Origin of the sequence: Maribellus sp. CM-23 (assembly GCF_021354595.1) — a bacterium.
Taxonomy (GTDB): domain Bacteria; phylum Bacteroidota; class Bacteroidia; order Bacteroidales; family Prolixibacteraceae; genus Draconibacterium.
This window is the reverse complement of record NZ_JADWYJ010000002.1, coordinates 1-57671: the sequence shown is the minus strand read 5'-3', so window position 1 is coordinate 57671 and position 57671 is coordinate 1. Positions and strand designations below refer to the sequence as shown.

Annotated in this window: 48 protein-coding genes (1 of these 48 running past the window's edge); 17 read left to right on the top strand and 31 right to left on the bottom strand. The window is 45.3% G+C overall.

Annotated elements, in window-relative coordinates; translation table 11 throughout:
• Nucleotides 1-55, top strand: partial view of a glutamate racemase gene (gene murI, locus INQ51_RS07485; protein ID WP_233377319.1) — the end only. 776 nt of this gene lie to the left of the window's left edge; only the last 55 of its 831 coding nucleotides appear in the window; its start codon lies beyond the left edge, outside the window; the stop codon is at nt 53-55.
• Between the two features lie 38 nt (nt 56-93).
• On the opposite strand, the gene INQ51_RS07480 is transcribed toward murI, so the two are convergent.
• The 3 genes from INQ51_RS07480 to INQ51_RS07470 all read right to left on the bottom strand — a co-directional run bounded on the left by INQ51_RS07480 (nt 94) and on the right by INQ51_RS07470 (nt 2882).
• Nucleotides 94-1182: a phosphotransferase enzyme family protein gene (locus INQ51_RS07480; protein ID WP_233377318.1), complete on the bottom strand. Its 1089-nt coding sequence runs from the start codon at nt 1180-1182 to the stop codon at nt 94-96.
• Nucleotides 1183-1221: 39 nt separating this feature from the next.
• Nucleotides 1222-2121 (bottom strand): NDP-sugar synthase, encoded by a 900-nt coding sequence (locus INQ51_RS07475; protein ID WP_233377316.1) that lies wholly within the window; start codon nt 2119-2121, stop codon nt 1222-1224.
• A 245-nt stretch (nt 2122-2366) separates the two neighbouring features.
• Nucleotides 2367-2882: a gamma carbonic anhydrase family protein gene (locus INQ51_RS07470; protein WP_233377315.1), complete on the bottom strand. Its 516-nt coding sequence runs from the start codon at nt 2880-2882 to the stop codon at nt 2367-2369.
• A 432-nt stretch (nt 2883-3314) separates the two neighbouring features.
• Between INQ51_RS07470 and INQ51_RS07465 the strand changes: the two genes are divergently transcribed.
• On the top strand, nt 3315-5153 hold the full coding sequence (locus INQ51_RS07465) for a 2-oxoacid:acceptor oxidoreductase subunit alpha (RefSeq protein WP_233377313.1): 1839 nt from the start codon (nt 3315-3317) through the stop codon (nt 5151-5153).
• Between the two features lie 2 nt (nt 5154-5155).
• Nucleotides 5156-6208, top strand: a complete 1053-nt coding sequence (locus INQ51_RS07460; protein WP_233377312.1) for a 2-oxoacid:ferredoxin oxidoreductase subunit beta — start codon at nt 5156-5158, stop codon at nt 6206-6208.
• A 126-nt stretch (nt 6209-6334) separates the two neighbouring features.
• Here INQ51_RS07460 and rplI read toward each other — a convergent pair whose 3' ends face one another.
• From rplI to rpsF, 3 genes are read right to left on the bottom strand one after another with little or no spacing between them, the layout of a single operon-like run.
• Nucleotides 6335-6781: a 50S ribosomal protein L9 gene (rplI, locus tag INQ51_RS07455; protein WP_233377311.1), complete on the bottom strand. Its 447-nt coding sequence runs from the start codon at nt 6779-6781 to the stop codon at nt 6335-6337.
• A 16-nt stretch (nt 6782-6797) separates the two neighbouring features.
• Entirely contained in the window at nt 6798-7061 is a 264-nt protein-coding gene (gene rpsR, locus INQ51_RS07450) for a 30S ribosomal protein S18 (protein ID WP_119436245.1), read from the bottom strand.
• Between the two features lie 3 nt (nt 7062-7064).
• Nucleotides 7065-7421, bottom strand: a complete 357-nt coding sequence (rpsF, locus tag INQ51_RS07445) for a 30S ribosomal protein S6 (RefSeq protein WP_119436361.1) — start codon at nt 7419-7421, stop codon at nt 7065-7067.
• Between the two features lie 270 nt (nt 7422-7691).
• Between rpsF and INQ51_RS07440 the strand changes: the two genes are divergently transcribed.
• Nucleotides 7692-10166 carry an outer membrane beta-barrel family protein gene (locus INQ51_RS07440; RefSeq protein ID WP_233377309.1) on the top strand — a complete coding sequence of 825 codons (2475 nt, stop codon included), beginning with the start codon at nt 7692-7694 and terminating at the stop codon, nt 10164-10166.
• 134 nt (nt 10167-10300) lie between these two features.
• On the opposite strand, the gene creD is transcribed toward INQ51_RS07440, so the two are convergent.
• The 7 genes from creD to INQ51_RS07405 all read right to left on the bottom strand — a co-directional run bounded on the left by creD (nt 10301) and on the right by INQ51_RS07405 (nt 19487).
• Nucleotides 10301-11623, bottom strand: coding sequence for a cell envelope integrity protein CreD (gene creD / locus INQ51_RS07435; RefSeq protein WP_233377308.1), 1323 nt, complete (start codon nt 11621-11623; stop codon nt 10301-10303).
• Nucleotides 11624-11685: 62 nt separating this feature from the next.
• Nucleotides 11686-11982: a winged helix-turn-helix domain-containing protein gene (locus INQ51_RS07430; RefSeq protein ID WP_119436248.1), complete on the bottom strand. Its 297-nt coding sequence runs from the start codon at nt 11980-11982 to the stop codon at nt 11686-11688.
• 3 nt (nt 11983-11985) lie between these two features.
• Nucleotides 11986-12606, bottom strand: a complete 621-nt coding sequence (locus INQ51_RS07425; protein ID WP_233377307.1) for a hypothetical protein — start codon at nt 12604-12606, stop codon at nt 11986-11988.
• A 90-nt stretch (nt 12607-12696) separates the two neighbouring features.
• The gene (ilvA, locus tag INQ51_RS07420; RefSeq protein ID WP_233377305.1) at nt 12697-13956 is read right to left on the bottom strand and encodes a threonine ammonia-lyase; all 1260 of its coding nucleotides are present in this window, start codon (nt 13954-13956) and stop codon (nt 12697-12699) included.
• Between the two features lie 159 nt (nt 13957-14115).
• Nucleotides 14116-14754 (bottom strand): DUF998 domain-containing protein, encoded by a 639-nt coding sequence (locus tag INQ51_RS07415; protein ID WP_233377303.1) that lies wholly within the window; start codon nt 14752-14754, stop codon nt 14116-14118.
• A gap of 216 nt (nt 14755-14970) precedes the next feature.
• On the bottom strand, nt 14971-17211 hold the full coding sequence (locus INQ51_RS07410) for a GH92 family glycosyl hydrolase (RefSeq protein WP_233377302.1): 2241 nt from the start codon (nt 17209-17211) through the stop codon (nt 14971-14973).
• A 32-nt stretch (nt 17212-17243) separates the two neighbouring features.
• The gene (locus tag INQ51_RS07405) at nt 17244-19487 is read right to left on the bottom strand and encodes a GH92 family glycosyl hydrolase (protein WP_262909888.1); all 2244 of its coding nucleotides are present in this window, start codon (nt 19485-19487) and stop codon (nt 17244-17246) included.
• A gap of 94 nt (nt 19488-19581) precedes the next feature.
• Here INQ51_RS07405 and INQ51_RS07400 point away from each other — a divergent pair, with 94 nt between their 5' ends.
• From INQ51_RS07400 to INQ51_RS07385, 4 genes are all read left to right on the top strand, one after another.
• A complete protein-coding gene (locus INQ51_RS07400) occupies nt 19582-20778 on the top strand; it encodes a glycoside hydrolase family 18 protein (protein WP_233377299.1) in 1197 nt (398 codons plus the stop codon).
• A gap of 125 nt (nt 20779-20903) precedes the next feature.
• Nucleotides 20904-21476 (top strand): Crp/Fnr family transcriptional regulator, encoded by a 573-nt coding sequence (locus INQ51_RS07395; protein ID WP_233377298.1) that lies wholly within the window; start codon nt 20904-20906, stop codon nt 21474-21476.
• Between the two features lie 93 nt (nt 21477-21569).
• A complete protein-coding gene (locus INQ51_RS07390; RefSeq protein ID WP_233377296.1) occupies nt 21570-22187 on the top strand; it encodes a YceI family protein in 618 nt (205 codons plus the stop codon).
• 189 nt (nt 22188-22376) lie between these two features.
• Complete coding sequence (locus INQ51_RS07385) at nt 22377-23090, top strand: pirin family protein (RefSeq protein WP_233377295.1); 714 nt, start codon at nt 22377-22379, stop codon at nt 23088-23090.
• A 129-nt stretch (nt 23091-23219) separates the two neighbouring features.
• On the opposite strand, the gene INQ51_RS07380 is transcribed toward INQ51_RS07385, so the two are convergent.
• The 16 genes from INQ51_RS07380 to INQ51_RS07305 form a co-directional block, all read right to left on the bottom strand.
• On the bottom strand, nt 23220-24539 hold the full coding sequence (locus INQ51_RS07380) for a citrate (Si)-synthase (protein ID WP_233377293.1): 1320 nt from the start codon (nt 24537-24539) through the stop codon (nt 23220-23222).
• A 31-nt stretch (nt 24540-24570) separates the two neighbouring features.
• Entirely contained in the window at nt 24571-25836 is a 1266-nt protein-coding gene (icd, locus tag INQ51_RS07375) for an NADP-dependent isocitrate dehydrogenase (RefSeq protein ID WP_233377291.1), read from the bottom strand.
• Between the two features lie 13 nt (nt 25837-25849).
• On the bottom strand, nt 25850-27076 hold the full coding sequence (locus INQ51_RS07370) for an isocitrate dehydrogenase (NADP(+)) (RefSeq protein WP_233377289.1): 1227 nt from the start codon (nt 27074-27076) through the stop codon (nt 25850-25852).
• Nucleotides 27077-27264: 188 nt separating this feature from the next.
• Entirely contained in the window at nt 27265-29526 is a 2262-nt protein-coding gene (locus INQ51_RS07365) for an aconitate hydratase (protein ID WP_233377287.1), read from the bottom strand.
• A 430-nt stretch (nt 29527-29956) separates the two neighbouring features.
• Nucleotides 29957-30922, bottom strand: coding sequence for an ABC transporter permease (locus INQ51_RS07360; protein ID WP_233377285.1), 966 nt, complete (start codon nt 30920-30922; stop codon nt 29957-29959).
• Nucleotides 30912-31886: an ABC transporter ATP-binding protein gene (locus INQ51_RS07355; RefSeq protein WP_233377283.1), complete on the bottom strand. Its 975-nt coding sequence runs from the start codon at nt 31884-31886 to the stop codon at nt 30912-30914. The genes INQ51_RS07360 and INQ51_RS07355 overlap by 11 nt, the downstream gene beginning before the upstream one ends.
• 3 nt (nt 31887-31889) lie before the next feature.
• Nucleotides 31890-33035, bottom strand: a complete 1146-nt coding sequence (locus tag INQ51_RS07350) for an NEW3 domain-containing protein (protein WP_233377282.1) — start codon at nt 33033-33035, stop codon at nt 31890-31892.
• 147 nt (nt 33036-33182) lie between these two features.
• On the bottom strand, nt 33183-33503 hold the full coding sequence (locus INQ51_RS07345; RefSeq protein ID WP_119439307.1) for a hypothetical protein: 321 nt from the start codon (nt 33501-33503) through the stop codon (nt 33183-33185).
• Between the two features lie 190 nt (nt 33504-33693).
• Complete coding sequence (locus INQ51_RS07340) at nt 33694-34449, bottom strand: tetratricopeptide repeat protein (protein ID WP_233377281.1); 756 nt, start codon at nt 34447-34449, stop codon at nt 33694-33696.
• A gap of 28 nt (nt 34450-34477) precedes the next feature.
• On the bottom strand, nt 34478-36310 hold the full coding sequence (locus INQ51_RS07335; protein WP_233377279.1) for a BatD family protein: 1833 nt from the start codon (nt 36308-36310) through the stop codon (nt 34478-34480).
• Nucleotides 36311-36442: 132 nt separating this feature from the next.
• Nucleotides 36443-37243, bottom strand: coding sequence for a tetratricopeptide repeat protein (locus INQ51_RS07330; RefSeq protein ID WP_233377277.1), 801 nt, complete (start codon nt 37241-37243; stop codon nt 36443-36445).
• 36 nt (nt 37244-37279) lie between these two features.
• Complete coding sequence (locus tag INQ51_RS07325; protein WP_233377276.1) at nt 37280-38314, bottom strand: VWA domain-containing protein; 1035 nt, start codon at nt 38312-38314, stop codon at nt 37280-37282.
• A gap of 13 nt (nt 38315-38327) precedes the next feature.
• Nucleotides 38328-39335, bottom strand: a complete 1008-nt coding sequence (locus tag INQ51_RS07320; protein WP_119439310.1) for a vWA domain-containing protein — start codon at nt 39333-39335, stop codon at nt 38328-38330.
• A gap of 6 nt (nt 39336-39341) precedes the next feature.
• Complete coding sequence (locus INQ51_RS07315) at nt 39342-40430, bottom strand: hypothetical protein (protein WP_233377275.1); 1089 nt, start codon at nt 40428-40430, stop codon at nt 39342-39344.
• Nucleotides 40431-40435: 5 nt separating this feature from the next.
• Nucleotides 40436-41314: a DUF58 domain-containing protein gene (locus INQ51_RS07310; RefSeq protein ID WP_233377274.1), complete on the bottom strand. Its 879-nt coding sequence runs from the start codon at nt 41312-41314 to the stop codon at nt 40436-40438.
• A 106-nt stretch (nt 41315-41420) separates the two neighbouring features.
• Entirely contained in the window at nt 41421-42350 is a 930-nt protein-coding gene (locus tag INQ51_RS07305; protein ID WP_410796273.1) for an AAA family ATPase, read from the bottom strand.
• A gap of 1001 nt (nt 42351-43351) precedes the next feature.
• On the opposite strand from INQ51_RS07305, the gene INQ51_RS07300 reads away from it, so the two are divergent.
• The 5 genes from INQ51_RS07300 to INQ51_RS07280 all read left to right on the top strand — a co-directional run bounded on the left by INQ51_RS07300 (nt 43352) and on the right by INQ51_RS07280 (nt 47282).
• Entirely contained in the window at nt 43352-43768 is a 417-nt protein-coding gene (locus tag INQ51_RS07300; RefSeq protein ID WP_233377271.1) for a hypothetical protein, read from the top strand.
• An 894-nt stretch (nt 43769-44662) separates the two neighbouring features.
• Nucleotides 44663-45664 carry a type I restriction endonuclease gene (locus INQ51_RS07295; protein WP_233377269.1) on the top strand — a complete coding sequence of 334 codons (1002 nt, stop codon included), beginning with the start codon at nt 44663-44665 and terminating at the stop codon, nt 45662-45664.
• 55 nt (nt 45665-45719) lie between these two features.
• Nucleotides 45720-46016, top strand: a complete 297-nt coding sequence (locus INQ51_RS07290) for a hypothetical protein (protein ID WP_233377267.1) — start codon at nt 45720-45722, stop codon at nt 46014-46016.
• 5 nt (nt 46017-46021) lie between these two features.
• Nucleotides 46022-46267 (top strand): hypothetical protein, encoded by a 246-nt coding sequence (locus INQ51_RS07285; RefSeq protein ID WP_233377265.1) that lies wholly within the window; start codon nt 46022-46024, stop codon nt 46265-46267.
• 358 nt (nt 46268-46625) lie between these two features.
• Nucleotides 46626-47282 (top strand): hypothetical protein, encoded by a 657-nt coding sequence (locus tag INQ51_RS07280; protein ID WP_233377264.1) that lies wholly within the window; start codon nt 46626-46628, stop codon nt 47280-47282.
• An 840-nt stretch (nt 47283-48122) separates the two neighbouring features.
• Here the strand turns inward: INQ51_RS07280 and INQ51_RS07275 are convergent.
• Both INQ51_RS07275 and INQ51_RS07270 read right to left on the bottom strand, forming a co-directional pair.
• A complete protein-coding gene (locus INQ51_RS07275; protein WP_233377262.1) occupies nt 48123-48506 on the bottom strand; it encodes a VOC family protein in 384 nt (127 codons plus the stop codon).
• A gap of 63 nt (nt 48507-48569) precedes the next feature.
• Nucleotides 48570-51821, bottom strand: a complete 3252-nt coding sequence (locus INQ51_RS07270; protein WP_233377260.1) for a S41 family peptidase — start codon at nt 51819-51821, stop codon at nt 48570-48572.
• A 287-nt stretch (nt 51822-52108) separates the two neighbouring features.
• Between INQ51_RS07270 and INQ51_RS07265 the strand changes: the two genes are divergently transcribed.
• The 4 genes from INQ51_RS07265 (at nt 52109) to INQ51_RS07250 (ending at nt 57271) form a co-directional block, all read left to right on the top strand.
• Nucleotides 52109-54529, top strand: a complete 2421-nt coding sequence (locus INQ51_RS07265) for an FtsX-like permease family protein (RefSeq protein WP_233377259.1) — start codon at nt 52109-52111, stop codon at nt 54527-54529.
• Between the two features lie 208 nt (nt 54530-54737).
• Complete coding sequence (locus tag INQ51_RS07260; protein ID WP_233377258.1) at nt 54738-55019, top strand: GNAT family N-acetyltransferase; 282 nt, start codon at nt 54738-54740, stop codon at nt 55017-55019.
• A 12-nt stretch (nt 55020-55031) separates the two neighbouring features.
• Nucleotides 55032-55259, top strand: a complete 228-nt coding sequence (locus tag INQ51_RS07255) for a (4Fe-4S)-binding protein (protein WP_233377257.1) — start codon at nt 55032-55034, stop codon at nt 55257-55259.
• Between the two features lie 320 nt (nt 55260-55579).
• Entirely contained in the window at nt 55580-57271 is a 1692-nt protein-coding gene (locus tag INQ51_RS07250) for a Na/Pi cotransporter family protein (protein ID WP_233377256.1), read from the top strand.
• Nucleotides 57272-57671: the final 400 nt, after the last annotated feature.

Here is a 57671-nt window from a genome sequence, read left to right as displayed (position 1 = left end):
AGCCTCCCTTTTTATGGGACAGGATGTAAAAGCTTCCACCATCGTTTTGCCCTAAGAAAAAAGCCATCCGAAAATCGAATGGCTTTGTATCTTTTAAACCGCAAATTCTGTAATTGCCTGTTGCATTTGCCCGTACTGTTCTTCCATGCTTTGCAGAAGTTTGTACTGGGCGCGTGTCCGGATCAGGTTATGCTCGGGCGATTTGGTTTTGTAGTAGTTGTCGCCGTCAATATAATCCATCAGGAAACGAAGCACCTGTTCGTACGTGATATACTTGGCCGAAAAAGCCAGGTATTCCAGTTCTTTTTCAGTTAAGAAAGAGCCGGCTTCTTCGAGGTAGCCTTTGGCAAAAGCCTTGTAGATTTCAAGGTCCATCGAAACATTGTCGAGGTTCTCGTCATCTTCCAAACCTGTGTTGGTGTAGAAACGCATGGCATCGCCAAAATCATTCAAAACGGTACTGCTCAGAACGGTGTCGAGGTCGATCACACAAAGAACATCTCCGTTTTTATCAAAAAGAATGTTGTTGATTTTGGTGTCGTTGTGGCTGATACGAGTCGGAATGGTTCCTTCTTCCACCATCTTCCAGAAATTCAGCATTTCTTCTTTCCGATCCTCAATCCACGCAATTTCTTCCGCAACCTGTGCTTTTCTTCCCACCGGATCTTTGCTCAACACCGCATCCCACTGTTTAAAGCGGTAACGAATGTCGTGAAACCCTGGCAGTATGTTTACCAAAGGTTCATTCAGGTCGGCAACCAGCGACTGGAATTTACCAATTCCTTTTCCACCGGCGTAAGCCAGTTCCGGAGTTTCGGCAGCATCGTAAGCAATTGTATCATTAATAAACAAGCAAACCGCCCAGTATTCATCTTCTTCGTCCAGGAAATAAAGCTTCCCGTCGGTGGCAGGAATGATGGTCATAGCTTCCCGTAAGGGATCTCCGCCAGCCTGCTCCACTTTTTTCTTGATGTGTAAACAAACTTTTTGGATATTATCCATCATCGCCGGAATAGGCGAGAAGATGTTTTTATTCTTCCGTTGAAGAATGTAATTGGGTGAATCGCCAACGGTTTTGATTATGAAAGTATCGTTGATAAAGCCTTCGCCAAGTGGCTTCACTTCTTCAACCTGTCCTTCCAGTTTGAAATTCCGTGCGATTGCGGTTAATTCAATACTCATTAATGATTTCTTTTATTGATTTGTACTATAGTCAGTCAATTACCAGAGCTTTTCAGGATATTCTCCGGCATCGATCAGGTTTCTTATTTTGTTAACAACCAATGGCTTGTCTTCCTTGTAAGTAACGCCAAACCAGGGCGAATCAGCTTCCAGTACTTTTATGCTGGCTTCACCATCGCTAATCAGGTCGAACACCACCGAAGGGATAAACATTTCCGACTTTGGTTTTGAAATTTCTGTTTTGAGGAAATCCACAAACCGTTTTTCGAGTGTTTCGAAAACAGTGGGTTTGAAGCCCCATATATTCATCGAGGCACTTTCGTTGCCAGTGAGTGGTTTTTCCGAACCATCTTCTTCTACCGAGTAGGCTGCATCTTCTTTTTTGAAGATTTTAGTGGTTTCTACAATTTTAACGAGGTTGCTATTTTTATCTACTTCACATAGACCACGCGAAACCGACCCGTGGTCAGAAAGGGTGTTTCTAAGCTGGTAACCAACCATTGAATATTCCGAATCTTCAGTTGAAGAAGTCAGGAAATCAGCCATTACTTTGTAGGCATTCTTTCCATAGAAGTCATCAGCATTCAGAGCGCAAAAAGGTTCCTTAACAGCGTCTTTTGCTACGAGGATAGCATGGGCAGTTCCCCAGGGTTTTTCGCGGCCTTCGGGCAATGTATAGCCTTCCGGAAGCATGTCTAACTCTTGGTACACATAGTCAACCTCGATTTTGCCTTCCAGTTTTTTATCAAATTTTTCTTTGAATGCCTCGGCAAAGCTTTCCCTGATAATAAAAACGACTTTGCCAAAACCGGCGCGAATAGCATCGTAAATAGTATAATCAATAATAGCCTCGCCGTTTGGTCCAACTGGCTCAACTTGTTTAAGACCTCCGAAACGGCTGCCCATTCCGGCAGCAAGAATTAATAATGTTGGTTTCATTTTAGTTTGTTATAAGTGATTCATAATCGTAATCCTCATTGGGTGTCAACTTCTTTTCAAAGTTTAACACGAAAGGGATGCATCGGATAAGAATAACACAACTACGAAAGAATAAAAAGTTATCGAAAGTAAAAAATATTTTCGGTAGAGATTTTAAAAATATTAAAAAGATTTATTCTCGTTGTGTTATTATTTTTAAATGTAGGTGTATTTAAATGTACTTTCACCTATTAAATTAGGTACAGTTATTCTTTGTACCAACTGGCATACATACTGTAGGCATTGGCAATTCTGTTTACTTCTCCGTGTAATAGCTCGGGGCTGATGTCTTTTACCTTTTTTGCAGGAATTCCGGCATAAACAGTGCCCGATTCAACAATCGTTCCCTTGGTTACAACCGAACCGGCAGCAACAATCGAGTTGCTTTCAATTACGGCATTGTCAAGAATGACGGCATTCATTCCGATCATTACATTATCATGCAATGTACATCCGTGTATTATTGCTCCGTGCGCAATGGTCACATTGTTGCCAATATTGGTGGGTGACTTCTGGTAAGTGGCATGGATGGTTGCATTATCCTGAATATTGGTGTTGTTGCCAATTTTTATATAATGAACATCTCCGCGCAAAACGGCATTGTACCAAATACTGCAATTGTCACCTATTTCAACATCGCCAATTATGGCCGCTGTTTCTGCTAAAAAACAGTCTTTGCCAAATTTGGGATTCTTTCCTTTTAGTTCTTTAATAAAAGCCATTATCTGTATTGAATTTAAATAGAATACAAAAATACGAAAACCCTAAAACTATCGCATATGTCATCATTCACTTGTTAAATAATGATTACATTTGTTTGTCATTTGATTGATCAACCATCAGCAAAATCGGTTCTGAAATTATGATTTATTAGTTTTAGAGTCGTTTTTTTTATGGAATAAACGAAAGATGGTTTTTTTAGTGTGTGATTGAAATAATCCTTTTTTCTGATGTGTCATTTTAAAAGTAATGTTTGATAAAAGGAGTTTGAAAACAAATACAAGAAGTAATTTTAATCATATGACAAATTGGTAAATCGAACTGGATAAAGAACAAAAATTAATGAAATATGTATTGGCTGGCTAAAATACCTGGTATTTTTGTAAAGTCGGACAACATTCCTACACCTTTAATCAAAAGCAATTTTATTAACAATGAAAGAGACCAAAGTAATTGAGCTGGAAGAAGTTGCGATACGGTTTTCTGGAGATTCCGGAGACGGAATGCAGCTTACCGGAACCTTGTTTTCAGATGCTACAGCGCTTCTTGGAAATGATATTTCAACATTCCCCGACTATCCGTCGGAAATTCGTGCACCCCAAGGTACTGTAGGTGGTGTTTCCGGATTCCAGGTACAGTTTGGGCACAAACAGATAAATACTCCGGGAGATTATGCGCATGTGCTGGTTGCCATGAACCCGGCAGCTGTAAAGGCAAATGCCCGTTTTATGATGCGGGGAGGAACTATTATTTATGACTCTGACGCCTTTAACGAGAAGAACTTGGCAAAGGCCAATTTCAAAACCGATGATCCTTTTGGGGAACTGGGACTGGAAGATTATCCCAAAATTGCGGTCCCAATTACTTCATTGACTCAGGAAGGGCTAAAGGAATTCGGCTTGGATAATAAGAGTATTCTTCGAAGTAAAAATATGTTTGCACTGGGCTTGGTTTGCTGGATGTTTAACCGCCCGCTGGAATTTGTGGATGAATTTATCCGCTCTAAATTCAAGAAAAAACCGGTGGTTGTAGAATCCAATATCAAGGTATTGCACGACGGTTACAACTACGGAATGAATATGCAGCATATGACACCTACTTATCTGGTGCATCCTGCAGAAATCGAAAACGGTACTTACCGTAACGTGAACGGAAACCAGGCAACTGCCTGGGGGCTTTTGGCTGCAGCCGAACGTGCGGGGCTGGAACTGTTTCTTGGTTCTTATCCTATTACACCGGCAACTGATATTCTTTCTGCTTTGTCGGAAAGAAAAGATTTAGGCGTTAAAACCTTTCAGGCAGAAGACGAAATTGCAGGAATTGCTTCGGCAATTGGCGCTGCATTTGCCGGCGATTTGGCCGTTACAACCACATCTGGGCCAGGTTTGGCTTTGAAATCGGAAGCGATTGGCCTGGCTGTTATGGCAGAACTTCCGCTGGTGATTGTAAATGTTCAGCGCGGTGGCCCGTCAACCGGACTTCCGACAAAAACGGAACAGTCGGATCTTTTGCAGGCGCTTTACGGACGTAATGGCGAAAGCCCCGTTGTAGTATTGGCTGCAAGTACGCCTTCCGATTGTTTTTATTATGCCTACATGGCCTCTAAAATAGCTTTGGAACGTATGGTTCCGGTCATCCTTCTCACCGACGGATTTTTAGGGAACGGAAGCGAACCCTGGAAAATTCCGAGTGTAGCTGAATTGCCATCCATCACACCTCGTTTGGCTAAAGATGCAGAAGTATTTCAGCCATACAAAAGAGACGAAAAGACACTGGCGCGCGAGTGGGCTTTCCCGGGTATGAAAGGATTTGAACATCGCATTGGCGGATTGGAAAAGAACGTTACAGGTACGGTTAGTCATGATCCTGAAAACCACCAGGTGAACACCGAGATCCGCGAAGAAAAAGTTCAGCGCGTAGTTGAGCTGGTTCCTGATCTGGAAGTTTGTGGTGATGAAGAAGGCGAAGTATTGGTAGTGGGCTGGGGTGGTACCTATGGTCACCTGATCAGTACCGTTCGCCAGCTACGTCTGGAAGGAAAAGATGTAAGTATGGCGCATTTCAACTATATCAAACCACTGCCAAAGAATACAAAGGAAGTTTTCAGCCGTTTCAAAAAGATTATCGTTTGCGAGCTTAACATGGGACAGTTTGCCGGTTATTTGCGCGATAAAATGCCTGGTTTTAATTACTATCAGGCAAACAAGGTGAAGGGCTTGCCATTTACGGTAAGTGAACTGAAAGAAAGTGTCAACAAATTGCTGGAGGATTAATCATGACTGATCTGAAATACACGATAAAAGATTTTAAAAGCGAAAATGAAATCCGGTGGTGTGCCGGATGTGGTGACTTTGCCATTATAAATGCTGTACAACGCGCAATGGCCGGTTTAGGCATTCCGCGCGAAAAGTTTGCAGTTATTTCGGGTATCGGTTGTTCTTCCCGTTTTCCGTATTATATGAGTACCTATGGTTTTCATACAATTCATGGACGTGCAACAGCTGTTGCTTCGGGGGTAAAAGCTGCCAATCCCGAACTGAGTGTTTGGGTAATGACCGGCGACGGAGACTCGATGGCCATTGGTGGAAACCACTTTATTCACCTGATCCGTCGTAATTTCGATCTGAATGTGGTGGTTTTTAACAACCGCATTTATGGTTTAACAAAGGGGCAGTATTCGCCTACTTCGGAGCGTGGTTTTGTAAGTAAAACTTCGCCATTCGGAACAGTGGAAGACCCATTTGTTCCAGGACAGCTGGTGATCGGTGCGCGCGGAACATTCTTTGGCCGCTCTATCGACGGAAATCTGAAATTAAGCCAGTCGGTTTTAGAAGGAGCTGCTGCTCACAAAGGAACCTCGGTTGTGGAAGTACTGCAAAACTGTGTGATCTTTAATAACGGTATCCATGCAGCCATTACCGATCCGAATCACCGTGCCGACCGTCAGTTGATTCTGGAACATGGCAAGCCAATGCTTTTTGGTGAAGAAAACGACAAAGGGCTGATTTTTGACAAAGGCAAGTTGAAAGTGGTGAAGATTGGCGAAAATGGCGTGAAGGAATCGGATATCCTCGTTCACGACGCCTGTGAAGAAGATCCTACCTTGCATCTGGCATTGATCAACATGAAGTTACCCGATTTTCCGGTGGCTTTTGGTGTGATCAGAAGTGTTTCTGCGCCTGTTTACGATGTGGAGATGGAAGCTCAGATCGAGCAGGTTCAGCAAACCTGTAAAATCAAGAGCGTAGATCAATTGCTACGTTCAGGAAATACTTGGGAAGTAACCGGTAATGAAAACGGTAAAGGCTCAGGTCCCAAATGTCAGTAAGAAAGTTTTAAGATAATAATAGAAGGCTCTGTCGTTTGGCAGGGCCTTTTTTTCGGGGCATACACTCCAATACTAAAAAAGGGCTTACGTAAACGTAAACCCTTTTTCTATTCTGGTAATGTTTGCTTATTCAGCCACAACTTCAAATTCGATCTCAATTTTCACTTCTTTGTGCAATTTGATAACCGCTTTGTGGGTACCCACTTCTTTGATGCTGTCTTCAGGAATAGAGATCTGTTTGCGGTCGATCTCAAATCCTTTTTTGCTAAGCGCTTCCGCCAGCTGGATGGTGTTAACCGAACCAAAGATTTTTCCAGAGGTACTTGTTTTGGCACCGATGGTGATCTTTTTGGCAACAATCTGCTCAGCCAACTTGGTAGCTTCTTCTTTCAGTTTTGCTTCTTTGTGCGCACGTTGTCTGATGTTTTCAGCCAGAATTTTCTTTGCTGATTCAGTGGCAACAATTGCTTTTTTCTGAGGAATCAGAAAGTTACGACCGTAACCGTCTTTCACGCTTACAACGTCGTCTTTGCTTCCTAAACGTTCCACATCTTGTAACAAAATAATTTCCATTTCAAGTCCTCCTTTTTTATTTCAACATGTCGGTTACAAACGGCAGCAATGCAATCTGACGGGCACGTTTAACAGCCTGTCCAACTTTGCGCTGGTATTTCAATGAAGTTCCGGTGATACGACGTGGTAAAATTTTACCTTGTTCGTTCAGGAATTTTTTCAGGAATTCCGGGTCTTTGTAATCAACATATTTGATTCCGTTTTTCTTGAAACGGCAATATTTTTTCTTTTTGATTTCTACTGACGGGGGAGTCAGGTATCTGATTTCACTTTGTGCCATGGTTTAATCCTCCTTTTTTTCTGTTTTTTCTTTCTGAAGTTTTCTTCTCTTCTCGCTGTATGCTACTGCATATTTGTCGAGTCTAACGGTCATGAAACGAATAACGCGCTCATCACGACGGAAATCAGTTTCTAACTTCGTAATAAATACAGGATCGGCTTTAAACTCAAACATGTGATAAAAGCCAGTAGATTTCTTTTGGATTGGGTAAGCCAGTTTTTTCATTCCCCAATCTTCTTCGTGAAGCATCTCACCTCCGTGTTCAGTGATGATGTCCCTGAATTTTTTTACCGCTTCCTTTACCTGTGGCTCAGATAAAACGGGAGTACAAATGAAAACGGTTTCATACTGATTCAACATAATCATCTAATTTTTAAATGTTTAAAAATATTTATCCAATTTTTTGGACGTGCAAAAGTAGAAATAAATTGTTATTTATCAAACACTTTGAGGTTTTTTCGTCGGATAATTACAAACCAACCAACACGTTGCATTTCTCCCTGCCTTTTACCACACATTGTAATATTAAGAAAATGTACCTCTGAATTGACTGTGTGTCTCTGAACTTTTCAATTTAATGGCTGTTTGGTAGAGCGACAAACGTCAGCAAAATCAGAAATACATTGTGGAATGAGACAATTAAGAAAGACCCTTTTGAGTGGCTTCCTGGCTATAATTTCGTTCGTAACTTTTGCCCAAAACAGCAGTTTTGTAGGTGTGGTGAGCGACGAGACCAATAATCAACCACTTGAATATGCCAATGTGGTGGTATATTCTTCGGCCGATTCGTCCATGGTTTCGGGGGGCGTAACCAACAGCACCGGAAATTTCAACATCGGAAAACTAAAGCCGGGGCGCTATTTCCTGCGGGCCCAATTTCTGGGGTATGAAATGAAGGAAACCACGACTTTTGAGTTGAATGATCACCTAAAGATAAATGTGGGAACCATTGTTTTAAATCCAGCAGGTCGCCTGGTAGAAGAAGTGAATGTAACCGGTGCCCGCATCAATACCATCAGTAAAATAGACAAGCAAACATTTAGCGCCGAACAGTTTGAGTCGGCGCGAGGCGGAAATGCCGTGGACGTACTGAAAAATATGCCTTCGGTGGCAGTAAATGCCGGAGGTGACATTACCGTCAGAGGCTCGGGTGGTTTTTTGCTTTTGCTAAACGGAAAGCCCGTTTTAAGCGATGCCCAGTCGGTATTGAGCCAGATCCCAGCCAATGCGATCAAAAACATTGAGCTGATTACTTCTCCATCGGCCAAATACGACCCCGACGGGAAAGTCGGAATTATCAACATCAGTACAAAAAATGCCCGGAACAGCGGATCGGGTGTGATTGTGAACGCCAAATACGGTTTGCCGGGCACCACTGATTTTGGAAACCAGCGCGAAGCCAAACGTTTTGGGGGCGATATAACTTACAGCTATCAAAAAGGGAAGTGGGATATTACCCTGGGCGGAAACTACAACCGGAACGACCTCCAAGGCTACCGTGTTGGGGATATGTGGATTAAGAATCCTGAAAACAATACGATCAATTACATGCCGTCGGAAGGGGAGAGAAGTTTTAATCGTTACGATTATGCGGCCCGGGCATCCGTTCGGTTTCAATTGAATGAATCCAATGTTTTGTCGGCTGGCATTTACACCGGAAAACGTTACCAGGAGCGCGATGCCGATATTTTCTATTCAAACTCGCAATGGACACTGGATACCAACGAAAAGATCTACGATGCACCTTATTACAATGCCAATAAGCAGATCAAACAGGGAACATTTACCCTAGGGAACATTGATTTTACTCACACTTTTGAAGACGAATCGTCGGTAACAGCCTCGGTGCTTTATGAATACGACGACCTGTATGGAAATACACATAACCGCAACCTTACTGCGCCCGGAGGCACCATGCAGCAGTACGTGCAGAATCCGTATAAAAAGCCGATTGAAGGATACCGCCTGAAATTGGATTACGCCAGGAAGATAGGCGAAGGAAAACTGGAGGCTGGTTATCAGTTCCGAAACGATACTCAGGATGGCGTTTTTGATTACAGCATTACGCCGGATGATCCGACTGCTTCTGATGATATGTTTAGCGGAACTGCCTATTCTGAAAATACGATCAACTCGGTGTACAGCCAGTATTCGGCGGGCACTGAAAAGCTGGAGTACATTGTGGGCTTGCGTTACGAATATTCGCGGCGTTCGGTAAAACTATCGTTCGACAACGATCCGCATGTGCTGAAACTTTCCAATTTCTTTCCAACGCTAAATGTTTTGTACCATATTTCGCCCGACTTGAAACTGAAATCGGGAGTTAGCCGGAGAATTCAGCGTTCCACGAATAACCAGTTGAACCCGATTCCGGAGCGCGAACATTCTGAAACGCTCGAAATAGGTGATCCGGATTTAAAACCAGAATTTATAACCCTGGGCGAAGTGGGGCTGGTGAAATCATTTGAGGGCGGAAGTTCTGCTTTTATTACTGTCTACATTCAGTCGAGCAAAGACCCTGTACAGCGCGTAAACAGCGTTTTTAACGATTCAATTCTGAACCGGGTGTATACCAATGTGGAGCGGGGGAGAGCTTTTGGTTTTGAACTGGGGGCCGACCTGCATCCGACACAATGGTGGTCGCTGTTTGTTGGGGGAAACCTTTTCAAACAAACGTACAGAGGCGATCTGAAAATATTGGGAGAACCTGCGATCGACGTAAATAATTCGAAGTGGGTGTATTCGTTCAATGTGAACACAACGTTCGATCTTGGCACTAACACAAGTTTAAATGCCAACGTAAATTACCTCTCGAAACGGCCAACGCCGCAAGGAGAAGATTCGCGCTACCTGATTCCTAATTTATCGTTGAAAAGAACCTTTTTCGACAAACGGCTAACGGCTACGGTTCAGTGGCAAAACATCGATTTGGGAATGAATGAGTCGCACCGTCAGCGCATTTCAACCTGGGGCGAGAATTTCTATACCACCACCAACTATATTTACGAAACCGATTTTGTGGTGCTGAACCTGAGCTACAATCTCAACTGGAAAAACGGAAAGGCAAAACTTCCATCCAGCGAGTTTGGGGATAAGGAGTTTTAGGAGTTAGAAGATAGTAGTCTGAAGTTCGAAGAAATTAAAAGGATCCAATCTATTTAACAAGATTGGATCCTTTTTTTACAAAGTGCGAATTTCAACGAAAAATATCTTCAGACTTCAGACTTCCTGCTTTCAACTTACTCATTGTACCAGTTAATCTTCCGGGTGAAGAACATGGTGAGTGCCAGCACGACAAACAGACCGATGCTTCCGACCAAAAGCGCATAAGTTTCAAGCTGCATCAAAACAAAGATAAAACCGAACGAAAAAGTCAGGATCAGGGTTTGCACAATTGCATTGCCCCAGCTTTTCAGGAATGTGCGGGAGTAGAAAAGCACGAGGGTAATAACAGCAACCGCTGAAATAAGGTAAGCCAGGTTAAACCCGAGTTGTTCGGATATGGAAAGCAGCAGCAAGTAAAAAATCAGCACGGCAAATCCCACTAAAATGTATTGAAAAGGATGTACTTTTTGTTTGGTGATGATCTCGTTTAAAAAGAAGGACAGAAACACAAACAAAATGACCATGATGCCGTATTTGGCCGAGCGCGAACTTTTCTGGTAATGGTCGGCAACGGTAACCAGTTTTACCCCAAAATCAGCATCGGTAACCCGGTATTCGTCGTTTTTCCATAGTTGAGGGAAATTCCGGTTAAAGTTCAGGATTTTCCATTCAGCGGTAAAACCATCCTTGTTGATGTTGTGGTCGGCCGGCAAAAAACTGCCCGTAAATCCCGGATCGTTCCATTGCGATAGCATATTCACCTCGGTGGTCTCTCCCAGTGGCGCAAAATTCAGCGATTCTGAACCTTTTAAATGAAGGGTGAATTGAAAGTTGGCGGGGAAACTTTCTTCGGACAGGGAAGTGAGTGGGAGTGATATTCCGTTATTTCCAATCAGTCGGTTTTCCATCCCGGGAAGAAAGGAAAAAACAGAGTCGTTCCAGCTCAGCTCCACTTTGTCGTTTATTCCGCGCAGGTCGCTGATCGAAACTAGGATTTTAGCCTTCTCCCACAGTACATCGTTTAGCGGAATTTTAAGTGTATTGAAATCGGGTAGTTCAAAGTTACCTCCCACTTTAATGCCCGACTCGTAAACCACTGCTTCGTAAATACTTATTTTTCGTTTTTCAGGGGTGACCTCACTGCCAATTTTGAGCGTTTTGGGCAAAACGTAAGTCTGCCTGACTGTTTCACTGATCTCCTTTCCATCTACATCAAAACTGCGTTCGATGTAAGGAATCATCAAAACCGGTCCACGAACGGTTTGTGCCAGCGACCATTTTTGCATAACGTCCTGTTTGGTAATTTCTGCCGTACCTTGCCGCTCACCGATCAGTCCCAGGATCATAAATTTAGGAATGAGCAAGGCAATTGTGATGGCGCCGATAATAAACACTTTCAAAGTGATCTGCCAATTAACCGATTTTTGTTTTTCCTGTAAGAATTCTTTTGCTTCCATGTTGTTTGTATTTTATGAGTTATTCAAAGAACTTTGAAATTCAAAGTATATAGGTAAAAAAATTATAGTTGTTTCAATATTTCTTCCAATGCCTGCAAATGACTCTCAAATGCAGCTGCCCCCGAAGGAGTAATTTCATAATTGGTGTTGGGTTTTCGGTTTATAAAGCTTTTGTTTACGGCGATGTAGCCAGCACTTTCCAGCGCTTTCAGGTGGCTTGCCAGGTTGCCATCAGTCACTTCCAGTACCTCTTTTAGCTGGTTAAAAGAAGCCCGTGAATTGACCGACAGTACCGACATAATTCCCAGCCGGATCTTGTTGTCAAAAGCTTTGTTTAAATTTTGAAAACTGGTTTTCACGGCTTAGTTTTTTGATGGGTGTTCGTACCTGAAATACATCAGCGTTCCGTAAATTATGTGCATCAATCCAAATCCAAGTGCCCAGAAAAGCAAGCCCCAGGCGGGGACCAAAGCTGCCAGTATCCCGAGCGATACCTGGAAAATGCCAAGGTAAAAAATCTCCTGGCGGGTGAATTTGGCCGCATTTACAAGTGCCAGTCCGTAGAAAATCAAACAGCCGGGAGCAACAATTTCAGAAACGCCCTTGAATATGAATATCAGTATCAGCAAACCACCACTTACCAGCGGAATGGCGAGGTTGAGCAGCATTAACCGCGATCCCGGGTTCCATATTTTTTTACCTGTTTTACTGGCTCTTTTGTAGGTGAGTAATACAACGGTAATAAGTGAAACCACCAGCACCGTTACGGCAATAAAAAGCATTAACGAAATAATTTCTGTTGAACCGCTATATTCCATTGTTTGCGGAGTGGTTATTTTCAGGTAGAAAATGATGGCTCCCGCTAATGCATAAATTCCTATCAATATGCCGGATAAACCGCTGAGTGATAAAAAACGGCTCGAATCTTCCATCATTTTGCGGATTTCCTTAATCTCCGCAAGGTAATTTTCTGTGGTTTTCATATTCTTGAAAGTACTTTGAATTTCAAAGTAAGTGAATTGGAATCGAATTTCAAAGCAGATCAACGGAAATTTTCAATGAAATGGAAAAGCCTAGATCAAAAACTGAAACAAATCCGGGTTGTCATTCAGGTATTCGTATACAAAACCGTTTTCTTCCATGCGCTGGATAAGGCCGTTCAGGTCTTCTTTTTTCTGTAGTTCAATCCCGATCATGGCCGGGCCTTTTTCTCGGTTGGTTTTCTTCGAATATTCAAAATGGGTAATATCGTCGTTGGGGCCGAGCACCACGTCCACAAAGGTTTTTAAGGCTCCGGCACGTTGCGGGAAGCGTACGATAAAATAATGTTTCAGGCCTTCGTACAAGAGCGAGCGCTCCTTGATTTCCTCGGTGCGGGTGATGTCGTTGTTACTGCCGCTTACGATGCAAACCACGTTTTTGCCTTTTATCTCATCCCTGAAATAGTCGAGCGCAGCAATGGAAAGTGCACCGGCAGGCTCAATCACAATGGCATCGCGGTTGTACAGCTCCAGTATTTTGGTACAGATTTTCCCTTCAGGAACCGACTGAACTTTATCAAGCACTTCTTTGCAGATTTCAAATGTTAGGTTGCCCACACGCTGTACTGCCGCACCATCCACAAACTTGTCTATTTTTTCGAGTGTTACCACCTGTCCTGCATCGAGCGATTTTTGCATCGAAGGTGCCCCGGCAGGCTCCACTCCGATGATTTTCGTGTTCGGACTTATTTGTTTGAAATAAGCGCCAACACCGGCTGCCAGTCCGCCGCCACCAATGGGTATAAAAACAAAGTCGATGTCTTCTTTTGTATCCTGAAGAATCTCAAGCGCAACCGTACCCTGGCCTTCAATAATCTCGCGATCATCAAACGGGTGGATAAAAGCCATTCCTGTTTTCTGGCAGTCGGCCAGTGCGAGGTTGTGTGCGTCGTCGTAAGTGTCACCAATCAGGATCACTTCCACATTTTCTTTTCCAAACATTTGTACTTGTCGTACCTTTTGTTTGGGAGTAGTGGTTGGCATGTAAATTTTTCCTTTAATGCCCAATTTACTGCACGAATAGGCCACACCCTGCGCATGATTTCCTGCGCTCGCACATACCACGCCTTTCTTACGCTCATCAGCCGACAGCTTGGCAATTTTGTTGTAAGCACCCCTGATTTTGTAGGAACGCACCTGCTGCAAGTCTTCGCGTTTCAGGTAAATGGTTGCCTGAAACTCTTCCGAAAGATTTAAATTAAGCTGAAGAGGCGTTTGAAGGATGATATCGCTGATACGGCGTTTGGCGCGGGTTATACTTTGTATCTGCGGAAAATATTTATCGGATGCCATTTTATCTTTTTTGCAAAGATAACCATCAATTGTTAATGGTTGGTTCAACTGGCCCCGATGAATGATAATTTGATAAACTACGTTATGGGAGGCTATCAGTAATTTAACCGGATTCTTCGTGAATATTTAAGGAGGAGTTTTTTACGGGGTAATCGTATTCTATCTTCTAGCTTTTTCAAGTTGTTGCCGCCCCAAAACAGTCGTTACAGAAACAAAAATGATCCATACAGAAATACCGTCGATAAAAAAGATTTCGGCAATACCGTTTAACCCGTTGCTTAATAACAAATAAGCCATTATCAGAATTACCAGCCCCAGGATGCAAATACCTGTTATGCCGATAAGAGGCAATCTTTTTAAAATGGCTACCTGAAATGTCATTATCAGTGTTGGGACCGACAGAAAAACAACCACCGCGAGTACGTTGTGTAAAAACCGCTGTAACGAAGGGGCTAAATTATGCCAACTGTATGGTTGAATGTTATGTGGAACAAAGGCAAGAAGTGCGAGGGAAGCAAAAGTATAAGTAATGATGCGCATTAAGCGCGCGTGTTTGCCAAGGTTGTAATATTTTGTAAGTAGCCAGAAAAATGCATAAAGAAGGATTGCCATGGTAAAAAGCAACAGAGTGTACCCCCTTTCAAATTCTTTCCCGTATAAACTTTTGTTGCTTAAAAAACTGAGTGTTTGTTCGCTAATGTTGATGTCTACATGTTGTAACGATTTTTTTACCGCATCGGGCAAAAGACCAACGGTAATATAACCAATCAACAGTATTCCGAATTTTATCCAGTTCATGCTAAATCCGATTTTCCATCCAGTTTTATTCTAACAAATTAATTATTCCGAAATTCTTAAACTTTGTTATGACGTAAAACAACTCAAACAACCTGTAGTGCAACCATAAAATTATAAGTATTGATCAGACTTAAAAGAAAAATTCCGGGATTTTTTAGCCTCAGTACGATTTCTGTGGCCAAAAAGTCCCGGAATAATCTCTATTCTGGCTTATTGCTAATAAACAACCGATTCGGGGCGGTCTTCCGCTTTGCTGCCAAAATCTTTGTTCGGTGTATTACCCATGGTAAAAACCAGTTCGCCACCAGCTTGCAGTTGCTTGTGGGTAACGTATGTTTTTGTGTACGGCTCTCCGTTCAGGGTAACCGATTGAATGTACAGGTTTTCCTTGCTGTTGTTTTTGGTTGAAAGGGTGAAGGTTTTTCCTTCAGGGAAAGAAAGTTCCACGGTGTCGAACAGCGGACTGCCAAAAACATAAGCTCCGTTGGCCGGGTTAACCGGGTAGAAACCAATCGATGAAAGCACATACCAGGCCGACATCTGGCCACAGTCTTCGTTTCCGCACAAGCCGTCAGGTTGGTCGGTGTACATAGTGGTGCAGATTTCGCGTACTTTCTCGGCGGTTTTCCATTGTGCGCCGGCGTAAGTGTACAGGTAAGTGGTGTGGTGACTGGGTTCGTTGCCATGGGCATACTGGCCAATCAACCCCGAAATATCGTTGGAAGCACCTTCAACCTGTTCCGAAGAAATGCTGAATAAGCTATCGAGTTTGGCGAGAAAGGCTTCTTCACCACCTTGCAGTTGAATCAGTCCTTCCGGGTTTTGCGGCACCAACCAGGTATATTGCCAGCTGTTGCCTTCGCAGAAATCGTCGCTGCGGTGCTGCGAAGAAATAGGATCGAATGGTGTACGCCAGTTTCCGTCGGATAATTTTCCGCGCATAAATTTACTGGCCGGGTCGAAATAATTCCGGTAATATTCAGCACGTTTCGAGAACAGTTCGTAATCTTCTGTTTTGCCCATAGCTTTGGCCATGGCAGCAATGCACCAGTCGTCGATGGCGTATTCCAGTCCCATGGCAACCGATTCAACCATTTTATCAGCCGGAATATAACCCAGTTCTTTTACATAATCCAAACCGCGTTCATCCAGAAGCGCCGAAGTTTTCATGGCATGAAAAGCTTTTTCGGCATCAAATCCGCGGAATCCTTTCAGGTAAGCATCTGCAATCACCGGAACCGAATGGTAACCTACCATGGTGTTCGTTTCATTTCCCCACAGGTGCCACACCGGAAGCTTGCCTTGTTGCTCGAAAGCCGCAAGCAGCGAATTCACAAAGTCATCCACCCGTTCGGGTTGAAAAATAGTGAAAAGCGGGTGAGCCGCACGGTAGGTATCCCATAGCGAGAATATGGTATAGTTTTTAAATCCGGGGTTGGTATAAACTTCTTTGTCGGTGCCCCTGTAATCACCGTTCGTATCGTCGAAAAGAGAAGGGGCGATCATGGTGTGGTAAAGCGACGTGTAAAAAGTTTTTTTATCAGCGATACTTGCTGTTTCAATTTTGATTTTGCCCAATTCCGCGTTCCATTTTTCGGTAGCAGCTTTTTGCGTACTTTCAAAATTCCAGTCGTTGAGTTCGGCTACGAGGTTGCCTTTGGCATTTTCAGTACTTACTGGCGAAATAGCTGTTTTCACCATTAGTACGCCATTGCCTTCAAACTCAACAAGAGCCGTTATCTGGCCTTTTTCTGAATCAGACCTTACTACTTCAAAGTTTACAATGGGTTTTGAGAATTCAGTATGAAAAAACACGCGCTGATCAGCAGCCCAGCCTTTTGAAAATCTCAGCCCGGCAATGCTCTGGTCGCCTGTTTGCGTTAGTTCTCCTTTTTGAATGGCATCCCATCCTGTTCCGTATTTCAGGTCGATCAGCACTTTTGAATTGCCTTCTCCTTTGAAATCGTATTTATGGAAACCAACGCGCTCTGTAGCTGTTAATTCTGCTTTTACCTTGTAGCGGTCGATGTCGATAGAATAATAACCCGGTTGAACGCTTTCGTTGGCGTGTGTATATTTTGCCTGCCATTCGTACTGGTTTTCACCATCAAAATTGGGCGTGTAATCACCCGAAAGCGGCATGAAAAGTACGTCGCCCAGATCGCCGATACCGGTTCCGCTCAGCTGAGTGTGGGCAAAGCCAATGAGCAGCGAGTCGGAATAGTGGTAACCCGAACACCAGTCCCAGCCCTGTGTGGGGTTATTGGGGCCCAGTTGCACCGCACCAAACGGAACGCTGGCTCCTACAAACACGTGGCCGTGGTAATCACTTCCGATCATCGGATCTACAAAAGTTGTGAAATCGGTTGGCTCTTCCTGCTGCACTGTTTTTTCGCTGTTACACGCGCCTAAAAACAAAAGGGCGAGAGCAATTGCTAAATTGAAAAATAGTCTCATAATATGTAATTATTAAGTTATTGTTGGTTGCTTTAATGTATAACCTCCAGAATGCCGCCTTTCACAAGGTCGGCGTGGTTTAAAAAGAACGATTTTTGTGACTTTTCGTTCCATTTTATGCTTTTTATTTTTGATTCCGGATTTCCGCTTTGGCGAATAATAATTTCCTTGCCCGGATAGAAGTTTTGATCCAGTTTTATTTTTACCTCTTCAAAAACGGGGGAGGAAACAGCATAATTCATATCGCCAGGAATAACCGGGTAAATTCCCAACATGGCATATACCACCCAGGCCGACATGGTTCCGGTGTCGTCGTTTCCGGGAAGCCCGCCGGGAGTGTTTTTGAAATAGGTGGCGATCAAGCGGCGAACTTCTTTTTGCGTGCGCCATTCTTCGCCTTTCACATAGTTAAAAAGCCAGGGATAATGAATATCCGGTTCGTTGGTCATATCAAAATTTCCTTCGTCGAAGGTGGCTTGCAATTTCTTTACAAAGTTTTTCTTTCCGCCGTTGAGTTCGATCATTCCTTTTACATCGTGCTGGGCGCAAAAGTTGTATTGATAGGCATTTCCTTCGTGAAAACCCGGGCTGGGTTCGAAATTCTCGCCCTGTTTTGGGTCGAAATCAGGCAGGAAATCACCGTTCTCCAGCTTGGGTCGTACAATCCCAAATTCAGGGTCGTAATAATTTTTCCAGCTTTTCGATTGATTCAGGAAACGTTCGTAATCGGCTGTCTTTCCCAAGTCTTTTGCGAGCTGTGCCAGGTTCCAGTCGGCGATGTAATATTCGAGTGCATGCGAAACCGAGTTGTCGTATTGTGCTTTTATTGGCACATAGCCCAGCGAAATGTAGTCGTCAATGTCGGGCCGTATTTTATTGTCTTTGCCGGGAGTGGTGGCCGATTTATGCATTCCTTCGTAGGCTTTCTCCACATCAAAATTCCGGATGCCGCGGAACCAGGTATCCACAATCACCGGAATCACCGGATCGCCTTCCATTACGTGGGTTTCGGTGCTGTTTAGTTCCCAGCGGGGTAGCCAGCCACTTTCGTCGTACATCTCGATCAGCGAATTGACCATGTTCAGTTGTTGCTCCGGAAAAGCAAGGCTAAAAAACGGGTGCAGGTTACGGTAGGTATCCCACAACGAAAACACCGTGTAGCGTTCGCCGTTTTCACGTTGTTTTATTTCGAACGATTCCATGGCCGGATACTGGCCGTTTACATCGCTCAGAATATTCGGATGAATTTGCATGTGGTACAGTGCGGTATAGAAAACAGTTTTCTGATCGTCCGTTCCACCTTTTACCGTAATGGTTGAAAGCGCTTTGTTCCATCTCTCCTCTGCTTGTTTCCGGGTGGTTTCAAAATCGAACCGATTGGATTCCGCATTTAGGTTCTGCCGGGCATTATCGATGCTGACATACGAAACGCCAACTTCTACCAAAATCTGTTCGTTTTCTTTTGTATTGAACGAAAACCAGGCACCAATGCTGTCGCCGGTCATTTCTGCCCGGTAGTTTTTGTAGTATTTAAATTTGTTGCTTGTGGCTGACCACGAAGCTTCTGCGCCCATTTTTGGCATTTTTTTCCAGGCGCCCAACTCTTCAGCAGCCTTGCTGAAACGCGCCACAAAATAAACCGGACGTTCGGTACCGTCGTTGTAGCAGAAAGTACCCGTCATGCGCGAACCCTCCACTTCCCGATCGTTCACAATCCGTAACGAAGCGCCGCTTTCGTTGGTGAGCCCGTTTCCGAGGTCGATCAAAATGTTGGATTGCCCGGCCGGAAAGGTAAAACGACTGATCCCGCTTCGCTCGGTGGCAGATACTTCTGTTAAAATATCATACTTGTTCAGAAAAGTAGAATAGTAGCCGGGATGTGCGATCTGTTCACTCATTTCGGATCCATATTCACGGAAATCGGCATTTAGTTTTCCGGTAGTTGGCATAAGCAAAATTACGCCCAGTTCGGGACAGCCCACGCCGCTCAGGTTTACATGCGAGTACCCGGTAAAATACTTGTTGTCCCAGGAATAAGGCGTCGACCACCAACCAGTGTCTTTATCGCGTTTGTTCAGTTCCGAATCTCCGGCAACGTTAAAAGGGACCACCGAAACCATTCCGCGGGGAACAATTGCTCCCGGATTGGTGGTACCGTAGTTGGTACTGCCGATAAAGGGATTTACCCAATCAACCGGTTCTTGAGCCATACAAATTGAGGCTGAAAAAACGGTCAATAGCAGGTATAGGAACTTAATTCTTAGTTGATGCGGCATTTTTTATATTGTTAAAAGTTTTTAAAAAAATTTACAAAGGGTAAATATATATCATTAATTTTAGGTCACTCAATATGAACTTAAACTTTTTACTATGATCCGTTATTTTTTCCCTTTTCTGATTTTTGGGATTTTGTTCGGATGTGGTTCCGGAAAACAGGTTTCCAATACTCCCGAAAGCCCAAAGTTACATATCATGGCTTATTACTTTCCGCGTGAAGAATTTGATGTAAATCAACTGCAACTGGAGAAATTGACTCATTTGATTTTTAGTTTCAGCTATGTTATCAATGGCGAAATGGCGTTTAAGAACGAATTGTCGGATATGCGCCTGAAACAACTGGTGGCCGAGAAAGAAAAATATCCGAATCTGAAAGTGATGGTTGCCTGCGGAGGCTGGGGGGCCGATGGTTTCTCGGATGCTGCTTTTACCGACGAAAGCCGTGCTAAATTTATCCAAAGCACGGTTGATTTTGTGGAGAAATACCACTTGGATGGAATTGATATCGACTGGGAATACCCGACAATACCAGCGGAAGGAACCAAAGCACGCCCGGAAGACAAACAGAATTTCACGAAGTTAATTCGGGGGCTCAGGGAAGCACTCGATAAAATAGATCGTCCTCAAATACTGACTTTTGCAGCTGCAGGTTGGAAGAATTATTTTGACTACATCGAGTTGAACGAGGTAATGAAACACGTTGACCACATTAACCTGATGACGTATGATCAGGCAGGTGGTGGAAATAAATTTACGCAACATCATACAGCATTGGGGCGTGTTGCGTTAGATGACTTGACCGGGACACCGTTGGGTGAGGAAATGAAAAACCGCACTCTGGAAGAAGGGGAGGAGCCTACTTTGTGGGAGCCTCAATCGGCAGAGGGGGTTGTCGATTTTTGCCTGGAACGGGGAGTGGATCCAAAGAAAATAGTGATTGGTGCGGCTTTCTATGGTAAGGGATGGAAAGGTGTTTCTCAGCAGAATAACGGCTTGTACCAGTCGAACAAAGGCCCGGCGCGTGGAGGAAACTACCGGCGGCTTCAGGAAGAGTTTATCGATCAGAACGGATTTGAAAGACATTGGGATTCGCTCGCAAAGGCTCCGTTTCTTTATAACCCAACCGACAGTATTTTTATCACCTACGACGATCCTGAGTCGGTAGCACTTAAAACGCAGTTTGCTTTGGATAAAAAGCTAGGAGGTATTATGTTCTGGGAGTTGGGCGGAGATACGTATCAGCCCGGTGGTTTGCTGGATGCCATTTTTGAGGCGGCGGTTTCGGAATGATTTGGAGTAGATGACTGAAATGTCTTTTGAAATACCTTGTGTCTCTTCTATTTTAAGCGTCAAATAACATTTACCTTCTCCGGTGACGAGAAATTGTTATTTTTACACATGAAGGAGATTGATAGATGGCAGATTATTCAATACTATATTCCTATTTCGAACACATCAACCGAAAACCTCTGATGGACGAGGAACGGGAGGAGATCACCCGCTTTTTCAAAAAAAGTACTTTTCGAAAAAAAACGATGATCATGAAGGCAGGGGAGGCTAATACTCTGCATTACTACATAGAAAAGGGGCTGCTGCGAATGTACATTATTGATCAGAGCGGGAAGGAATTCAACATCCTTTTTGCCCGCGAACGTCAGTGGATTGGAGACCTGGGAACGCCTGCCGAAACGCCTTATTTTATTGAAACGGTGGAAAATAGCAAGGTTTATTCCATTTCTGAAGAGAACTTCCATATTTTGTACAAAAGGTATATCAGCCTTGCCAATTATATCCGGAAATCCTATGTTTTTCTGCAAAAGCGATTTGTTTCCATTTTATCGAAGACGGCAGAGGAGAATTACGAAGAGCTGGTGAACGAACATCCCGATTTGATTCAGCGTCTTCCGCAATACCAAATTTCATCTTACCTGGGAGTAACACCTGTTTTTTTGAGTAAAATACTCGCGAAACGATCAAAAAAAGACTAAAAAGTATTTTTCTTAAACTAGTTTATTTTTTTGCACAACCATCGGTAGTATGTTTGCAGTGAAATTAAGATTAGAAACTAAAATTTAAGAAAAATGAAAAAAATTAGTGGACTTTTAGGAATAGCATTATTAATTGCTCTAGTAGCGGTAACAGGACAGAAAGCTGTTGCGCAGTCAGCATTAAAAGTTGATACCAAAACCAGTAAGGTTTACTGGAATGCCAAAAAGGTGACAGGTGAGCATTCAGGGCTTCTTTCGGTTGCTGACGGAACTGTTTACGTGCAGGATGAGAAAATTACAGGAGCATCCATTAACCTGGATATGAACACGATTGACTGTACTGATTTGGAAGGTGAATGGAAAGACAAACTGATCGGCCACCTGAAATCAGATGACTTCTTTTCGGTAGAGAAACATCCGAAAGCAACCTTTGCGATTAAATCGGTAACGAAGGACGGAGCTCAGCACAAAGTGGTGGGAGACTTGACAATCAAAGGTATCAAACACGAAATTTCGTTCCCGGCTGAAGTAAAAGTGGAAGGAGATAAACTTACTGCCAACGGAACAGCTACCGTTGATCGTACCAAATACGACATTCGTTATGGTTCAGGTAAATTTTTCGAAGGTTTGGGCGATAAAATGATCTACGATACTTTCGACATCCGTTTCGAACTGGTAGCTTCTTCTTCAGCAGAAGTTTCCAAACCTTAATTCCGCCGAAACTACGTTCTGAATGGGTGACAGAGTTGTTTCCCGGGAATGTAGATTAGAAAATGGTTCCTTACCGGTAAGTGGTGATCGCAAATGCAGCGATCGCCGAAACCGGCCGAGGAAAAGCAAAAGGGAACGACTTTTATTTCGGAGAAGGATTGTTACAGAAAAGCCATAAAAATACAGATCATGAAAACAATGTTGCACAAGGCAGAAACAAGGGGAAGCGCCAATCATGGTTGGTTGGATACGCACCATACGTTTAGTTTTGCCAATTATTACGATCCGGAACGTGTTCACTTTGGCGCATTGAGAGTTTTAAACGATGATTCGATAGCTGGTGGTGGTGGTTTTGGCATGCACCCGCATGATAACATGGAAATTATAACTATTCCGCTCGAAGGCGATTTGCGCCATCGTGACAATATGGGAAACGAAGAGGTAATTCGAGAAGGCGATGTTCAGGTAATGAGTGCCGGAACAGGTGTTTTTCACAGCGAATTCAACCACAGCCAGGAAAAAAAAGTAGAACTCCTGCAAATCTGGGTTTTTCCCAACAAGAAAAACGTTCAGCCGCGATACGATCAGATTTCGGTTCGAGACATATTTAAAAGCAACGAATTTTACCAGGTTCTTTCTCCCGATTCTGAAGACCCGGGAGTTTGGATACACCAGGATGCCTGGTTTAGCCTTGGTTCGTTCGACAAAGGGAAAACCGGTTCTTATCATTTGAAGAAAGACGGAAACGGAGTTTATGCTTTTGTTATTGAAGGAGATGTTACCATTAACGGGCAGGCTCTTAATCGGAGAGACGGACTTGGAATGTGGGAGGTAAGCGAACTTGAATTAATGGCTGACACCGATGCTCGGGTTTTGTTAATGGAGGTACCCATGTTTAATTAGAGATACTTTGGGCAAAACCGAAGTATTCAGACAAGCATAAGAAATAGAATTTCAATGAAGATACAATGAAGTTGTATCCAAAAAGAAAGCCGGCTTAAACCGGCTTTCTTTTTTATGTTGCGATGTCTTTTAACAATCACTTCCTTTTCCTTCAGCTTGCTGTTTGAACCAGCTTAGTGGGTGAGAAGTCGGACGCTCGATCGGCATACCGTAAATGCGGTCGTTAACCAACGAAGCCAAAACTCCGAGTGCACGTGATACACCAAACATTACCGTATAGAATGTATATTCCTTAATGCCATAATGATACAATAATGAACCACTGTAAGCATCTACATTGGGCCATGGATTTTTGATTTTTCCAACAGAACCCAAAATTGGTGGAACCACACGGTACAACTGGTTGACCAGGTTTACCAACGGATCGTTTTTGATGTATTTGTTGGCAAATTCTTCCTGAGCGGTAAAACGCGGGTCTGTTTTACGCAATACAGCGTGTCCGTATCCCGGAATTACACGGCCTTCTTCCAGCGTTCTTTTGCAATAATCAGAAACCTGCTCATCGGTTGGAGCATCGGTCCCCAAAGCTTCGATCATTTCAAAAATCCAGAAAATCACGTCCTGGTTGGCAAAACCATGCAAGGGGCCGGCCAATCCGGTCATCGCAGCTGCATAGGCATAATACGGGTTGCTTAGTGCAGAACCTACCAAGTGTGCGGTATGTGCTGATACGTTTCCTCCTTCGTGATCGGCATGGATGATCATATAGAGACGGAACAATCTGCGGATATCTTCCGAGTTAAATCCCATCATATGCGCCAGGTTACCTGCCCAGTCGAGACGTGGGTTAGGTTCAATGTGATCGCTGTTATGGAACTGGCGGCGGTAAATGTAGGCTGCAATGCGCGGAAGACGTGCAATCAGGTTCATAACGTCTTCGTAAGTAGCATCCCAGTAAAATTTCTTGTTTACACCGGCCCTGTATGCTTTCTGGAAAATAGATTCCGTAGCCATCGATAAAATAGCCGCACTAAACTGGGTCATCGGTTTCGATGTTTTAGGCAGTGCATCAATCACGTCGAAAACGTGTTGTGGCACGTGTGCCCGGGTTGCCCAGTCAATCGAAAGGTTGAGGGCATCTTCCTGCGACGGAATTTCGCCAATCAACATCAGGTAAAACAAACCTTCGGGTAGTGGTTCACCTTCGGGATTCATTTTGGGCAGTTTCTGCTGTAATTCAGGAATGGAGTATCCTTTGAAACGGATGCCTTCTTCCGGGTCGAGTTTCGATGTATCGGTTACCAACAGAGGTATTCCTTTCATCCCTGTCAATACCTGGCCAAGCGTAACCTGACCGAGCACCACATCGGCATGTTCTTTTTTCAAGCGTTGGAACTCGGCTGAGCACTTACTTGCTTTCTGGTAAAATCTGTACTTAATGTATTCCATCTGTTTATTGTATTTGTTTGATTATTATTGATCAATGCATATTTTTAATGATTTCATCCGCAAACTCGGAGGTAGTTAGCAGCGTAGCACCTTCCATCTGAGAATGCAGGTCGGATGTTACCTTTCGTTTGGCAAACACGTGCTCCATGGCATCGTAAACATGTTCTGCAGCTTCGTCCCAGCCAAGGTATTCCAACATCATCACTCCCGAAAGGATCAACGAACCGGGGTTGGCTTTTCCTGTACCTGCGATATTCGGTGCGGTTCCGTGAGTGGCTTCAAAAATGGCATAACCACTGTGGTAGTTGATGTTTGCACCGGGAGAAATTCCGATACCACCAACCATTGCGGCCAATTGGTCGGAAATGTAGTCTCCGTTCAGGTTCATAGTGGCAATTACCGAGTGGTCCCAAGGGTGCAGCAACGATTCCTGCAAAAAGGCGTCGGTGATGCAATCTTTTACGATCACTTTTCCGTCTTTTTTGGCTTCATCCAGCGCCTTGTCGGCATCCAGCTGACCTTTTTCTTCCCTGATCTTTTCGTACTGACGCCAGGTAAAAGTCTGCAATTTGAATTCCGTTTCCGCCAAGTCGTAACTCCAGTTCTTGAAGGCTCCTTCCGTAAACTTCATGATGTTTCCTTTGTGAACGATCGTCACCGAAGGTAGTTTTCGCAGAATGGCGTATTCAATGGCTGCTTTGGTTAAACGCACTGAACCGTCTTTCGAAATAGGTTTTACCCCAAAAGAAGAACTCTCGGGAAAGCGGATTTTGTCCACACCCATTTCGTTGATCAGGAAATCACGAAATTTTTTGCTCTTTTCGTTTCCCGCCATATATTCGATGCCGGCATAAATATCCTCGGTGTTTTCGCGGAAAATATGCATGTCAACCATCGAAGGATAACGAATGGGAGAGGGCACGCCTTTGAACCAACGCACGGGGCGCAGACAAACATACAAATCCAGTGTTTGGCGGAGGGCAACGTTCAGCGAACGAATTCCTTCTCCAACCGGTGTTTGAAGCGGACCTTTAATCCCAACCAAATGTTCCTTAAAAGCATCCAGTGTTTCCTGCGGAAGATAATTTCCGGTTTCCTTGTAGGCTTTTTCGCCGGCCAGCACCTCTTTCCAGATCAGTCGTTTTTCGTCGCCATAGGCTTTGGCAACCGCTGCATCCAGTACCCTTTGCGAGGGGCCTGTAATGTCTTTGCCAATACCGTCTCCTTCAATAAACGGAATCACCGGCTGGTCAGGCACAAAAAGCTTCCCGTTGATTATTTTGGTTTTATTTGTCATCAATTACAATTCGTTAATTTAGTTTATTTTGGAGATTTTCATCCAGCGCTTCCAGGAATTGTTCGGTAGTCAGGTAGTGTTCCGACTTTAAATCGGCGCCGTGAACAATCAACGCCAGGTCCTTGGTCATTTTTCCTGATTCCACGGTTTCAATGCAAACTTCTTCCAGTGCATTGGCAAAATCAATCAACGGTTGGTTGTCATCCAGTTTGCCACGGAAGGCCAGTCCACGTGTCCAGGCAAAAATCGATGCGATCGGGTTGGTCGAAGTCGGTTTCCCCTGCTGGTGCTGACGGTAGTGGCGTGTAACCGTTCCGTGAGCGGCTTCGGCTTCCATGGTTTTTCCATCCGGAGTAATCAATACGGATGTCATCAGTCCAAGTGAGCCAAATCCCTGTGCAACGGTGTCGCTTTGTACGTCGCCGTCGTAGTTTTTACAGGCCCAAACAAAGCCGCCGTCCCATTTCAACGCAGCTGCTACCATGTCGTCGATCAAACGATGTTCGTAAGTAATTCCGGCCGCAGCAAATTTGTCTTTGAATTCCTCTTCGTAGATTTTCTGGAAAATATCTTTAAAACGACCATCGTATTTTTTCAGGATGGTATTTTTGGTTGACATATATAAAGGCCAGCCTTTATCCAGTGCCTGGTTCATACACGAACGGGCAAATCCGGTAATCGAATCATCAGTATTGTACATGGCCATTGCCACTCCGTCGCCTTCAAAATCGTATACTTCGTGTGAAACGGTTTCACCACCGTCTTCCGGTGTAAAAGTGATGGTCAGCTTGCCTCTTCCTTTTGTTACGAAATCAGTTGCTTTGTACTGATCGCCAAAAGCGTGACGTCCGATGCAAATGGGCTGTTTCCATCCCGGAACCAGGCGCGGAATATTCGAGATCATAATCGGTTCACGAAACACGGTTCCTCCCAAAATGTTACGAATGGTGCCATTGGGCGATTTCCACATGTGTTTTAACCCAAACTCTTCCACACGGGCTTCGTCGGGTGTAATAGTGGCACATTTTACGCCTACTCCGTATTTTCTGATGGCATTGGCAGCATCCACTGTAATTTGGTCGTCGGTAGCGTCGCGACTTTCAACTCCCAGATCGTAATACTTTAAGTCGATGTCGAGATAGGGAAGAATTAGTTTTTGTTTGATGAAATCCCAAATAACCCTGGTCATTTCATCTCCGTCGAGCTCTACTACCGGGTTGAGAACCTTGATCTTTTGCATGTTTCTTTTGAATTTACTGGTTATTTAATTTTTGATTGTGTTTCAATCAACTTTTTCTATGCGGTGCAGGTTCAGCTTACTTTTCATAAAGCGGGCGTGGCTGCACCTTTCGTTTCTTAAATGTTATGTTCCCGGGCCGAAGCCCGGGGAAATTTATGTTTAATCCTTTCAGGATTGTTTGCTGCTTATTAAGCGTTTTGTTGTTTGATCAGGTTAAGCGCTGATCCTGCCTTGAACCATTCAATCTGTTGCTGATTGTAGGTGTGATTTAACTGGATGGTGTCTTTTGATCCATCGGCATGAACCACTTCAAGTGTGAGCTGCTTACCGGGTGCGAAATCAACCAGGTCAACAAAGTTGAAGGTATCGTCTTCCTGAATCAGGTCGTAATCGTTCTCATTGGCGAAGGTCAATCCGAGCATTCCCTGCTTTTTCAGGTTGGTTTCGTGAATACGCGCGAAAGACTTTACAATTACCGCACGAACACCCAGGTGGCGCGGTTCCATTGCTGCGTGTTCGCGCGAAGAGCCTTCTCCGTAATTCTGGTCGCCAATCACTACGGTTGGTATACCCGCAGCTTTGTACTGACGCTGAACTTTTGGAACTTCTTCGTACGCACCGGTCAGTTGGTTTCTTACCTTGTTGGTTTCGTCGTTGAATGCATTGACGGCACCAATCAGCATGTTATTCGAAATATTATCGAGGTGACCGCGGTAGCGCAACCAAGGCCCTGCCATCGAAATATGGTCGGTGGTACATTTCCCGAATGCTTTTACCAGCAATTTGGCGCCTGTAATGTTTTTGCCGTCCCATGCTTCGAAAGGCGACAGCAACTGCAGACGATTTGAATCAGGTGCTACATTTACCACTACGTGTGAACCATCTTCTGCCGGAGCCTGAAATCCCGCGTCTTCCACATCAAAACCCTGGGGTGGAAGTTCAAAGCCTGTTGGTTCATCCAGTTTTACTTCTTCTCCGTTTTTGTTGGTCAATGTATCGGTTTGCGGATTAAAGTCGAGTCGGCCGGCAATAGCCAACGCCGTTACCATCTCGGGTGAGGTAACAAACGCATGCGTATTGGGATTGCCGTCGGCACGTTTCGAGAAGTTTCGGTTAAAGGAGTGAACGATGGTGTTCTTTTCCTGCTTATCGGCCCCTTCGCGCGCCCACTGTCCGATACACGGGCCACAGGCGTTGGCAAATACTTTCCCGCCAATTTTTTCAAACGTATCGATAAATCCGTCGCGTTCGATGGTAAAACGAACCTGCTCCGAACCCGGAGTGATCGTAAATTCGGCTTTGGTGATCAAACCTTTTTCTTCGGCCTGTTTGGCAATCGATGCTGCTCTTGAAATATCTTCGTACGACGAGTTGGTACAACTTCCGATCAAACCAACCGAAACTTCAACGGGCCAGCCGTTTTCTTCGGCCACCTTTTTCATTTCCGAAACTGGTGTGGCACGGTCGGGCGTAAATGGCCCGTTCAAATGCGGAGCCAGTTCCGAAAGGTTGATCTCGATCAGCTGGTCGTAATATTTCTCAGGATTTGCATACACTTCCGGGTCAGCATCCAGCACGTCTTTCATCTGGTTGGCGATGGCTGCCACTTCCGATCTTCCGGTAGCGTTCAGGTAGCGCTCCATGCTTTCGTCGTAAGCAAAAATACTGGTGGTGGCGCCCACTTCGGCACCCATGTTGCAAATGGTCCCTTTTCCGGTTGCTGAAAGCGATTGGGCGCCTTCTCCGAAATATTCGATAATGGCTCCGGTTCCACCTTTTACGGTAAGAATTCCGGCAACCTTTAATATAATGTCTTTAGGTGAAGTCCAACCGCTCAGTTTGCCGGTAAGCTTTACTCCAATCATTTTAGGCATTTTCAGTTCCCAGGCCATTCCGGCCATTACATCCACCGCGTCGGCACCGCCAACGCCAATGGCCACCATTCCAAGTCCGCCCGCATTAACGGTGTGTGAGTCGGTTCCGATCATCATCCCCCCGGGGAAAGCGTAATTTTCCAAAACTACCTGGTGAATGATCCCGGCACCCGGTTTCCAGAAACCGATTCCGTATTTGTTCGAAACTGATTCCAGAAAGTCAAAAACCTCTTTGTTGGCATCTTTGGCTACCGAAAGGTCGGTTTTTCCTTCCACCTGCGCCTGAATAAGGTGGTCGCAGTGAACCGTAGAAGGAACCGCGGTTCTTTTCTTTCCTGAATTTATAAATTGAAGCAGCGCCATTTGTGCAGTTGCATCCTGCATGGCCACTCTGTCGGGTGCAAAATCTACGTAATCTGTACCTCTTTCAAAAGCTGCCAGTTCCTGGGTTTCAAAAAGATGCGCATATAAAATCTTTTCGGCATAGGTCATGGGCCGGTTTAATAATTCTTTCGCTTTCTGAACTCTCTCCGGTAGCTTTGAATAAACTTTTTTGATAAGGTCTGAATCAAACATAAGATATTTAGTTTTTTTGAATGTTTCCTTGAATTATTCTGTCGCAATTTCTTAACAACAATACGCTTTAAATGTTGATGAAAATCCGATAGAATTTTACTATAATATTTTAGTTAAATCGATTGACTGGCCGTTTAAATTAAGTTGTTTTGTAAACAAAGGTTTGTAATGTTGGTCACAGTTCTTTTCGGCTTTTTATTTAAGCTGTCTTTTCAGCTTTAAAGGGTTTTAATATACTAATTTCTTCCCTTTTTGCGAAGTCAATCCATAACTAAATTTTGAAGGGTTATGTCGTCTTAAGCGAGAGGTTGATATTGAGTGGAAAGTTTTAGCGCAAAGAGGTTTGGCATAAAAAAGGCTGCCGATTCTAGTGGCAGCCTTTGGTGAATAATTCTGGTTTTTCAAAATCGGGGTTTTGAAACAGATAATGTTATCTGGAGCGTATTTCCCGACGCATAAATAACATATAAGCCAGCCCGAAGAAAACCAGCGTTCCTGCAAATAAGGCGGTTATCTGTGGCCACACCAGCATCATACTTTGCCCCAATGGCAGCGGACTGGGAATGGCACCGCTCATTTGTTCCATGGTAAGCGGACCAAGGCTACGCACGCCCGGAACCAATAGGGTAGTGGTGGCATCGTCAAACAACTGTCCCGGGTTGAGGCGCATAATGTTTTGAATCAGTTTTTGCAACGAAACCAGCTGGTATTCGCTTATCATTTGCCGGGGCGAAATTCCTTTGGCGATTACGTTGACGATCATATTATAGAATATGCTGAAGAATAACCAAATGGAAATGCCCGCCAACGCCGAGGTTGTTGCCTGCCGGAACCCGACGGAAAACAAGATGGACAGGTTCAGCCAGAAAGCAACATAAACAATGCTGACAATCGAGAACATGAGTATTCTGAAAACTTCTTCCGCGGTGGGAGGAATACCGATAATGACCAGTCCAAATCCCAAAACCAGCAGGTTGAGTGAGAAAAACAGGATGCTCAGCACGATAAGAGATGCCAGGAATTTGGCGTTCAATACATAATCGCGGTAAATAGGCTGCGACAGAACCCGGCTGAGCGTTCCCTTGTTTTGTTCTGAGTTAATGGCGTCAAACCCCATACTGATTCCGAGCAGAGGTCCCAGAAAGCTGATGAAAACGATAAATGACGGAAGCGTTCCGTCTGAAATCGTAAACAGTTTCAGGAAGAAAAAGGATTCTTCAGGATCGTTGGTTGGTTTGGCCGTAGCAAAACCTGTAAAAGCAGTGTAAAGCGAGCCGGTACAGGTAAGCAGCACAATGGCCAGCATAATAATGAACCGCCAGCTTTTAATGATGTCAGAAATCTCTTTGTTTACGATCACCCAAAACGGACGAACGATTGAATGGTTAGTTTGCATAAGCCGTTCCTCCTTCCATTAAATGATTATAAATGGCTTCAATGCCAAATTCCTTTTTATTCAGAAAATTCAGGTTGTAGCCTTCTTCCATGATCTTTTTTGAAAGCACGAGCGAAATATCTTGTGACGATAGAACTTTAAACAATCCATTTTCTTCGCTTACCGAATCAATTTCGTTCATGTTGCTGGCCAGGTTTTGAAACCAGCCGAGCGTTAGTTTTTTACCCGCTTCGCGCGAATTGTCGGCTCCCAGTTCGATCAGGTATCTTCCGCCTGTCAGAAGTTTGGCCGATAGTGAACGAATGTCCCCAACAGCCATTAGCCTTCCTTCCAAAAAAATGCCGATACGGTCGCAAACCTGCTGCACATGCTGCAGGTCGTGTGAAGAGAAGAGAATGCTGATCCCGTGTTCGTCACGAAGTTCAATGATCAGGTTTAAAAAGTCCTGCACTCCCTTTGGGTCGATGCCGGAAGTAGGTTCATCCAGAATAATCACTTCGGGATCTTTGATCAGCACATCGGCGAGTCCCAGTCGTTGCCGCATTCCTTTCGAGAATTTCCCGGTCTTTTTGTTTTTAACTCCGGTTAATCCCACACGCTCGATCAGCTCTTCTGCTTTTTTGATGGCCTCTTTTTTGGGAATACCATTTAACATGGCTGAATAAACGAGGTTTTCAAGTGGCGTTTGATCATCGTAAAAACCAACATCTTCGGCCAGATAACCCACTTTTCTTTTTACTTCGATGGGGTGACTGGTTGAGTCGATCCCGCACACTTTCACTTCGCCGGCGCTTGGTTCGGTCAATCCCAGCATCATCAAAATGGTGGTTGATTTTCCCGAACCGTTGGGTCCGAGCAATCCAAATATTTCACCTTTTTCGATGGTCAGACAGAGATCGTCAACTGCGGTAAAGTCGCCGTATTTCTTGCTAATGTTTTGTAATTGGATAATTGGTTCGGCCACGGCTTACCTCCTTCCGTATTTTTTGAACAGAAAAACAATACCCAGCAGTACCAGCACCACAATTACAATTCCGACCAAACCTACGGTTATGGGAGTTCTGACCGAAAGCCGGAATGAAGCGGATGAATTTACTTCGGGTGTTTTGGCGTCCATTTGAACCACATAATCGCCCGGAATGGCTTTTTTCGCAGCTGTGATGGTCGCATAAACCGTTTCGGTTTGTCCTGGGGCGATTTTGCTGATTTTGGCTGGCTCAAAAGTAACACTCCAGTCTTTGGGTTTCGATGCTTTCAATTCCACATTTTCCAGATCAGTTGTGCCACTGTTTTTTACCGTCAGTTCTATTTTCTTTTCCGAGCCTGCAGTAATGTGCGCACTTAACAGACCCGATGGCGTGCTCAGATTCATTTCGTAGGTACCAGTGATCACGACTTCAAATTCCAGGTCGGCAGAGGTGGAACCCGAAACCGCTTTTACCGGAATTTTATAGGTGCCGGCTTTTACCGAGGGCGACGGTTTTACTTCGTAGCTGATACTTTTGGTCCCGTTGGCTTCTACCTCGGTTGAGGTTGCCTGCTTGTAATTGGGTTTTATAACTACACTCCAGCCACGCGGTGCATCTGCCATTAAAGCATATTGCTGGTTAGTGGCGGTTTTGTTTTTGAGCGTGGTGTTAAATGTAAAGGACGAGCTCGAAGTTCCTTCCATGTTTTTTTGGTCGCAGGTAAATTCTGTTACGCTCGAACCCGCCGATGAAACATTGATGGTTAAGGGCAAAGAAACACTGCCTGCTTTCGCATAAAAAGTGTAATTGCCTTTCTTTACCTGGTAAGGAACGTCCACTTTCAACGTGAGTGTTTTCTTTTCGCCCGGCAAAGTAGCCAGTTTGTCGATGTTGTAACCTCCGGCGGTGATGCTGTGATCCCAGGAACGGGGAATGTTACTCGCCGAGATGTCTTCGTTCCGGATCTTTGATCCCTTGTTGATCACATCAATCGAGTAGCTAACCGAATTTCCCGGAGAGACTGAAACTTTTGTGTAAGGCGTATAAAGAACCAGACTGTCGGTTTGTGCCTTACTTTGATTAAACGAAAACAACACCAGAAATGTGGTAACAATAAAAGATTTGATAAGTAGTAATTTGTTCATGTCACTGATTTTTAGTTTTACATATTTATTGATTCAATAATAGTTTTCCGATGGCCGATAATTGCTTACAAGCAACCTGTATTACTGCGTTAATAAATTGCAATTCGTTTTTAGAATTTTTGGGTGAAGGGAGGTAATCGAAAATGTTTAACAGTGACTGTTTGGAGGCGGAAGATCGTAAATATACAGATGGTACATTGTCCTTGTTTTGTCAACAGGGCCAGTATCTTTTAATTCATTTTTTGTGGTTTCGGTGTATCTTTTTACCGGACTTTCGGTAAGTGCGATATCCGGATGATCGTAATCATCGCTTCGAAAAGTAGGAGTATCAATGTTGTCGGAGAAAATATGGCCCGTGTAGATGCCTACATAAACTGCTGATCTGTTATCCCTGAGTATTGTGCCGGTGTTTGTCTCCGGCCTTAGCAGAAAGCCTAAAGCAAGAAATATTAAAACCAGTTTTTCCATTCAAAATCTCTTTATTAAATCCACGATTGAACGTAATAATTAACTTTTTGAGGTGGTACAAATTTATTTACATTTTATGCTGAAAAGTGTAAAACAAAGTTAACGCGCGTTAAAAAATCTGGAATATGTTTAATAGAAACAAGCATCTCAAAACTACAGTGACAATGGTTTATAGGTATTTTGGGTAATACTAAATCGTCACAATGCACGAATCGGGTAACCAGCCTTTGTTTCCGTCGGCCAGCCTGATTTCTCTCCAGCTGTCGAGGCGGTCGGTTATATCCACTTTTACGCCTTCGTAGATCAAAAATAAATCGGTTCCCGTTTCTGCGGGCGAACTCTTCACGGTTACCCTCGGGCAAAATACAATGGCCTGGTCATGTTTGTTGATCACCGCCTTCTGATGGGCTGCCCACGAAAACGTGAAGCCTGAAAATACAACCGCCAGGATCCCAAACCAGAATGCAAAACGTTTGGCTGTTGAGCTCTTGCTAAATAAAAACAAGCCCAGCAGCAGCAGGAAAAGAATAAAAGCGCCTACACTTATGGCTGCCCAGGTATCGGTTGGGTATTTATTGATAACCGATGTTTTCCAGCGCAGAAAGAAAGGCTTAGGCAATTCTTCGATTTTGGTGACCACAAACTGGTTGGCAATTTGCAGGTTAAAAGCGATGTCTTCATCCTGCGGAGCCAGCTTTTGCGCCCGCTCGTAATTCAGAATGGCATTGTTAACATCACCGGCTTTGTAATACGCATTTCCCAAATTAAAATACAGTTTAGCCGATTCCTGCCCATTGGTCAGTATCTGTTCGTAAGCTGAAATGGCCTGTTGGTATTCTTCGGCCGTATAGTGGTTGTTGGCCTGCTCCCACAAAGCGGTATTGTTTTCCTGGGCATTCAGGAAAAAGGGGAGGGCAAATAATATGATAGCAAATAACTTCTTCATTTCTTCTGTTGTAAACGGTGAATGAACACTATTTCTTAATCTGTTTCTCGAACCGGCTCATGGTTGCTTCAGCCTTTTTATAGAGCTCATGACGTGCTTCAGAGCCTCCGGCGGGCGCATAGCGGGCAAATTCACACTGACCGATAACATCTTCGAAGTCGGTGATCACCTGCTGGTCTACATTTTTGCTGTGCAGTCCGGCCACTGCACTTTCCCGGTTCAGATCGGCCACCGGAATTCCCAGCTTATCGCTCAGGTATCCCCAGAAAGCTTTCAGAATAGCATCGTGGAAAGCTTCGTTGTTGTTCTGCTTCATAAAGCCCGCAGCTGCTTTCAGACGTTTTGTGGCAACTCGGTTGGCCTTTTTGTTACGCATCAGCGCAATGTTGGCATTTTCGCGTGCTTTCTTCCGGTAAACGATGTATAAGATCACGAACAGCAAAGCACTTCCTGCATACAAGAGGTAAAACAATACACTTCCGTAGAAGGTATCACCCTTGGCACGCAGCGATGGATTTCCCTGTTGAATGTAACGGATGTCTTTTCCGATCAGCTGCAGGTCTTCTTTTCTCAGCGAGCTCACCACGGTGGCAGATTGCTCTTCGGTTCCTTTTGTTACATGCAGGGTGTACTCGGGCGTGGCAGCCGATTCGTACCTTCCCGACGCCGGGTTGAACCACGAGAATTTGATCGAAGGAATGGTATAATCACCTTCGAAACGCGGCTGGAACAAGTACTCGATGGTTTTGGTACCCGAAACGCCGTTATCGCTTGCTTTTACGTTGTCGGTAGCACGCGGGTCGTAAACTTCAAAATCACTGGGCAACTGAAGTTCCGGTGTGCGCACCAGGCGAATGTTCCCGTTGCCGTTTATTTTTAACGTAAGCGTTACCGCATCGTTGGTGGTTACATTCTCGCTGCTGATTTGTGAACTGACGCTGAAATTCCCCACACCGCCCATAAAATCCTTGGGTGCAGCGGGCAGGTCTTTTACATTTACCGAAACCTGGTCGCTGGTAACGTGCGCCTTCACATTGCGGTAGCTGTCAAAAAAGTCGTCGAAGAAACTACGCGGCTTTACGCGTTGCCTGACTACCAGCGACAAGCTAAACGGTTTTATTTGTATGCTCCCGTTTTGCTGCGGGAACAGGATCGTTTTCTTTAGGATGCCGACCTGGTATATTTTGTCGTTGTATACTTCGCGGGTGAAATTGATCTGCTGCGGAATCTCCATATCCTGGGTGTAGAATCCCTCATAAGTAGGGAGGTTTACTTCGTCAAAGCCGTAGATCGGGATGTTCGGATCCACATACAGTTTTACGGTGGAGATGATCTGTTCTCCGCGGAACACGTTTCTTTTGCTTAAATCAACGCGAACAAAAAGGTTGTCTTTGCTGAGGTTCAGCGTTTCTGTGGTACCCTGTTGTGTCTGTCCGCCTCCGCTTGGCTGTTGCTGCTGCTGAGAAGGCTGCGACTGCGATTTTACCACCTGGATCGTTAGTGAATTGGATTCAATTACTTTGCCATCCACTTCGATCGAGGCCGGTCTTATTTCAAAAGTACCTTCCTTTTTAGAGCGCAAAATGTAGGTGTACGAATAAGTGGTTTCGGAGGTGGTGCGCCCGTTAATGCTTTGTATACTGGTCGACTGGCCAGTGCTGGGTCCCATCAGAATCTGAAAGTTGTCGCTTAATCCCGGAGGAAGCTGGAGTTTGTTGCCCCGGTCGTTGAGTGTAAAACTTAATCTGAATTGCTGTCCGTTTTCCACGGCATTCGGAGCCGACATCGTAAATCGGGTGTCCTGCGCATGGGCAATTCCAAGTATGCTTACCAGAAAAATGTATGTTATCAGTGTCCTCATTGTCTTGTAAAGCCTACAAAATTATTATTTTTTAGCTACGAGCTTCAAGCTATGAGCTACGAGCTTTTTTATTTAATACAGCCGCAATTTTCATTACGTTCCTAACTTAGCCTCAGCCTTCGCCTTTCTCTTCTACCACTCTTTCTCGGTCTGCATCCGCTTGGCTTTGGCGGCCTTTTCTTTCTTTACCTTGTCCTGAATCTTACGTTCGTCGTTTTGCAAAGCCTGCAGCAGCTGTTCAGCATCCTGTTTCGAGATCTTGTTTTGCTGCGGTTGTTGCTGCTGTTGCTGATCTTTGTTTTGCTGATCCTGATTCTGCTTGTTTTGATCCTGGTTTTTATTCTGATCCTGCTGATCTTTGTTTTGGTCCTTGTTCTGATCTTTATTTTGCTGATCCTTGTTCTGGTCCTGCTGGTCTTTGTTTTGATCTTTATTCTGATCCTGGTTTTGCTGATTTTGTTGTTGCTGCTGCTCCTGTTGTTTTTTCAGCATTTGTGCATAGGCCAGGTTGTACTTTGTTTCCAGGTCAGAAGGATTTTCGCGCAGGGCTTTTTTGTACGATTCAATGCTTTCGTCCAGTTTGTTTTGCATCAGCTGGGTATTTCCCAAGTTGTGGTTGGCAAAAGCACGTTCCACCGGCTCTTCCATTTTTTCGGCCAGTTCGCTGAATTTCCCTTCGGCATCCTCAAAACGCTGTTGTTTGTACATGGCATCTGCCAGGTTGTAGTTCCACTTCAGGTCGTTGGGGCGTTTGTTCAGTGCTTTGCGGTATTCGGTTTCTGCATTGCTGAATTTTACCGAATCTATTTGGGTGGTATCCCGCACAGCTTCCATAAACAGCTTGTTGCCGTTGCGGACAAATTTGCGTTCGTTTTGCGCAAAAACATTCCCGGCAATCAATACAAGCAAAACTATGTAATAAATTCTCTTCATCTTTTTCTCTTCTAACTTTCAACTTCAGTTTTCCAACTAACTCTTAAACAAATGAATGTTCTTCAGATACTTGTTTTTTCTTTCCAGAATAACAAATTCGAGTAACAGGAGGAAAAGTCCTATCGCAAAAAAGAACTGGAACTGGTCGTCGTATTCCGAGTAGGTACGCGATTCCATTTCCTGTTTTTCCATTTTATTGATCTCGTCAAAAAGCGTATTCAAACCTACCTGGGCATTGTTGGCGCGGATGTAAATTCCACTGCCGGCTGCCGATATCTGCTCCAGCATCTGTTCGTTCAACTTGGTGATCACCACATTTCCGTCGCGGTCTTTCATGTAGTCGGTTTGTCCGTTTCTCAAAACCGGGATAGGAGAGCCAGATGGCAGCCCCATTCCGATGGTGTGGACAATGATGCCGTCTTCGAGTGCTGCTTTGGCAGAAGCAATCGCGTCGTCTTCGTGGTTTTCGCCATCGGTTATCACGATGATCGCCTTGTTGGCTTTTTCGCCCGGAGTAAACGAACGGTGTGCCAGGTCGATGGCAGCGCCAATGGCGGTTCCCTGTTTCGGAACGATCTGCGTATTTACCGAGTTCAAAAACAATTTGGCTGAATTGTAATCCGCCGTAATCGGCAGTTGGGTATAAGCATCGCCGGCAAACACGATCAACCCGATTTTATCGTCTTCCAAACGGTCGATCAGGCGCGAGATGGCGCGCTTGGCCCGTTCCAGTCGGTTGGGCTGAATGTCCTCGGCCATCATGCTGTTTGATACATCGAGGGCGATGATCAGCTCCACGCCTTCACGCTTTACGGTTTTCAGTTTCGAACCAAACTGCGGGCGGGCAAGTCCGGTAATGATAAAAGCCAGCGCCAGCATCAGCACAATAAACTTAACTACCGGGCGCGTACGCGAACTGAAAGGCATCAGCTGTTCGAGCATTTCCCTTCTTCCGAACTTTTTCAATGCCCGGCGGCGTGCAATACGCGACCATGCAAAAAACAGGGTCAGTAACGGAATGAGTAACAGCCCCCATAAATATTCGCTATTTCCAAATCTAAACATTTCCATACTCAAACATTATTTATGGGATGGTTCTGAATATCGTTATCCTTAAAAATAAACTCAGGATCAAAAACAAGGCTCCCAGCAGCGCGAAGGGCATGAATTCTTCCGATTTGCGGCTGAATTCGCGTACTTCGATCTTGGATTTTTCCAGTGCATCGATCTCCTTGTAGATCTCTTCCAATTTGGTGTTGCCGGTGGCCCTGAAATACTTTCCATCAGTCAGCGACGAAATTTTTTGCAGGGTTTCCTCGTCGATTTTTACTTCCATATCGCGTAGTTGCACCTGTTCGCCAAAGGGTGTTTGCACCCGGAAAGGGTAGGGCGCTGTTCCGATCGATCCCACACCAACGGTATAAACGCGTATCCCAAAGGTTTTGGCAATTTCGGCAGCCGTAACCGGCGCTACTTCTCCGCGGTTGTTTTCACCGTCGGTCAGCAGGATCACCACGCGGCTCACGGCTTCGCTGTCTTTCAAACGGGCTACGGCGGTGGCCAGTCCGTTTCCGATGGCCGTACCGTCTTCGATCATGTCGCTGTGAATATCCTTAAAAAGGTTCAGCAACACGGCACGGTCGGTGGTGAGCGGACATTGCGTAAACGCCTCGCCGGCAAAAACTACCAGACCCATGCGGTCGTATTCACGGCCTGCAATAAATTCCATGGCCACATTTTTGGCTGCTTCCAAACGGTTGGGCTGAAAATCCTGCGCCAACATACTGCTCGAAATATCGAGTGCCACCACAATGTCGATTCCTTCTGTTTCACTTGTCTCCCAGTTTTTCGACGATTGTGGGCGGGCCAGTACCACCACAAAAAAGGCCAGTGCAATTACAAAGCAAACATACACCAGGTGACGCAGGTAATGACGGATCGTCAGCGGCGCCTTAAACACCGGTGCTGTAGTTGAAACCTGGATGCTTGCTGTATTTTTTTTCTGCCGGAAAATATACCAGGCCGTCATGGGTATCAGTACCCATAAAATATGGAATAGTTCCGGGTTCTTAAATGTCAATCCTTCCAACATCCTTCTCTATTTTATTTCAACTTCTTCCACGTTATCATCTTCTTCGCCTTTGGCTTTCTCCTCCGGCTTTTTGGCCACTTCTTTCTTGGTATCGTTTACAAAGAAGTAGGCATTTACCAGTGCCATGTTGTCGTCGTCAGGCAGCGGCTGGTACTTGGCAAATTTCACGAGGTCGGCCAGTTGCAGTATCTGCCCCAGGTTACCCAGCGATTTGTCGTTTAACAAGCCTTTCTGCAGCCGGAAACTTTCCAGAATTTCATCGGTCACCTGTTCCATGGCGCGGATTTCAAAGCGATCCTCGATGTACATCCGGAGGGCATCGGTCAGCTCGCTGTAATACTGCTTGGTTTTGCCCTGCTGCCATACTTTTTCCGATTTGATGCGGTCGAGCTCGCGAAGAGCTACCACATGCGGCGGTTCCTTCGGCTTTTGCGGCCGGGCAAAAATCGGCTGGTTTTTCTTCTTCCGTTTGATCGAATACAGCAGGAAGAAAATAATGGCACCGATCAGGATGACACCCAGAATATAAGGCGTTACCTCTTTCAGCGTCAGCGGAGCATCGTAAGGCATTTTAATATCGGTCGGCCCCTTGGTGGTGTCGATCTCCATGGTAAACACATTCAGCGTAACCCCGTTGCTGGGTACCGAATCGTTGAGGCCCTCGGTGGCAATTTTAAACCAGTAGGGCGGAATGCGGTAGCTTCCACTGTCGAAACATGTAATGGTGTACGCCTGTATCTGTTTGATGTAATCCTCTTTGTCGGCTTCAAAAGTGTCGATGGCCGAACGGTCGAGTACTTCAATCAACCCGGCAATGGTATCCGGCACCTGCGGAAACTGAACATCCACATCTTTCGGATGATCGATCTGCAGGAATAGTTTTACCTGGTCTCCCAGCAGGATATTGGTTGAATCGAGGCTGGCAGTGGCTTTTATCCGCTGCGCACTCACCTGACCATTTGCCAGAAAGAAAAGTAAAAGAACAAGCAAACCCGCCCATGAAATCAGCCTTCGACTCCGCTCAGGCTGACGGTCACAGTGAGCGTAGTCGAACTGTGGATTGCTTTTCAGTATTGTTTTACGTATAGCGTTCATTTCTTCTATTTTAATGCCCGTTTCCGAAACAGGGTCATTAACGATTTCACATAATCTTCGTTGGTGTCGATGGCCACATAATCCACGCCGCATTTTTTGAACATCACATCCAGGCGCGCTGTGTGCTTTCTCCACCAGTCGGAATACATATTTCGGGTTCTGCGCGAACTGCTGTCCACCCACACATAATGGCCGGTTTCTGCATCTTTTAACTTGATCATCCCGATTGAAGGCAGCTCGGTTTCCCGTTCGTCGAAAATTTTCAGTGCCACCACATCGTGTTTGTTGTTGGCGATCGACAGTGCCATTTCCAGCTCGGTGTTTTCGTCCATAAAGTCGGAAATCACAAAGGCGGTGCAACGCTTTTTGATGGCGTTGGTGAGGTAACGAATGGCTTCGGTAATGTCGGTGCCGCGGTCTTCGGGCTGAAAATCGATCAACTCGCGAATGATGCGCAGAATATGGCTTTTCCCTTTTTTCGGCGGAATAAACTTCTCGATTTTGTCCGAGAAAAAGATCACCCCGATTTTATCGTTGTTTTGAATCGCTGAAAACGAAAGCACGGCCGACAATTCGGTGATCACATTCTTTTTGAGTTTTTCAAAAGTACCAAACTCGCGCGACCCGCTTACGTCGATCAGCAGCATCACGGTGAGTTCGCGTTCTTCTTCAAAAACCTTTACGTAGGGGTGGTTGTACCGGGCGGTCACATTCCAGTCGATGTTCCGGATGTCGTCGCCAAACTGGTATTCCCGCACTTCCGAGAAAGCCATGCCCCGTCCTTTAAAGGCGCTGTGGTATTCTCCCGCAAAAATATTCCGCGAAAGCCCCCGCGTCTTGATCTCAATCTTCCGTACCTTTTTTAATAAATCTGTTGTTTCCATACCAGAGTTCAAAGTTTAAAGCCCGCCTGAACGATTCAGTCGGGCAGGTTCAGTGTTCAAAGTAGTGTTTGAACAACTGTTAACTGCGACTGTCAACTGCGACTCGTTAAGGAACTTCAACCGTATTCAAAATGTCGGTAATAATTTCTTCCGAAGTAATGTTGTTGGCTTCGGCTTCGTAGCTCAACCCAATACGGTGACGCAACACATCGGGACAAACCGCGCGCACATCTTCCGGGATCACATAACCACGGCGTTTGATAAACGCATAGGCTTTGGAGGCCTGTGCCAGGCTGATTCCCGCCCTTGGCGAAGCGCCGTACGAAATCATGCTCGCATATTTCTCCAATTTGTACTCCCTTGGTTCGCGGGTGGCAAACACAATGTCAACAATGTATTTCTGGATTTTTTCGTCCATGTACACGTCTTTCACCACATCGCGGGCTTTGATAATATCTTCGGGTTTCAGAATGGTGCTGGTTTCGGGGAACTGACGCAGCAGGTTCTGGTTGATGATCTGGCGTTCTTCTTCCTTTTTCGGGTAGTTGATCACCACCTTCAGCATAAAACGGTCCACCTGTGCTTCGGGCAGCGGGTAAGTACCTTCCTGCTCGATCGGGTTTTGCGTGGCCATTACCAGGAAAGGCTCATCCAGCTTAAACGTGTTGTCGCTGATGGTTACCTGGCGTTCCTGCATGGCTTCGAGCAATGCCGACTGCACTTTGGCGGGCGCACGGTTGATCTCATCGGCCAAAATAAAGTTGGCAAAGATCGGCCCTTTTTTGATCGAAAACTCTTCTCTTTTCTGACTGTAGATCATGGTTCCCAGCAAGTCGGCAGGCAACAGGTCGGGCGTAAACTGGATACGCGCAAACTTTGCGCTGATGGTTTGTGCCAGCGATTTAATAGCCAGCGTTTTTGCCAGTCCCGGAACCCCTTCGAGCAAAATGTGCCCGTTGGAAAGTAAGCCGATCAACAGGCTTTCCACCAAATGTTTCTGACCCACAATTACTTTGTTCATCTCCATTGAAACCATATCAACGAACGAACTTTCTCGTTGAATCCTTTCGTTCAATTCCTTAATGTCAACAGCTTGATTCATATGCGTGTAATTCTTTATATTTTTTACTTTCCGTATAAACTCGATTTTGTTTTTTGGAGAGACGAACGACCGGTGCCGGAAGAAGTTTTTCTGTCCGAACGGGTATGTTTCCTGTTGTTTTGAATTTCGGAACGAAAATCTCAGTACTCATATCTCAAAATCTATTCGTCTCTTTTTACGAAGGCACGAATTTAAGTCATTATGACATTTATTCCCCTATTCTTTTGTTAAAAAAATTTAAGTAAAGGCGAATCAAAAACTCGTGTTAACAAAGAATAACATGTCATTAGGAAAGCGTTAAGAGTTCAGGGACGGAAGGACGGAGGAATTGATGGATGGACGGACAGAATGGCGGAGTTCGTGTGAGAATGCTTGAATATTATGCAATGGCTTGTGGCTCTGTGTTGCTGCGTTGCCGTGTTGCTGTTTTGTACTCGAAGCGTGTAGTTCAGAGTTTAGAGTTCAAAGTTCAGAGTTGCGCTCCATGCTCCATGCTCCGTGCAATTTATCAATTTAACAGTTTTACAATCTAGCCCAGCTCACAGCACTTCCCATTTGTCCCCATTTTAGGGGGACGAGGAATTTCGGAGGCTTCGACGACGGAATGACGGAGGGGGTCCTGCAGTAGCAGAGTCAGAGTTCAGAGTTGTGCTCTATGCACTACGCTCCATGCTCTTTGAAAGAGTTGGCTTCGCTCGCTCGTCGTAACACCAAAGAGGGGGCGTTCCGGCAGCGGACAGCTGCTGACAATTTCCAGTTACGACACCCTGTGTCCGCTGCCACATGAAAATAGAAAGGAACGTCATTGCGATTCGTCCGTCAGCCGACGGACGGAGAAGCAATCTGAAGGGGATGTGTTGCTGTATTGCATTCGCTGCGTGAAATTTGTTGCGCGGGATTTCGTAACTTGTATATCCATCCAAAATCGTTCGACCATGAAACGCATTGTTGTTTTCCTGTTACTGCTCAGCTTTGTTCCCGGTGTATGGGGCCAGGACCGCTACGACAAACAAACCATGTACGATTACTTTCAGCAGCAGCAACACCGGCGCAACAAAACCGGGTGGCTTTTGCTGGGCTGCGGAACTGGTGCAATGGTGGTAGGTTTTATCGGTTTTGCCGCTTCGTGGGAAAGCAGTTCGTATGCCACCACCGATGCCTTTGGCTACCTGTTTAGTGCGGGCTTTGTGGCCAGTATTGTCAGCATTCCGTTTTTTATTGGTGCACACACCAGCAAAAAGAAAGCGGCGTCGCTGGTTTTTGAAATGCAAAACCCCGCGCCTCCTGACATTAGGGGCTATGCTTTTCATCCCGAACCCATCCCCGCAGTAAAGCTGACTATCAGGTTTTAGTGGCTGTGGTGCTGTTAGTTTAGAGTTTAGAGTTCAGAGTTCAGTGTTTTGCACGTCGCTCGAAGTTCCATGTCCCTTGCAATTTATCCATTTCTCAATTTGACAATAGTTTGTGTTGCAGTGTTGCTGTTCTGCTGTATTGTACTCGCGGCTCACGGCTCACAGCTCGAAGCTTAAAGTTCAGAGTTGCGCTCCATGCTCCGTGCAATTTAACCGTTTTACAATTTGACAATTTAGCCCAGCTCACAGCGCTTCCCATTTGTCCCCATTTAGGGGGACGAGGAATTCCGGAGGCTCAGCCACCGGAATGACGGAGGGGGTGTTGCTGTAGCAGAGTTCAGTGTTCAGAGTTCAGAGTTTTGCTCTTTGCACTCCGCTCCATGCTCTTTGAAAGAGTTGGCTTCGCTCGCTCGCCATGACGCCGGGGTGGGGCGTTCCGGCAGCGGACAGCAGCTGACAATTTCCTGTCACGACACCCTGTGTCCGCTGCCACATGAAAATAAAAACGAACGTCATTGCGATCCCGGGTACCCGGGAGAAGCAATCTGAAGGAGCGGTGTTGCTGTGCAGCCGTGGTGCCGTGATGCCGTTTTGTGCTCTCCTCAACCTTCTCCTCAGCCTTCTCCTCAGCCTCAGCCTTCGCCTTCTTCTCCTCCCTGCTCAATAACACTTTTCGGCTATTGTTTGGTTAATAAACCTTTATTACTTTTAGAATCACTCATTTAGAGTCATAACCCGGGCCGCACAACTGTCGGATTTTTTAGGAGAAGGAGCCCCATTGGAAACAGCTACTATGCTTTTATGGATGAGTATTTAGAATTGTTACCGAATTAATAAAAACACATTATGGAAATTCAAGCTAAACTGAAAGTCTTGTCCGAGAAAATCGACACGATGAAAAATCAAATCCAGACAGAAGAAGCAACTAAAACAGCTTTTACCTTGCCTTTTATCAATTTGTTGGGCTACGATATTTTCAACCCGATGGAAGTGGTGCCCGAGTTTACAGCCGATATAGGACTGAAAAAAGGTGAAAAAGTGGATTACGCTATATTTCAGAACGGAGCCCCGATTTTAATCATTGAATGTAAACACTGGCAGGAAGATTTGAATGTGCACAATTCGCAGCTGTTTCGGTATTTTCATGTCACAAAGGCAAGATTTGCCTTGCTGACCAACGGCATTGAATACCGCTTTTATACCGACCTGGAAGAGGCCAATAAAATGGATGAAAAACCATTCCTGGAGTTTAACATCACGCAGCTGAAAGATTCGGTGGTGAGCGAGATTGTAAAGTTTCATAAGTCTAATTTCGATGAAGAAAAGATATTCTCCAACGCCAGTTCACTGAAATATACCAAAGAGATCCGAAAGGTTTTTAACCAGGAATTGGCCGAACCCAGCGATGAATTTGTTCGGTTCTTTGCGTCGAAAGTGTACAACGGGAGACTCACCGAAAAAGTAATGGTACAATTTAAGGAACTGGTGCAAAAAGCCACCAATCAGCAAATAAGCGAGCGGGTGAACGATCGTTTGCAGAGTGCTTTGAACAAGGAAGAGGAAAAGCAGTCGGAACAAGTGGTACCGGTGGAGGAAGAAGAAAGCAAAGTGATTACCACCGAAGAGGAAATGGAGGCTTTCAGGATCGTGGTGGCTATTTTAAGAAGAAAGATTGGCAAGGAACGAATTTCGGCACGCGATACCCAGTCGTATTTCGGGGTGCTTTTGGACGATAACAACCGCAAGCCCATCTGTCGTCTGCACTTTAACAGCAGCAACAATTACATCGGTTTATTCGATGCCAACAAAAAGGAAACCCGGCATCCGCTCGGGAGCCTCGACGATATCTACGATTTCGAAAAACAGTTGTTGGAAACGGTTGGGTATTATGAGTAGAGATAATGCGTAATAGAGCTATGCAAACTAGTTGAAACCTTTTAAAATATGAATTATGGCAACATTTAAAGAATTGGGAGATAAGTATGAGCCTTTATTAGAATCTTTTTCAAATTTTAAGATTGGAAAAACGGGGCAAACAATTGAAGAAAGATACGAGGAAGAATATTCTGATTTCTACGATAATTATGAAATTGTTGGAAGTTCAACTGATGAAACTACAATTGATGAGTTTGAGATTTATATGATAAAAAGATTTGGAGACCTTCCAAATTGTGATAATGAGCAAGTTGGTGGGGGAGCGATGATAAAATCGAATGAATATATAGTTTACTTAATGTACAATAAATAGAGACCATGGGAATTTATAGAGATACTTATAAATATTGGTTTAAAGTTGGCAACTTAAAAGTTCACTGTGGAATTACTGATAATCTTCTTAGAAGAGAAAGTGAACATAAAAACTCTGGACGATATACCACATATAATGGGCTTAGGTATTATTGGCAGAATGGGCATATTGTTCAAGTAGGAAATATTACAACAAAAGAGGCTGCGATGGAATGGGAACGTCAGAATGGTTGTAATAAAAACTGGGGATAGATGGAGGGGTATTGTCCTGTGGACTTTCAGTTTAATGAACATTTCTGAACATTGCTTTTCGAGCGAGATCTAGGAACAACTGTGAAAAATCCATAATCATCCCAAAACAACCGCCCAACAAGCGGTAGGAGTGCATGGGAGGCGGAAGGAAGAGATGGTAGGCTGGTAGGAACCGACGGTAGGCGAGAAGGGATGCACGGGAGCGCGAAGGAGCCGATGGGAGAACGGAAGGAACGCATGGTAAGTGAGTAGGAACGCACGGGAGGCACGAAGCCGTGCCCCGGAATACTGAAAAGAAGCCGCTTTGCCGCATACGACAGGCGGTGCCAGATAAACACTCAAATTAAAACGATTTACTATGGTAGCCAACACAAAAACATCGGAAGTGTCGAGCCTCGAACAATGGAGGGTGGCGCTTGAAAATGCAACGCAACAGCCCCAGATCGCTACGCTGATCGGGGAAATGGGGTACGACTCCACCGTTATTGAGCAGGGAAAGAACCTGCTGACTGAAACCCGCACCTTGTACGATGCGAACAAAACCGAAGACGACGAAACCACCGAAGCTTCGGAAGCCTTTAAAAACGCACGTACCGAACTATCAAAAATTTATACCCGGCACCGGAAAAGAGCCCGGGTGGTTTTCCTTGACGAAGTGGTGCTTCTTCGCCGCCTGGCGCTCGATACAGAGGTGCCGCGGCCCTATGTAAAATGGCTGGAAGCGGTAAAGAAATTTTACGCCGAAGCGGCCGATAGCGAAATTCAAACGCGGCTGGCCCTGCTGAAAATAACGCCCGAAGAAATTACGGCAGCTACCGACCTGATTGCCGTGGTGGAAGCCGCCCGCGCCAATTACCTGCGCGAAGTGGGCGAGTCGCAGGACGCCACTAAAATAAAAGACGAAGCTATGAACCGGATGGCCACCTGGATGAGCCGGTTTTATTCCGTGGCACGCATCGCACTCGAAGACAACCCGCAGTTGCTCGAAGTGCTCGGGAAACCGGTAAAGAGTTAATGTTTTATTGGGGTTATTAACGGCAGGATTTCGGTTTTCTGTCGTGTGTATTGGTAAAAAGCTGTCCTGCTGTAGAGGACGGCTTTTTTTGTGTTGCTGTGTTCGAAGCTCGTAGCTCGAAGATTGTAGTTCAGAGTTTAGTGTTCAAAGTTCAGAGTTGCGCCCCATGCCCCATGCAATTTATCAATTTCGCAATTTGACAATAGCTTGTGTAGCCGTGTTGTCGTGATGCTGTTTTGTACTCGTGGCTCGTGGCTCGCGGCTCGAAGCTCACAGCGTGTAGTTCAGAGTTTAGTGTTCAGAGTTCAGAGTTGCGCTCCATGCTCTTCGCCCCATGCCCTATGCAATTTATCAATTTAACAGTTTTACAATTTGGCAATTTAACCCAGCTCACAGCATTTCCCATTTGTCCCCATCTAGGGGGACGAGGAATTCCGGAGGCTGAGCCACCGGAATAACGGAGGGGGTGTTGCAGTAGCAGAGTTCAGAGTTCAAAGTTCAAAGTTCAGAGTTGGGCTCTATGCTTCCTGAAAGAGTTGGCTTCGCAAGCTCGCCATGACGCCAAGGGAGAGGTTTTCCGGCAGCGGACAACTGCTGACAATTTCCAGTTATGACACTCTATGTCCGCTGCCAAACGAAAACAAAAACGAGTGTCATTGCGATTCGTCCGTTAGCCGACGGACGGAGAAGCAATCTGACAGAGCTGTGTTGCAGTGCAGCCGTGATGCTGTTTTATAAAAAGCTCGCAGCTAGCAGCTCATAGCTCGCAGCTTTTCTTATTAAACCAAAAAAACTACCGAAGCAAGCCCCGGTAGTTTATGTTTTATCTGTAATTATCGATTATTGCCGTGAATGCAAAGCGATGCGGTTGCCTTCCGAATCGATGAGCAAAGCCATAAAACCGTATTCGTCCGAAATCTTTGTTTTGGGCTGGATCACTTTTCCGCCGGCGGCTTCCACGCGCGCGAGTTCATTGGCCAGGTCGCCCGAATGAGCGGTGAGGTAGATCAAAACCCCGTCGGTGGAGGGCCTGTAATATTCGGCATGACAAACCAGCGAACCGGGTGCTCCCTGGCCGTCTTCTTTCCACGGAAACCACGCCATGTCGAGCGGCCCCATCTGGTAACGTTCCATTTTCAGGTCCAACATTTGCTCGTAAAAAGCCTGGGCTCGTTCCATGTTGCTTACCGGAATCTCGAACCAACCTACTGCATTGTTTTTCATTGTTTTATTTTTTGAGTTAGTAAAAACAATAACGCGATGCGTACTCAACAGGTTTTTGTGTTTTTATTCTTTTAACAGTTCTTTTACCGCCGCTTCAATCTGCTGGTCGCGGCCTTTGGCCATTTCTCCCGGCTCGTTCATTACGCGGATGTCGGGCTCCAGCTGGTTGTTTTCGAGGAAGGGGCCATCCAAAGGTTTCCAGCCGCCCATCGGAATTCCAAACACCAGCGAGGGATCGATCTGCATTTCCCACCAAACAAAGGTTCCGGTACCGGGAACCGGCATTCCGAGGTTTTTCCCAACGCCTTTTATTTTGTAGGCCACCGGGAAAAGGTGTGCATCGGAATAGTTGCTTTCGCCCATTACCACAATCGATGGTTTGATCCATTTATTGCGGGGCTGCGAACCAATGTACTGGCCGTGCGGAATAACGTCCATGTATTTTTTGCCGTTCAGGAAATCGGAAAGCACATCGTGAAGGTTTCCGCCGCCGTTAAACCGGGTGTCCACCACCAGCGCATCGGCCGAAACAAAGCGCCCGAGCGCTTCTTCGTACACCACGCGCATGCTGGCATCGTTCATTCCGCGTACATGTACATAGCCCAGTTTGCCGTCCGAGAGTTTTACCACCTCGTCGCGGCGGGTTTTCACCCAGCGTTGGTAAAGCAGTTCATATTCTTCGGCCTGCGAAATGGGTTTGACCACTTCCTGCCAGCGTTCGCCCGATTCAGGATTGTACAGATCGAGCAGTACGTTGTCGCCCTTTTTCCGGTTCAGGAACTGGTAAAAATCAACGGCAGCGGTGAGTTCGTTTCCGTCGATCTTTTCGAGAATGTTGCCGGCCTTGATTTTTAGGGATGCCTTATCGGCAGGACCTTCTTGCAGCACTTCGGCAATTTTCAGCCCGTTGCCTGTGTAGTCGTAATCATAAAGCAAACCCAGCGAGCTGGTTTCATCGGCCTGCTTGTCGTCGTGGCGGTAGCGGCCCCCCGTATGCGAAGCGTTCAGCTCGCCCAGCATTTCGCTCAGCAGCTCAGCAAAGTCGTAATTGTTGTTGATATCGGGGAGGAATTTCCGGTACACCTCATAGTAGTAAGGCCAGTCTACCCCCTGCATATCCTGTACATAGAATTTCTCGCGCACCTGGCGCCAGCAGTGGTCGAAAATGTATGCCCGCTCGCGGTCGGTTTGCAGCAGCATTTCACCCGATGTTTTGATCGGCTTGCTTTTTCCGTCGCTTACGGTCACGGTCATGGGTTTTCCATCGGCGAGGATAAACAGGAATTTACCATCGTCGGAGAGTTCCATCGAAGCCCTGTTGGCGTCTATTTTAGAGAAAAGCTTGGTTTCCTTGGTACGCAGATCCATCGAGTACAGATCGCATTTTTCGTCGTAACGGGTCAGGAAAAAAAGCTTGTCTCCTTTTTCCGACAATACCCAGTCCGAAAGAGAAGAAGGCCGTTGTGTCAGCCGCACTTTCCGGTCGGTGAGGTTTTCCCAGTCGAATTTCAGGTCTTCCACTTTCTCCTTTTTCTCTTTCTCTTCGTCTTCCGTTTTGGCTTTTTTCTTGTCTTTATCTTTGCCGTCGTCTTTGTCCTTGTCCTTTTTCTCTTTTAACTCTTTCACCAGCTCGGCTTCTTCTTTCGATAGTTTGAAATCGTCAAAGGCAGCCTGGGTGAAGAACATGGCATATACATCGCCGCTGCTGAACCTGCCTTGCTCCGAACGATTGGCTTCACGGGTCGAGACATAGATCATCATTTTTCCGTCGGTCGACCATTTGCCTCCGAAATCATCGTAACCGTTTTTGGTAAGGTTTCTTACCGTGCCGTCACCCGATGCACTGACCAGTCCTACTTCGTCCTGAAAAATATTTTCCTTGGGACCGAACCTTACCAGCAACCATTTGCTGTCGGGTGCCCAGGCAAAATACTGGTCTCCGTCGGCGTACGAATAGTTGTTCTCCGGTGCCAAAACCATTCTCGACTTTTTGCTTTCGAGGTTGATCACTTTCAGCGTCGTACGGTTTTCGAGGTAGGCCACTTCTTTTCCGTCGGGCGAATATTCGGGTTGAAATTCTTCCGCTTTGGTGGCAACTACCACATCATCCTTCAAAAGGGTCGACATGTAGAAATAGGGCTCTTCGTCGCGTACCAGCGATTGGGTGTAGATGTTCCAGCTGCTGTCGGTTTCGGCGGCATACACCAGCGATTTTCCGTCGGGACTGAAACTTACGCTTCGTTCCTGGCGCGCAGTGTTGGTAATGCGTTTGGTGGTGCCGTGCTCAATGCTGCTCACATAAATTTCGCCCCTAAAAACATAGGCGAATTCTTTTCCGTTTGGCGACAGGCGTGCTTCCGTGAAGTTGCTCACCGGGATTGGCCGGGCCAGGTTGTCTCTTCCATCGTAAGCAATCTGAATGTTTATTTTTTGAGGTTGTCCGCCTTCTTTCAGGGTGTAAATAGCTCCGTCGTATCCAAAACAGAGGGTATTGTCGCCGGATTTGGTCAGAAAGCGAACCGGATTTTTTTCAAAGTGGGTGATCGCCGTTTTCTGTGCAGGATTGCTTACCGAGCTTTTGTATACGTTGTACGATCCGCTTTCTTCGGTGAGGTAGTAAAATGCATCGTTGTCGATAAATACCGGGTTGCGGTCTTCTCCGGCAAAGTCAGAAAGTTGCTTGTATTCTTTTGAATTCAGGTTGTACACCCAAATGTCGCGGGTAACGGCTGATGTGTGGTGTTTTCTCCATTCATCTTCATAGCCTTTCCGGTCGTGAAAAATAAGCTGGCTGCCATCGGGACTGTAAACGGCGTCGTAGGCTGGAGAGGTGAGGATCTGGTTCACCCGTCCGCCTTTTACCGGAACGCTGTACAACTCGGGCATCACGCGGTTGGGGAACTGTACGTTGGTGTGCCTGTCCTGGCGAATGGAAGTAAAAACCACTTCCGAATCGTCGGGTGTGAAGGTGCTGGGAACTTCTCCGTTGGAATGGTAGGTCAAACGTTGGGCTTCACCGCCTTCGGCCGGCATCACAAACACATCGAAATAGCCAAAGCGGTCCGATGCAAAAGCAATTTGTTGGCCGTCGTGGCTCCATACTGCGGAAAACTCGTAACCATCGCTCAGGGTTAGCGGAACGGCGGTTCCTCCCGAAGCAGGCACTTTGTAAATGTCGCCTTTGTAGTTAAACAGAATGGTACTTCCGTCGGGCGAAATGGCCGGATAACGCAGCCAGGAGGGATGATCCTGTGCCATGGAGTTCAGTACGAAAAAAACAGTGCAAAGGAGGAGGAGGGAGATCTTTTTTTCCATAAGTCTAATTTTATGTTAGCAGAAAATCACATTAATAACATTTTTAATAAGAGGAGGTTGAATAAAATGAATTACATTTTTTTTGTATTTATCTCTTAAAGTTACCGATCATTTCTTTAAAAAACAGCTGTGCAGGTATTTTTTTCCGGTGGCTGTTCCGATGGAAGTTGGATAACAGGTTGCTGTTGCAGGCCCGATTTATGGCAAAGTATGTAACGGATGAAAAGATTGAGCGTCATAAGGAAGTAAAACATTGTAAAACAGAAACTAACTTAAATCAATCGGTCATGCTGAAAAATTTACTGAAGCACAGTTTGCGTGCCCTTAAAAAGCAAAAGGGATACGTGGCGATTAATATATTCGGGCTGTCGGTAGGAATTGCCTGTAGTTTGCTCATTACACTTTTTATCCTTCATCAGTTAAGTTACGACCAGTACAACCTGAACAAAGACCGCATTTTCCGAATGACGCTGGATGGGAAAATAGGGGAGCAGGTGGTTAATGCAGCTTATACTGCCTCGGTGATCGGGCCAACCATGGTGGCCGATTTTCCGGAGGTGGACAAGTTTTGCCGCCTGAATAGTTTTGGTGAAACGATTGTAAAAGACGGCGACCGGGTTTTTACGGTGAATGATTTTGTGGAGGTCGATTCCACTTTTTTTCAGCTTTTTTCGATTCCGCTGCTAAAGGGGAGCATCCATACCGTGCTGGCCGAGCCCAACACAATGGTTGTGTCCGAGTCCACGGCCCGGATTATCTTCGGGAACCAGGACCCGATCGATAAAATGGTACGCGTGAACACCCGCGAAGAACCCTACAAGATCACTGGGGTTATGGCCGATTTTCCCGAAGAGACTCATTTCGATGCCGATATTCTGACGTCCTTTTCAAGCAACCAACGATCACGCGACCCCGAGTGGATGAACAATAGCTTTTCGACTTACCTTTTGTTAAAGCCCCATACTTTGGCGGGTACGGTGGAAGCAAAGTTCCCGGGCATGGTGGAGAAATATGTGGGGCCGCGGGTACAAGAGCTGTTTGGTATTTCCATTTCCGATTTTCTGACGCAGGGAAACCGCTATAGTTTTCATTTGCAACCGCTCACCCGAATTCATCTCGACCCATCGGTGGAACACGAAGTAAAACCGGCGATCGATCCCAAATACCTGATCATATTCGGGAGCATTGCGATTCTGATCATCGTAATTGCCTCGATCAATTTTATGAATCTTTCAACAGCGCAGGCTACCAAAAGAGCAAAAGAGATCGGCATCAAAAAAGTGAGTGGTTCATCGAAAGGCATGCTCATTGCGCAGTTTCTTGCCGATTCGATGCTGATTTCATTCATAGCACTGGTGGTAGCCATCATCCTTATTTATATCGCGCTGCCGTATTTTAACAACCTGCTCAATGCCAAAGTCAGTTTCCCGCTTTTTAGTAATTTTTACACCTTGCCACTGCTCATTTTGTTTGCTGCGGTGGTGGGAATCCTGGCAGGTATTTACCCGGCTTTCTACCTTTCGTCGTTTAACCCGGGCACGGTACTAAAAGGAAAAATACGCGATGGAGTAAAAAACGGAAAACTACGGAGTGGCTTGGTAGCCGTTCAGTTTTTGATTTCCATTGTGCTGATTATCGGTACCATCATCATGTATCAGCAGTTAAATTTCATGCTGAACAAAGACCTTGGGTTTACAAAAGACCGCTTACTGGTGATTGAACGTGCGGGGGCGATAGGCAACCAGGTGAATACTTTTAAGGAAGAACTGCTGAAGTTTCCGGAGATCGCCAGTGTTTCGGCCTCTACCGCGGTGCCCGGACACAACAATAACAACAACGGTTACATGCTCGAAGGGCGCGATGGCGAAACATTTCTTTTGCAGACCAACTGGGTGGATTATGATTTTCTGGAGACTTACAGTATTGAACTGGCAGACGGCCGTTTTTTTGACCGTTCGCACGGCTCCGACGAGCAGGCTTGTTTTGTGAACCGGAAAACCATTGAGGAGTTTGGGATTGCCGATTTTACGCAAACCCGTTTTATTACGATGGATAGCGAGGAAGACAGAGCGCACATGCCGATTATTGGGGTGTGTAACGATTTTCATTTCCGGTCGCTTCACAACCGCATTAATCCCTACATGATCCGCTTTAAAAACGACGGAAGATTTTTCGGCTATGTTACGGTTAAATTCCGTTCGAATGCTTCGGCACAACTGGTCAAACAGATCGAGGATGTTTGGAAACGCTTTGCTTCCAACAACCCGATGCAGTATTTTTTTATGAGCGACGACTTTGCACACATGTACAGGATCGAACGGCAAAATGCGCGGTTGTCGGTGGTGTTTGCCATCCTCGGGATCTTTATCGCAGCATTGGGGCTTTTCGGTTTAACTTCGTTTACCATCGAGCAGCGAACCAAGGAAGTGGGCGTTCGAAAGGCTTTGGGTGCCTCGGGAACCAGCATTTTTTACCTGATTTCGAAAGAGATCGTTTTACTGGTTTGTATTGCCACGCTGGTTGCCTGGCCACTTATTTATTTTATTGCGAAAAACTGGTTGCAGAATTATTACTACCGGATTCACCTGGAATGGTTTGAATTCCTGGCGGGCTTTGTGGTGGCCTTGGTAATGGCTTTGGGCACCATCAGTTACAAAACCATGAAATCGGTAAAAGTCAATCCGGCAGATACCTTGCGGTACGAATAAGTGTCTTTCGGCTGTGTTTGGAGGGAGGCGAAGTAAGTAGCCTTGTTACTTGATGATCCGGAGAAAAGACAGAAAGCAGGTTGTCAAACTTTTACGTCCTTCGAATTGTTCAGCTTTGTAGAACGGGACAGGGCATGGATATGGTTTTATAGCTATTGAAAATCGTATGCAAGTCGGATGTCAATACTTGGATGGAGAAAACAGGTTTATGGAATACGAATTAATCAACAATGAAGAGGATCGCCGGTACGAGTTTCAAATCGATGATGTAATCGCAAAGATCGAATACATCCGCTCGGGCGAAAAAATCTATCTGACACATACCGAAGTGCCCATTGAACTGGAAGGGAAGGGGATTGCGTCGTCGCTGGCGAAAAAGGCGCTGGCCGATATCCAGGAAAAAGGTTTAAAGCTGGTGCCCTTGTGTCCGTTTGTAAATGCGTACATCAGGCGGCACACCGAATGGGAGGTGTTGGTACTGAAAGATTAAAAAGGGAAAGTTATGGAAAAAGAAATCGTGAAACATTATTCGAACGGTGAACTTACCGTGGTTTGGAAACCCGCTTTGTGTATTCACTCGGGCGTTTGTGTGCGCACACTTCCGAAAGTGTACAATACCGGGGAACGTCCCTGGATAAAACCGGAAAATGCCACCACCGAAGAGCTAAAGGCGCAGATCGGTCGTTGTCCGTCGGGGGCGTTGAGTTACTTCATCAACCCAAAGGAATAACCGATCCCGAATGCCGGGAAGTTTGTTGACTCCTGGGGAAATCGATCACTGGACTCAGCGATGACGTAGTGATGCTTGGTGCTGGCTCTTCAAACTGTTTGCTTTGTGCGTGTGAGGCTGATTTTTAACGTTCTTTTAACTTCCGGGCACCTCCCTCTCAAGTCCCTTTTATACGCAAGACTCTGGCCTTTTCAATAAAATTTATGCCGTTGATTTTTGGATGATGGAAAGGAATATTCTGATTTTTAGAATATCGGTCCCACTTTCGTTGATGATTTTTTATGATAATCGTTATTTTCGGCGCATCAAAAAAACACTGCATGAATTATTCTTTAATCGATTTCCTAACCTTAATCGGTGCGCTTGGGCTTTTTCTTTACGGGATGAAGCTGATGAGCGAGGCCCTGCAAAAAGTGGCCGGAAGCAAGCTGCGAAATTTTCTGGCAGCCATGACTTCCAACCGGTTCATGGGCGTAGTAACAGGCCTTTCCATAACGGCTATCATTCAGTCGTCGAGTGCCACCACGGTAATGATCGTGAGTTTTGTAAATGCCGGGCTGCTCACTCTTACCGAATCGGCCGGGGTGATAATGGGGGCCAACATAGGTACTACCGTCACTGCCTGGATCATTTCCATTCTGGGTTTCAAAGTGAAAATGAGTGTGCTGGCTTTCCCGATAATTGGTATCGGCTTTCCTTTAATTTTCTCCAAAAAAACACGCAATCAGTCGTGGGGAGAGGTGTTGGTTGGTTTTGCCCTGCTTTTTATCGGCCTTGAAAGTCTGAAAACCAGTGTTCCCAATATTGGTGAGAACCCGGAGATACTGGAATTTCTGAAGAACTTTACCGGAATGGGCATTGGCTCGAGTTTGATCTTCCTGATTATCGGAACCATCCTAACCGTGGTTATTCAGTCGTCGAGCGCCACCATGGCTTTAACCCTGGTAATGTGTAACAATGGCTGGATCAATTTCGACAGCGCCGCTGCCATGGTACTGGGCGAGAACATTGGTACTACCATAACCGCCAACATTGCGGCTGTAGTGGCCAATTCATCGGCAAAAAGAGCGGCCCGGATCCATTTCATGTTCAACGTTGTAGGTGTTATCTGGGTACTTTCCATCTTCCCGTACTTCCTGAGAGGGGTTGACAACATTACACAGTATATCACCGGAAGCTCCGCATTTACGAATCCTGGAGCTGTTCCGATCGCTTTGTCATTTTTCCATACTGCCTTTAATATTCTGAATGTATTAATACAGATCTGGTTTATAAAATACCTGGTGAACCTTGTGCAGCGCATTGTCCCTGAAAAGGAAGATGAACAGGAATTCAAGCTGAAATACATCAAATTTGGAATGCTAAGCACGCGGGAACTTTCATTACTTCAGGCTAAAAAGGAGATTGTGGTATATGCCCAGCAAACCAAAAAATTGCTAGGCCGGCTTAACACCATGATGAACGAAGAGAATGAGCGCAAGGTTTTAAAGCAATTTGGAAAGATTGAAATGGGCGAAGATAAAAGCGACCAGATGGAAGTATCGATCGCAAAATATCTTACCAAGGTGGCCGAGGGTGAGTTGAGCAAACAGTCGTCGAGAAACATCAGTTCCATGTTGCGAATTGTGGACGAAATTGAGAGCATTGGCGATTCGTGCCTGAGTATTGCACGTACCTTGTTGCGCATCAGCGATAAAAAGGAAAAGCTAACACCCGAAATGAAAAAGAAACTCTCGGAATTGTATGTGTTGGTTGAGAAGGCCATGGATATTATGATCGAGAACCTGAATAAAAACAATTACGAGGTGGATAGAACTGCCAGCGAGGCGATCGAGAAACAAATCAACCGCTTGCGTGACAAGCTCCGGAAAGAGCATGTGATAAGCATCGAGAGTGAAGAATATTCTTACCAGATCGGAACCTTGTACAAGGACATTTTCTCTGGCCTGGAAAGAATGGGCGACCATATTTACGATGTAACCACATCGATTGTGGATTACTCCGAATCGTAGTCGGCCATCGTTTCAATAAAAGGAAGAACCCGGATTTTTGTGAAAAGAATCCGGGTTTTTTTATGCTGAATGGTGCTGTTTCAAAAGCAGATGTATTTGAAATGATTCTTTCAGCTTGTAAGTAATACCAATTGTTTTTCAGAGTGAGCCTTATGCGAAACTCTGGAATTACAATGGTTAATGCCGATAGACAATTGAAGAGGCTTTAAGAACGCAGCGAATTTAAGGCTCAATTCAATTGCTAATCGGTATAATAGCCGGAATCAAATCAGACTGTCATGACTCGTCCTAAAAAAAGTTTACAGGTTATAACTCCAAATTTATTTGTTTTCTGTAATAGTTCTTCCATCTTTTTTTGATGGTTATTCCTTTGATGAGATGTACTTGAGTTGGAGTAAGC

Excerpts from the sequence above, each read along its gene's own strand:
- INQ51_RS07345 (WP_119439307.1), bottom strand. The coding sequence starts at position 33,503 with ATGGAAAAACTGGTTTTAATATTTCTTGCTTTAGGCTTTCTGCTAAGG.
- INQ51_RS07305 (WP_410796273.1), bottom strand. The coding sequence starts at position 42,350 with ATGGTTTCAATGGAGATGAACAAAGTAATTGTGGGTCAGAAACATTTG.
- INQ51_RS07405 (WP_262909888.1), bottom strand. The coding sequence starts at position 19,487 with ATGCCGCATCAACTAAGAATTAAGTTCCTATACCTGCTATTGACCGTT.
- INQ51_RS07370 (WP_233377289.1), bottom strand. The coding sequence starts at position 27,076 with ATGCAAAAGATCAAGGTTCTCAACCCGGTAGTAGAGCTCGACGGAGAT.
- rpsF (WP_119436361.1), bottom strand. The coding sequence starts at position 7,421 with ATGTTGAATCAGTATGAAACCGTTTTCATTTGTACTCCCGTTTTATCT.
- icd (WP_233377291.1), bottom strand. The coding sequence starts at position 25,836 with ATGACAAATAAAACCAAAATAATCAACGGGAAGCTTTTTGTGCCTGAC.
- INQ51_RS07310 (WP_233377274.1), bottom strand. The coding sequence starts at position 41,314 with ATGGAAACAACAGATTTATTAAAAAAGGTACGGAAGATTGAGATCAAG.
- rpsR (WP_119436245.1), bottom strand. The coding sequence starts at position 7,061 with ATGGCACAAAGTGAAATCAGATACCTGACTCCCCCGTCAGTAGAAATC.
- INQ51_RS07320 (WP_119439310.1), bottom strand. The coding sequence starts at position 39,335 with ATGTTGGAAGGATTGACATTTAAGAACCCGGAACTATTCCATATTTTA.
- INQ51_RS07315 (WP_233377275.1), bottom strand. The coding sequence starts at position 40,430 with ATGAACGCTATACGTAAAACAATACTGAAAAGCAATCCACAGTTCGAC.
- INQ51_RS07260 (WP_233377258.1), top strand. The coding sequence starts at position 54,738 with ATGGAATACGAATTAATCAACAATGAAGAGGATCGCCGGTACGAGTTT.
- INQ51_RS07380 (WP_233377293.1), bottom strand. The coding sequence starts at position 24,539 with ATGGAATACATTAAGTACAGATTTTACCAGAAAGCAAGTAAGTGCTCA.
- INQ51_RS07385 (WP_233377295.1), top strand. The coding sequence starts at position 22,377 with ATGAAAACAATGTTGCACAAGGCAGAAACAAGGGGAAGCGCCAATCAT.
- INQ51_RS07275 (WP_233377262.1), bottom strand. The coding sequence starts at position 48,506 with ATGAAAAACAATGCAGTAGGTTGGTTCGAGATTCCGGTAAGCAACATG.
- INQ51_RS07425 (WP_233377307.1), bottom strand. The coding sequence starts at position 12,606 with ATGAAAACCACAGAAAATTACCTTGCGGAGATTAAGGAAATCCGCAAA.
- INQ51_RS07395 (WP_233377298.1), top strand. The coding sequence starts at position 20,904 with ATGGCAGATTATTCAATACTATATTCCTATTTCGAACACATCAACCGA.
- INQ51_RS07255 (WP_233377257.1), top strand. The coding sequence starts at position 55,032 with ATGGAAAAAGAAATCGTGAAACATTATTCGAACGGTGAACTTACCGTG.
- INQ51_RS07330 (WP_233377277.1), bottom strand. The coding sequence starts at position 37,243 with ATGAAGAGAATTTATTACATAGTTTTGCTTGTATTGATTGCCGGGAAT.
- INQ51_RS07465 (WP_233377313.1), top strand. The coding sequence starts at position 3,315 with ATGAAAGAGACCAAAGTAATTGAGCTGGAAGAAGTTGCGATACGGTTT.
- INQ51_RS07475 (WP_233377316.1), bottom strand. The coding sequence starts at position 2,121 with ATGAAACCAACATTATTAATTCTTGCTGCCGGAATGGGCAGCCGTTTC.
- INQ51_RS07365 (WP_233377287.1), bottom strand. The coding sequence starts at position 29,526 with ATGTTTGATTCAGACCTTATCAAAAAAGTTTATTCAAAGCTACCGGAG.
- rplI (WP_233377311.1), bottom strand. The coding sequence starts at position 6,781 with ATGGAAATTATTTTGTTACAAGATGTGGAACGTTTAGGAAGCAAAGAC.
- INQ51_RS07390 (WP_233377296.1), top strand. The coding sequence starts at position 21,570 with ATGAAAAAAATTAGTGGACTTTTAGGAATAGCATTATTAATTGCTCTA.
- INQ51_RS07460 (WP_233377312.1), top strand. The coding sequence starts at position 5,156 with ATGACTGATCTGAAATACACGATAAAAGATTTTAAAAGCGAAAATGAA.
- INQ51_RS07295 (WP_233377269.1), top strand. The coding sequence starts at position 44,663 with ATGAAAAATCAAATCCAGACAGAAGAAGCAACTAAAACAGCTTTTACC.
- INQ51_RS07410 (WP_233377302.1), bottom strand. The coding sequence starts at position 17,211 with ATGAGACTATTTTTCAATTTAGCAATTGCTCTCGCCCTTTTGTTTTTA.
- INQ51_RS07250 (WP_233377256.1), top strand. The coding sequence starts at position 55,580 with ATGAATTATTCTTTAATCGATTTCCTAACCTTAATCGGTGCGCTTGGG.
- INQ51_RS07325 (WP_233377276.1), bottom strand. The coding sequence starts at position 38,314 with ATGGAAATGTTTAGATTTGGAAATAGCGAATATTTATGGGGGCTGTTA.
- INQ51_RS07440 (WP_233377309.1), top strand. The coding sequence starts at position 7,692 with ATGAGACAATTAAGAAAGACCCTTTTGAGTGGCTTCCTGGCTATAATT.
- INQ51_RS07480 (WP_233377318.1), bottom strand. The coding sequence starts at position 1,182 with ATGAGTATTGAATTAACCGCAATCGCACGGAATTTCAAACTGGAAGGA.
- INQ51_RS07340 (WP_233377281.1), bottom strand. The coding sequence starts at position 34,449 with ATGAAGAAGTTATTTGCTATCATATTATTTGCCCTCCCCTTTTTCCTG.
- INQ51_RS07335 (WP_233377279.1), bottom strand. The coding sequence starts at position 36,310 with ATGAGGACACTGATAACATACATTTTTCTGGTAAGCATACTTGGAATT.
- INQ51_RS07265 (WP_233377259.1), top strand. The coding sequence starts at position 52,109 with ATGCTGAAAAATTTACTGAAGCACAGTTTGCGTGCCCTTAAAAAGCAA.
- INQ51_RS07290 (WP_233377267.1), top strand. The coding sequence starts at position 45,720 with ATGGCAACATTTAAAGAATTGGGAGATAAGTATGAGCCTTTATTAGAA.
- INQ51_RS07285 (WP_233377265.1), top strand. The coding sequence starts at position 46,022 with ATGGGAATTTATAGAGATACTTATAAATATTGGTTTAAAGTTGGCAAC.
- creD (WP_233377308.1), bottom strand. The coding sequence starts at position 11,623 with ATGGAAGCAAAAGAATTCTTACAGGAAAAACAAAAATCGGTTAATTGG.
- INQ51_RS07360 (WP_233377285.1), bottom strand. The coding sequence starts at position 30,922 with ATGCAAACTAACCATTCAATCGTTCGTCCGTTTTGGGTGATCGTAAAC.
- INQ51_RS07470 (WP_233377315.1), bottom strand. The coding sequence starts at position 2,882 with ATGGCTTTTATTAAAGAACTAAAAGGAAAGAATCCCAAATTTGGCAAA.
- INQ51_RS07270 (WP_233377260.1), bottom strand. The coding sequence starts at position 51,821 with ATGGAAAAAAAGATCTCCCTCCTCCTCCTTTGCACTGTTTTTTTCGTA.
- INQ51_RS07300 (WP_233377271.1), top strand. The coding sequence starts at position 43,352 with ATGAAACGCATTGTTGTTTTCCTGTTACTGCTCAGCTTTGTTCCCGGT.
- INQ51_RS07400 (WP_233377299.1), top strand. The coding sequence starts at position 19,582 with ATGATCCGTTATTTTTTCCCTTTTCTGATTTTTGGGATTTTGTTCGGA.
- INQ51_RS07350 (WP_233377282.1), bottom strand. The coding sequence starts at position 33,035 with ATGAACAAATTACTACTTATCAAATCTTTTATTGTTACCACATTTCTG.
- INQ51_RS07415 (WP_233377303.1), bottom strand. The coding sequence starts at position 14,754 with ATGAACTGGATAAAATTCGGAATACTGTTGATTGGTTATATTACCGTT.
- ilvA (WP_233377305.1), bottom strand. The coding sequence starts at position 13,956 with ATGGCATCCGATAAATATTTTCCGCAGATACAAAGTATAACCCGCGCC.
- INQ51_RS07280 (WP_233377264.1), top strand. The coding sequence starts at position 46,626 with ATGGTAGCCAACACAAAAACATCGGAAGTGTCGAGCCTCGAACAATGG.